Raw genomic sequence first — 56,593 nt, forward strand, 5'->3', positions numbered from 1 at the left:
CGCTTTTTTACAATGGATACGCCGTAGTCGTTCTTCAGGACATCGACCACATCTTCGAAAAATTTGGCTTTCTGATTTGCCAGTGCCAGTTGCTCCTCAAGCTCTTTGATTCTCTGCTCGGGGGTCAGAGGCAAAGTTGGCTCGTCCATCGGTCGAGTCCTCTGGGTACGAATGGAGGCGCCTTGGCTCCAATCCTGTCGACCATGCTTGCGTAACCAGACCAACACCGTCGACCGGCCCTGGATCCCGTAGCGCCGTTGAGCCTCTTTATAACTCAACTCGCCTTTTTCTACTTGGTCGACAACTGACAATTTAAAAGTCAGCGTGTAATCGCGTTGACTACGTTTTGCGCCCGTATCCATTGCCCCCTCCTGATAAGAAGCCAGAAGGTGTAAACCTTATTCAGGACGAGACAGCAGATACAAAAAAGGCGATCCCGAGGGATCGCCTTTTTTATTGCGCTTGAGCCGAAGCTTAGCTGCTCACCGGCAAAATCGGGCTGCCCAACCGATCCAGCAACGTCGCCTGCGCACTGCGCGGGTTCTGGTTGCCGGTTGGCGTGTTGCGGATGTAGCGGCCATCCGACTGCAGGCTCCAGCTGTGGGTGTTGTCGGTCAGGTACAGCTCCAGCTCTTTCTTCACGCGAGTCAGCAGCTTCTTGCCTTCCACCGGGAAGCAAGTCTCGACACGCTTGTCGAGATTGCGCTCCATCCAGTCGGCGCTGGAAAGGTACATCTGCTCCTCGCCACCGTTGAGGAAGTAGAACACGCGGGTGTGCTCAAGGAAGCGACCAATGATCGAGCGCACATGAATGTTGTGCGAAACCCCGGCGATGCCCGGACGCAGGCAGCACATGCCGCGCACCACCAGGTCGATGCGCACGCCTGACTGGCTGGCCTTGTACAGCGCGCGGATGATCTTCGGATCGGTCAGCGAGTTGAACTTGGCGATGATGTGCGCCGGTTTGCCGTCGAGCGCAAACTGCGTCTCGCGGGCGATCATGTCGAGCATGCCCTTCTTGAGGGTGAACGGCGCGTGCAGCAGTTTTTTCATGCGCAGCGTTTTACCCATGCCGATCAACTGGCTGAACAGTTTGCCAACGTCTTCGCACAAGGCGTCATCGGAAGTCAGCAGGCTGTAGTCGGTGTACAGGCGGGCGTTACCGGCATGGTAGTTACCGGTGCCGAGGTGCGCGTAACGCACGATCTCGCCGGCCTCGCGCCGCAGAATGAGCATCATCTTGGCGTGGGTCTTGAAGCCGACCACGCCGTAGATCACCACCGCACCGGCCGCTTGCAGACGACTGGCCAGTTGCAGGTTGGACTCTTCGTCAAAGCGCGCTCGCAACTCGATGACCGCCGTCACTTCCTTGCCGTTACGCGCGGCATCCACCAGCGCATCAACGATCTCGGAGTTGGCGCCGGAGCGGTACAACGTTTGGCGCACGGCCAGAACGTGCGGGTCTTTCGCCGCTTGGCGCAGCAGGTCGACCACCGGGGTGAACGACTCGAACGGGTGCAGCAGCAAAATATCCTGCTTGCTGACCACGCTGAAAATGTTCTCGCTGTTTTGCAGCAGTTTCGGGATCTGCGGCGTAAACGGCGTGTATTGCAGCTCCGGATGGCTGTCCAGACCGGTGATGCTGAACAGACGCGTCAGGTTGACCGGGCCGTTGACCTGGTACAGCTCGGTCTCGCTCAGGTTGAATTGCTTGAGCAGGTAGTCCGACAGGTGTTTCGGGCAAGTATCGGCAACTTCCAGACGCACCGCATCGCCGTAACGCCGCGAGAACAGCTCGCCACGCAGGGCGCGGGCAAGGTCTTCGACGTCTTCGGAATCGAGCGCCAGGTCGGCGTTCCGGGTCAGGCGGAACTGGTAGCAGCCCTTGACCTTCATGCCCTGGAACAGGTCATCGGCGTGAGCATGGATCATCGACGACAGGAACACATAGTTGTCGCCCGCGCCGCCGACTTCTTCCGGCACCTTGATGATTCGCGGCAGCAAACGCGGCGCCGGGATAATCGCCAGACCGGAGTCACGACCGAAGGCGTCAATGCCTTCGAGCTCGACGATGAAGTTCAGGCTCTTGTTCACCAGCAACGGAAACGGGTGCGTCGGGTCGAGGCCGATCGGGGTGATGATCGGCGCGATCTCGTCGCGAAAATAACGGCGCACCCAGGTTTTGATCTTGGTCGTCCAGTGGCGGCGACGGATGAAGCGCACCTGGTGCTTTTCCAGCTCAGGCAACAGGATGTCATTGAGGATCGCGTACTGACGGTCAACGTGACCGTGTACCAGCTCACTGATCCGCGCCAGCGCCTGATGCGGTTGCAGACCATCGGCGCCGGCCTGTTCACGGGCGAAGGTGATTTGCTTCTTGAGGCCAGCGACGCGAATTTCGAAGAATTCGTCGAGGTTGCTGGAAAAGATCAGCAGGAACTTCAATCGCTCCAGCAACGGGTAGGACTCGTCCAGCGCCTGCTCCAGCACGCGGATGTTGAACTGCAATTGCGAGAGCTCGCGGTGGATGTACAGGCTGCTGTCATCCAGGCCCGGAATAGCGATCACCGGCGCTGCCGCAGCGGGTTCGGCGACCGGCGCGGGCGGCGCAGGCTCGAGTTCCGGTGGGGTTTCGGTGATCTGCTCCACCACCGGCTGAGCTTCTTTTACTGCAACTTCAGTGAGTCCTTCGGTATTCATTGAATGTTCCTGGGAGGGCTATTTCTGCTCTCGTAACAATTGAGCGGCGCGGACAGCAAAGTAAGTCAGGATGCCATCAGCGCCGGCACGTTTAAAGGCGGTCAGTGATTCAAGAATCACCGCCTCGCTCAACCAGCCATTCTGGATCGCCGCCATGTGCATGGCGTATTCGCCGCTAACCTGATAGACGAAGGTCGGCACTTTGAAGGCATCTTTTACCCGCAAAAGAATGTCCAGGTACGGCATGCCGGGTTTGACCATGACCATGTCCGCGCCTTCAGACAAGTCCGCACCGACTTCGTGCAGCGCTTCGTCGCTGTTGGCCGGGTCCATCTGATAAGAGGCTTTGTTCGCCTTGCCCAGGTTCGAGGCCGAACCCACGGCATCGCGGAACGGGCCGTAATAGGCGCTGGCGTACTTGGCCGAGTAGGCCATGATCCGCACGTTGACGTGGCCGGCGATTTCCAGCGCTTCGCGGATCGCCTGAATGCGCCCGTCCATCATGTCCGATGGCGCGACTACCTGAGCGCCGGCCTCGGCGTGCGACAAGGCCTGGCGCACCAGTGCGTCGACGGTGATGTCGTTCTGCACGTAGCCTTCTTCGTCGAGAATGCCGTCCTGACCGTGGGTGGTGAACGGATCGAGCGCCACGTCGGTGATCACGCCCAGTTCCGGGAAACGAGCACGCAGAGCGCGAGTGGCGCGCTGGGCGATACCTTCAGGGTTCCAGGCTTGGGCGGCGTCGAGGGATTTGAGTTCTGCGGGTGTAACCGGGAATAACGCCACTGCCGGAATGCCCAGTTCGACCCATTGGGCGGCTTCTTCAAGCAACAGGTCGATGGTCAAGCGCTCTACACCCGGCATCGAGGCCACTGCTTCGCGACGATTTTCACCGTCAAGCACAAAGACTGGCAGGATCAGATCATCGACCGTCAGCACATTTTCCCGCACCAGCCGACGCGAAAAATCATCGCGGCGATTGCGACGCAGGCGGGTGGCGGGGAACAAACGGTTGGCAGGGGTAAAGCTCACGGCAGACTCCTGAGCCCGCGCAAACGGGCGAGCGTGACAGTTATAGACGGCCATTATGACCAACAGATGACAGTTGTGTGAGACCTGTGACAGGTAGGCGTATTCCATTCTCAGTGTAGGAATTGTTCACGTCGAGACACATCTCGATACTTTCCTGAATGTGTCCGAAGGGGTAGGCTGCGCGTTCATTTCGCCAGCACCCAGACAATGCTCCAACAATTTCTGCATGACTTCGGCTACTTTGCCCTTTTTCTAGGCACGTTCTTCGAAGGCGAAACCATCCTGGTGCTCGCAGGCTTCCTCGCGTTCCGCGGTTACATGGACATCAACATCGTGGTGGTCGTGGCGTTCCTGGGCAGCTATGCCGGCGATCAGCTGTGGTACTTCCTCGGCCGCAAGCATGGGCGCAAATTACTGGCGCGCAAACCGCGCTGGCAACTGATGGGTGACCGCGCGCTGGAGCACATTCGCAAGCATCCTGATATCTGGGTCCTGAGCTTCCGCTTTGTTTACGGCTTGCGCACAGTGATGCCGGTGGCGATCGGCCTGTCGGGGTATCCGCCGGGCCGTTACTTGCTGCTCAACGGCATTGGCGCGGCGATCTGGGCCACTGCGCTGGCCGCCGCGGCTTACCACTTCGGAGCGGTACTGGAAGGCATGCTCGGCAGCATCAAGAAGTACGAGCTGTGGGTACTGGGTGCATTGCTGATACTGGGCGTTGGCCTGTGGTTGCGTCGCCGCTTCAAGAATGCTCGTCTGGCGAAGAAGATCTACGAAGACGAGCAACTCCAGAAAGCTCAATTGGCCAAATCGGCCGAGCCTAAGACGCCAGCCGAGTAAGTCGCAGGCGACACACGTACAGCCCGATGCCACTGAGCAGGCTGTAACTGAGCACGCCAGCCCACGCCACCGGGCTGGCCGGCCAAAGCCCAACCAACGGCGCCAGCCACACCAACGCCAGGTTCGATGCCAGCCGCAGCAGCTCGACCTTCAGCGCCCACGGCCGATTCTCCAGGGCCACGCCCAACGCAAACACACCGAACGCCACAGCCCCCCAGCCGAGTATCAACGCGGCGACCGGCAAGCTGCGTTCCAGATTCATCAAATAACTGCCCAGCGCGATATAGACGCCAAACTGCGCCACCACATACCACTGCTGGCGGCTGTCGATCGACACTTCAAACTTGCGGAACTGGCTCAAGTCCGGCTTGTTCATCGGGTACCTGGCCGCGACATCCGCTGGCCGCCACCCGGTGCGCATGAACCAGATCCGCAGCTTGTCCCATTTGCGCTCGGCACGGCGCGCGTCGTTCCACAACTGCGCATAAAACTGCAGATTGGCCCACAGCGGGTTCCAGCTCGCCAACGGCGTGGTCACGCCAAAAATCACCGGCTCGTTGTCGTCTTCTTCCTGAAACGTACCGAACAACCGATCCCAAAGAATGAACACCCCACCGTAGTTGCGATCCATGTAGAGAGCATTCTGTGCATGGTGAGCCCGATGATTGGACGGCGTGACGAAGAACCACTCGAACCATCCGAGCTTGGGGATGTGCCGGGTGTGCACCCAGAATTGATAAAGCAGATTCAGCGCCGCAACGCTGACGAACACCAGCAGCGGCACGCCGAACACGGCCATCGGCAGGTAGAAGATCCAGCTCAGCAGAAAACCGGTGCTGGTCTGGCGCAACGCCGTCGAGAGGTTGTACTCCTCGCTCTGGTGATGCACCGAATGCGCGGCCCAGAGGATGTTTCGCTCATGGCCCATGCGGTGCAGCCAGTAATAGCAAAAGTCGTAAAGGACGAAGGCCAGCACCCAGACCCAAACGCTGTCCGCCGGCAGCCTGAGCAGCGCCAGATGTTCCAGGGCAAAGGCATAGGTCAACAGCCCCACGCCCTTGGTCAGCAGGCCGGTGGTGGTGGACAGCACGCCGGTGCTGATGCTGTTTACCGCATCGGCCAGGCGATAGTGGCTGACCCCGCGCCAACGGTCGGCGATGAGTTCAACCACGATCAACACGAAGAAAAACGGCACCGCATAGAGAATGAAGTCCATGACGCGTCCTGACGGGAAACCTTAGGACAGATCCTAGGCTTGGCCGCCCATTAACCCTATGGCAACGCGCGACAAATTAGTGGACATTTAGCGCCATGAATCTGGAGAGAAACCCATGAGCAAAAAAGTTGCAGTGATCCTGTCCGGCAGCGGCGTGTACGACGGCGCCGAAATCCATGAAAGCGTCATCACCCTGCTGCGCCTCGATCAACGCGGCGCGCAGGTGCAGTGCTTCGCCCCCGACATTGCGCAATTGCATGTGATCAATCACCTGACCGGCGAAGAAATGCCCGAGTCGCGCAATGTGCTGGTCGAATCGGCGCGCATCGCCCGCGGCAACATCAAGGACATCCGCCAGGCCGACGTTGAAGACTTCGATGCCCTGATCGTGCCGGGTGGTTTTGGTGCGGCGAAAAACCTGTCTAACTTCGCCATCGAAGGCGCCGGCTGCACCGTGCAGCCCGACGTGCTGGCCTTGGCCGAGGCATTTGCCGAAGCGGGCAAACCGGTAGGGCTGATCTGCATCTCGCCGGCACTGGCCGCAAAAATCTATGGCCCTGGCGTGACCTGCACCATCGGCAACGATGCCGACACCGCCACAGCGATGAACAAGATGGGCGCCAGCCACGAAGAGTGCGCGGTGGGCGACATCATCGAAGACAAGGCGCGCAAACTGGTGACCACCCCGGCTTACATGCTGGCGCAGAACATCAGTGAAGCGGCGTCCGGGATCAACAAACTCATTGACCGCGTACTTGAGTTGACCCACGAAAACGACGTCTGAGCCTGACTGCAAACAAAACCTGTGTGGGAGCGGGCTTGCTCGCGAAGGTGTCGTATCAGCCAACTTTGAGTTGAATGACTCAGCGCTTTCGCGAGCGAGCCCGCTCCCACCGGGTCAGTGCAGGACTCAGGTTTTGCGGGTGAGCCGGGTCAGAATCCGGTCCAATGCATTGGCAAACGCCTGCTTCTCGCGATCACCAAATGGCGCCGGGCCGCCGCTCACCTGGCCCTGTTCACGCAGATCGGTGAACAGGTTGCGCACCGCCAACCGCTCGCCCATGTTCTGTGCATCGAACTCTTTGCCCCGCGGGTCCAGCGCCGCCACGCCCTTTTTCACCAGCCGATCGGCCAGCGGAATGTCGCTGCAGATCACCAGTTCACCCGGCACGGCGTGCTCGACCAGATAATCATCCGCCGCGTCCGGGCCGCTCGGCACCACGATCAATTTGACGATGGCCAACCCCGGTTTAATCTGCGGCTGCCCGGCCACCAGCACCACTTCGAACTGGCGCTTGAGCGCGAACTTCACCACCAGATCCTTCGCCGCCCGTGGACAGGCGTCGGCATCGATCCAAACACGCATCATCTATTCCTCATCCCGCGAATGTGAGCGCAGCGAATGCTGTTAAGCGGCTACACGCTTGCTCTCAGCCCTGCGACTGCGGCTGTACAGCACAACAATCGCGACCATCGCCACCGCCTGCGCGGTCAGCGAATACGCATCGGCATGAATGCCCAGCCAGTCGAAATCAAAGAACGCCACCGGCCGCGTACCGAAGATCCCAGCCTCCTGCAACGCCTTGACGCCATGCCCGGCAAACACCACCGACAGCGCGCACAGCAGCGCAGCATTGATGCTGAAGAACAACGCCAACGGCAACTTCGCCGAACCACGCAGGATTACCCACGCCAGACCGACCAGCAGCACCAACGCTGTCGCGCCACCGGCCAGTACCGCGTTGTGTCCGGCCGGGCCGGCTTGCAGCCACAGGGTTTCGTAAAACAGGATCACTTCGAACAGCTCGCGATACACCGAGAAGAACGCCAGGATCGCAAAGCCGAAACGCCCGCCCCCACCGACCAGACTGCTCTTGATGTAATCCTGCCAGGCCGCTGCGTGGCGGCGATCGTGCATCCACACGCCGAGCCACAACACCATCACGCTGGCGAACAGCGCCGTAGCGCCCTCAAGCAATTCGCGTTGCGAGCCGCTGACATCAATCACATACGCCGCTAACGCCCAGGTACCGAGGCCGGCCAGCAATGCCAGGCCCCAACCGACATTGACGCTACGCACCGCCGATTGCTGGCCGGTATTGCGCAGGAACGCGAGAATCGCCGCCAGCACCAGAATCGCTTCCAGGCCTTCACGCAGCAGGATCAGCAGGCCGGAAATGAAACTCAGCGACCAGCTCAGGCCATCGTTACCCAACAGGCCGGCAGACTCCTTGAGCTTGGCCTTGGCCGCGTCGAGACGCTGTTCGGCCTGTGCCACCGGCAAACCGTCCTGCAACGACTGCCGATAAGCCATCAGGGATTTTTCAGTGTCCTTGCGCACGTTGGCATCGACGTTATCCAGCGAACTCTCGACCAGTTCGAAACCTTCCAGATACGCCGCCACCGACAGATCGTAGGCCTGATCGTGTTCGCCGGCGCGGTAGGCCGCGAGGCTCTTGTCCAGCGTCGCTGCGGTGTAGTCGAGCAACTGCGCCGGGCCACGCTTGACCTGCGGCGGCTGCGCACGCTGGGCGCGGAACGTCGCGGCGGCTTGCGGGCCTTCCGCGATCTGCACTTCGGCCGGAGTCTGGCGGGCCAGGTCGGCGATGTTATAGGTTTTCTCGGCTTTGGCGGCCGAGGCATCGGCGCTGAGCCCGGCGACATAGGTCGCCATGTCCCAACGCTGGCGGTCGTCCAATTGATCGGCAAAGGACGGCATGTCGGTGCCTTCGACGCCTTGACCGAGGGTGCTGTAGATCGCGTACAGACTCAGGTGGTCCAGACGTGCGGCATCGCGCAGGTTAGCCGGGGGCGGCACCAGACCGACACCGGCCGGACCATCGCCGGCACCGGTTTCACCGTGGCACACCGAGCAATGCTGGGCGAAGAGCGGTGCTGCACGCGCCGGATCGGGGGTGATGACCGGTGCCTGGCTGACTTCATAGGCCGCGGCCAGCTTCGCACCCAACTGCCGCGCCTGACGGGCAACGTCCGCGCCGTTCTGCCGTGCGGTGACGGCTGCACGCAAGGCAATCACGCCTTGTTCCAGTCCTGCCTTCTCCGGTTTGCCAGGCAACTCTGCGATCAGCCCCTGCAACACCTGAATGAATTCCAGCTGCTCGCGATACTCGGCGTCGTCGATGACCTTGCCCGCGTCCACCGTCGGCGGATAGTCGGCACTGATGTAATCGAGCATGTGCAGGGCTTGCGGCGCGCCTTCCACCGTATCGGCCAGCAGGTTGGAGCAACTCAGAGCGCACAACGGGAACAACAGCCAGGCCAGAAAACGGGACGGCGCAGTCATGAACGAATCTCAATTGGTAATACGAAGTAACACATTGTTCACTCCCAATGAGATTCACTCAAGCTTTGTCGGCGCTACGGTCGTTTTTTAACGTAACCACCTGCACTTCGAGCGCGACATGCCGGGCTTGAGGATACCGCGGGCAATAGTGTCGCTGGTCATATGCCCCGGCCTCTGCAAACCGCCACTATAATGCGTCACCTCGCCGCCCCGACGTTCAAGGAAGATGCTGTCTTGATGCGCCATTGCCTACCGTTTTTTCTGTTGTTCAGCGCCATCGTGCACCTGAGCGGTTGCGCCGCTTACCGCGATTACGATTCGGAGATGCAGCAGACCATCGATGAGATGGCCAAGGGCGAACTCAACGAAGCGCTCTACCTGTTGGAGCTGCACAATCCCTGGGAAGACAAGGATCTGCTGTATTACCTGGAAAGAGGCGCCATTCTCAGCGCCGGCACGGCCTTGCCGCAAAGTCAGGAAGCCTGGCGCACGGCTGACCGGATGATTTTCCAGCGCGAAGAGGCCAACCCATCCGGCGCCATGAAGCTGCTGACCCGGTTCGGCAACGAAATGGGCACGATGCTGGTCAATGACAAGTTGCTGCGCTACGAAGGCTACGACTACGAAAAAGTCATGCTGACCACAGAGATGGCCCTCAACCAACTGGCGGAAAACGATTTCGACGGTGCGCGTGCCGACATCAAGAAAACCCACGAGCGCGAAACCCTGATTGCGCGTCAGCGGGAACGGCAATACGAAGAAGCTGAAGAGCAGGCCAAGAGCCAGGGAATCACGTTGCATTACAAGGATCTGCAAGGCTATCCGGTCGCCGTCCTCGACGCCCCGCAAGTGGTTGAACTGAAGAACGGCTACCAGAGTGCGTTCAGCCATTACCTGGCGGGTTTCACGTATGAAGCCTTGGGTGAACGCGGCCTCGCGGCACCCGGTTATCGGCAGGCTATCGAATTGCGTCCGGGTGTGCCGTTTCTCGAAAAAGCCTTGCGCAATCTGGACAAGCCCCCGCCGGCAGCAGATGAAAGCGAGGTTCTGGTCGTTGTCCAGGCCGGGTTTGCTCCGGCGCGCAGTTCGGTGCAAGTGCCGATCCCGGTGCGGTTGAACGAAAACCTGACAATTGTCGCGCCGATCTCGTTTCCGGTGATGCTGCCCGATACCATCACACCTCCTGTACCGAGCGTGCTCGTCGACGGACAACAATACCCGTTGACGATGATCAACAGCGTTACTGACATGGCCATGCGTACCTTGCGCGATGACATGCCGGCGATCATTTCTCGCGCCATGTTCCGCGCCAACATGGCCGCCATCAGCCAGGCTCAAGAGAACGAACGCAATCCGGCCAAGGCTTCGCTGGTAGTCACCGAGCATGATCCTTTCGAAGAGGCTGACACGCGGACCTGGCGCACACTGCCGGACAAAACCCTGGTCGCCCGGCTACGCCTGAAAAAAGGCCTGCATCGCGTTCGCTTTCCGTACTTCCGTGCAGAGGACGGGTTCACCGTGCGCGTCGATCAGCACCATCAAGTGCTCAATCTGCGGGTATTCATGGGCAAGAACTACTACGTGGGGTCTACGCTGGTGCTACCCGAAGCACCAGCACCTACGAACGTTGGCAGCGCCGGGCAGTAATGGCACCTAACTAACCAGTGAAATTAAAAAGCTATTACATAGCCAGCACCACACGCCTATAATGCCGCGCCCGCGCTATCGCGATGCGGCATTAAAGCTCCTCTGGTTATGAGGAATTGGCAGGAGGCCAACGCCACTGTCGATGGGTCACACCAGCCCGACCAGCATCCGCGGCTGTAGCTACTCCAGGGAAGAAGTACCCCCATGGCATTCCGCGCCCCTACTCTGATCGCGCTCAGCGCTATCACTCTGCTGTCCGGCTGTTCGGCGTTTCGCAACTACGACTCCGAACTGGCCCAGACCAACCAGCAACTAGCTTCCGGCAACGTCGATGCCGCGCTGACCCTGCTGGAAAAGAACAACGCCGGCCCAGACAAAGACCTGCTCTATTACTTCGAAAAAGGTGAATTGCTGCGCGCCAAGGGCGACCTGTCCGGCAGCCAGAATGCCTGGACCAGCGCCGACCAGGTGGTTGGTCAGTGGGAAGACTCGGTCAAGCTCGACACTGGCAAATATCTGGCCCAGTTCGGCAGCTTCATCGTCAATGACAAAGTGCGCCGCTACGAAGGCTACGACTACGAAAAAGTCATGCTGACCACGCAGATGGCCCTGAACCTGCTGGCGGTCAATGACTTCGACGGCGCACGCACTGCAATCAAGAGGACCCACGAACGTGAAGCGGTGATCGCCGACCTGCGTGACAAGGAATACCTCAAGAGCGAGGAAGAGGCCGAGAAAGAAGGCATCAAGACTCAGTACAAAGACCTGCAAGGCTACCCGGTCGCCAGCCTCGGCGCACCGGAAGTGGTCAGCCTGAAGAACAGCTACCAGAGTGCGTTCAGCCATTACCTGGCCGGTTTCGTCTACGAAGCCCTGGGTGAAAAAGACCTGGCTGCGCCGGGCTACCGCAAAGCGGCCGAACTGCGCCCGAACACCCCGCTGCTGGAACAGGCGCTGGTCAACCTCGACAAGCCGACCAAGAGCGACGACAGCGACATCCTGATCGTGGTGCAAAGCGGTCTGGCGCCATCGCGCGACTCCATCCGCGTGCCGCTGCCACTGCCAATCTCCAACAACGTGGTGATCACGCCTTTGTCGTTCCCGATCATCAAACCTGACACCTCCACCGCGCCGTTCGCACAGATCGGTGTCGACGGCCAGCAGGTCAACCTGACGGCCCTCAACAGCACCACCGCCATGTCCCGCCGTGCTCTGCGCGATGACATGCCGGGGATCATCCTGCGCACCACCGTGCGTGCGATCACCAAAGGTGTGGCGCAGAAGAAAATCAACGAAACCAACCCGCTGGCCGGTCTGGCCGTCGGTATCTCTTCAGCGGTGCTCGAAGGTGCCGATACCCGTACGTGGCGCACCTTGCCGGACAACACCCAAGTGGTGCGTCTGCGCTTGAAGAAAGGTGAACACCAAGTCACCCTGCCGAGTGCCGTAGGCGGTTCAGTGGTCAAGGTCACTGTTGATCAGCGTTATCAGGTGATCAGCCTGCGCGCCGTGGGCAATCAGGTGTTCGCCGGCGGTCTCGCCGCCCACGTGATCCCGAGCGCCGGCGCGACCAACGTCGCCAGCATCAAACAACCTTAAGAACGGAGTCTTTGCATGCACTTCAAACTCATCGCCGTTGCCGCCCTCGCCTTGTTGGCCACCGGCTGCGCTACCCCGCCGCCACCGGAGCCGGGCAGCGCCGCGAGCAAGGTCGTGGCCATGGGGCCGCAGAAACACATCGTCGTCGGCGCCATGCGCGTCGCGCGCGAAAACGGCTTCATGACCGTCAACGTGCAGTTGAGCAACACCCTCAACAGCAACAAGACGTTCTACTACCGCTTCGCCTGGCTCGGCCCGGAAGGTTTCCCGATTGCCGAGGAAGAAGTCTGGAAAAGCCAGATGATGTACGGCGCGCAGACCAGCTTCATCCAGGGCATCGCCCCGACCCCGAAAGCCGTGGACTTCCGTCTGGAACTCAAGACGCCTTAAGCCCGACCCACTCTTCCTGTTTTAGAGAGCATTCCCATGTTTGCACGCTTTTCCTGCATCGCCGTCATCGCCCTGCTGGCCTCCGGTTGCGCCAATACTTCGCCGACCCTGGGCAGCAAGAACATCAGCTACGGCGACACCAAAGCGGTTGAAACCGTGACCAACGAATTCGGTTCGACCGACCTGCAAATGATCGCCGAGTCGATGACCCGCTCCCTGGCCCAGTCCGGCATTCTGCAGGGCCGTCCGGTGGTTCAGGTCTACGACGTGAAGAACAAGACCAGCGAGTACATCGACACCCGCGAAATCACCACCAGCATCAAGACCCAACTGATGAAGACTGGCGTTGCGCGCTTTGCCAGCGACAACAACGCGATGCAGAGCCAGGTTGACCAGCTCAAGCTGCAAAACCAGAGCGGCCTGTACAAGAAGAGCACCGTGGCCAAGACCGGTAACATGATCGCCGCCAAGTACCGCATCGAAGGCTCGATCAGCTCGATCGTCAAGCGCAGCAGCGATTACAAGGACGTCTTCTACAAATTCAGCCTGCAATTGATCGACGTTGAAAGCGGTCTGGCCGAGTGGATGGACGAAAAAGAGATCCGCAAAACCACGGAGCGTTAATCGATGCGCACATGGATTGGCATGATGGCCCTGGCTTGCGCGCTCAGCGTGCAAGCGGCCCCGAAAGTCGCGGTGACGGATCTGGCGTACCAGGAACGTGTGGAGCAATACATCCACATCGTTTCGGCGCAGAGCAATTACCGCGAGGGTTACTACAGCTCCAGCGGTTCTTCGAACTACAACGAGCTCGAAGCGACCACCAGCTACATCGAACAAACCGAACTGCGTAAATTCACTGGCGACATCAAAGGTGAAATCCTGCGCACCGGCATGTTCCAGCTGGTGCAAGGCACGCCGTACACCGCGTCGTCCAAGGGTGACATCTACGACGTGATCAAGCGGATCAAGGCCGGTAACTTCAAGGGCGCCGACTATGTTCTGTTCGGTACCGTGTCGGACATCGACTTCACCCAGGACATGAACGAGCTGGCGCACACCGACAGCTATTCGGCAGTGCTGGGCCTGACGTTGGTGGCGGACTTCAGCCTGATCAACACCAAGACCTTTGAGATCACGTCGGCCTTCACGGCGATGGGTGAAGCGCAGGACACCAAACTGGTGAACCACCGCGACATCAAGGTCTCGCTGAACCGCCCACGGGTGGTGCGTGAGGTGTCGAAGGCGCTGGGTGAGGACGTGGCCGGGCAACTGAGCCAACAGCTCGGCGGTGGCGGTTACGAGCAGCCGCGCGAGCCGCAGCCACGCAACAATCTGCCGCGTGATACCGCGCCGGTGATTTTGCGCTAAAACCCCCTGCCACAAATGAAAAAGGCGACCTCAATAGGTCGCCTTTTTTGTGCCTGCGGGTTTTTAAACCGCTGCTTTGCGCAACGTCGCCATAAACGCCGCCGCACCGATGAACAGCCCGGCAAACGTGCGGTTCATGCGTTTCTGCTGTTTGGGCGTGCGCAGCAACCGCAGCACTTTCGACGCCAGACCGGTGTAGCCGGCCATGACGATCAGATCGACGCAGATCATGGTCGCGCCGATCACCAGATACTGGATCAGCAGCGGTGCGTGGGGATTGATGAACTGCGGCAGCACCGCCAGCATGAAAATCAGTGCCTTGGGGTTGCTGATGTTCACCAGAAAACCACGGAACACCAGTGCCAGCGGCTTGCCGATCGGCCGCACCGCCGCGTCATCACTCATGTCCATGGGCAGCGCGCGCCATTGCTTGATCGCCAGATAAACCAGGTAGGCCACACCAAACCATTTGATCGCATGGAACGCCGTAGCCGAGGCGGTGAGGACTGCGCCGACACCGGCGCCGACAATCGCAATCTGCACCGCGAGGCCGATTTGCAGGCCGAGGGCATTCCAGTAACCACGCCAGAAACCGTATTGCAGACCGCTGGACATCGACGCAATGGCGCCGGCGCCCGGGGACAGACTGATCACCCAGCAGGCGGCAAAGAATGCCAGCCATGTTTGAAGCTCCATCGCACACCTCGACTCGGACTCGTACCAAACGTGCAAATTAATGTGGTTTCAGGCGGATGACTATCGTTTTTTTGTAGGAGGTTACGGACGCAACCCCGTATTGGCGGGCTACTTCTCGAAACTGCTCGAAGCAAACACATCACTGCCGCGCCAGCGCCGCACGGAACGCTGGAAGAACAGACTGTTCGGCACCTGCACCATCGCGCTACCCGTGCCCAATTCCTCAGCCTCGATCAGCGTGGTGTAGAGCAGATTGATCGCCACCACCCGGCCTTTGACACCGGGCTTGTCGGTGGTGTCCACCAACTCGACCACATCACCGAGCCGAAACGGCCCGACGGTAAAGATCAGAATCGCGCAGAGCAGATTCGACAGCACACTCCACATTGCGAAGAACGCCACCGCCGCCACCGCGACGAATCCCGACAGCGCCGTCCACAACACCGTCGCCGATACGCCAAGGCGCTCAAGCACGAAGATCAGCGCACTGCCCATGATCAGCCAGCGCAAGCCACCGCGCAGCGGCATCAGCAGCTGCGGCGGAAACGGATAGCGCTCACCCAGGCGAGTCAGGCATTTGGCGACAAAGCGCTGGGCGAGGTAGCCGGCCAGCAGGATCAGCAGAATCTGCACGCCGAGCCAGATCGGCTCGACCCACATGGCCGGAAGCGACAGCCTGAACGCGTCCATCAGGACAGCGCCTCCAGCTCCGCCTGCATGCTTTCCAGCGTCTCCAGGGCTTGCATCCACGCCTCTTCCAGCTCGGCTTCGCGCACTTTCAGTTTGGCCTGCTCGGCCAGCAGATCACGCAATTCGTTCTTGCGCGCGGGCTCGTAGATGTCGCTGTCGCCGAGGCTGGCATCGACCTTGGCCAGTTTCTCGTGGAGCTTGCCCAGTTCGGCTTCAAGCTTGTCGGCTTCACGCTTGTGCGGTGCCAGTTGCTGACGCAACGCAGCAGCGGCCTGGCGCTGGGCCTTCTTGTCGGTTTTGTCCGGGTTGACCGGGTTGTTGCTGACCGGCGCGTTGCGCTGACGGTATTCGACCAGCCAACGGGCGTAGTCTTCGAGGTCGCCATCGAACTCCTCGACCTTGCCGTCCGCGACCAGATAGAAGTTATCGGTGGTGCTCTTGAGCAAATGCCGATCGTGAGACACCACCAGTACCGCGCCACTGAATTCCTGCAACGCCATGGTCAGCGCCAGGCGCATTTCCAGGTCGAGGTGGTTGGTCGGTTCGTCGAGCAGCAACAGGTTCGGGCGTTCCCAGGCGATCAACGCCAGGGCCAGACGGGCCTTTTCGCCACCGGAGAAATTCAGCACCGGCTCATCGATCCGCGCACCACGGAAGTCGAAACCACCGAGGAAGTCGCGCAGGGTCTGCTCGCGCTCGGTTGGCGCCAGACGCTGCAAGTGCAGCAACGGGCTGGCCTTGGAATCGAGCGAGTCGAGCTGGTGCTGGGCGAAATAACCAACCACGGTGTTCTCGCCACGAGTCAGACGCCCGGCCAGCGGTTCGAGCTCGCCGGCGAGGTTCTTGATCAGGGTCGATTTACCGGCGCCGTTCGGGCCAAGCAGGCCGATGCGCGCACCCGGGGTCAGTTGCAGCTTGACCTTCTCCAGGATGGCTTTGTCGCCGTAACCCAGACGCGCATCGGACAGATCGATCAGCGGACTGGAAATCTTCGTCGACTCGCGGAACACGAAATCGAACGGCGAATCGACGTGGGCCGCCGACAGTTCCTCCATGCGCTCCAGCGCCTTGATCCGGCTCTGGGCCTGACGGGCCTTGGTGGCCTGGGCCTTGAAGCGGGCGATGTAGCTTTCCATGTGCGCACGTTGCGCCTGCTGCTTCTCGTAGGCCTGTTGCTGCTGGGCCAGACGCTCGGCACGGGCGCGTTCGAACGCGGTGTAGCCGCCACGGTAGAGGGTCAGTTTGCGCTGATCGACGTGAGCCACATGGTCGACGACTTCGTCGAGGAAATCGCGGTCGTGGGAAATCAGCAGCAAGGTGCCCGGGTAACTTTTCAGCCACTCTTCGAGCCAAATGATGGCGTCGAGGTCCAAGTGGTTGGTCGGTTCGTCGAGCAGCAGCAAATCCGACGGACACATCAAAGCCTGCGCCAGATTCAGACGCATCCGCCAGCCACCGGAGAAATCGCCTACCTGGCGATCCATCTGTTCGTTGGTAAACCCCAGGCCAGCCAGCAGCTTGCGGGCTCGGGCATCGGCGGTGTAGCCGTCGGCGCTGTCGAGCTCGGCGTGCAGGCGGGCCAGCGCCACGCCGTCATGGGCCGCTTCGGCCGCGGCGAGGTCACGCTGCACTTCGCGTAGACGCAGGTCGCCATCGAGCACATAGTCGACCGCCAGGCGTTCGAGCGTGTCGACCTCCTGACGCATGTGCGCGATCCGCCAGTCGGCCGGCAGCAGGCAATCGCCCGAGTCCGGGTGCAACTCGCCGCGCAGCAAGGCGAACAGGCTGGATTTGCCGGCGCCGTTGGCGCCGATGAGGCCGGCTTTGTGGCCGGCGTGCAGGGTCAGCTCGGCGTCTTCTAGCAGACGTTGCGGGCCACGCTGTAAAGTCAGGTTCTGAAGTCGGATCATAATGGCGGCGGAGTCTACCAGCTTCGCTCACAACTGGCGCGAGTAGCACGATGTCCTCTGACCTGTGGAGCTTTTCCCTTGCCACCTACGCCCGCCCGGGCGTGGAAAACACCTGCCTGCACATGCAAGCGGCGGGCACCAATGTCTGCTTGCTGCTTTGCGGCCTATGGCTGGAACAACGCGGGGTGACCTGCAGTGAGCAACGCGTGCGGCAACTGCAAATGGTGGTGGAGCCTTGGGACGCGGAGGTGGTGCAGCCACTGCGTGCATTGCGCACTCAATGGAAAAGCCTGGCGAAGGAAGATCCGGTGCTCAAGGGGCTGCGCGATCAAATGAAGGCGCTGGAGCTGGAAGCCGAACGGCATCTGCTGTGGCAGTTGGAGCAAACGGCGCTGGACTGGCCGTTGCATGACGCCCCAGGGGCGGGAGAATGGCTGGAGAGCCTGGCGACAACCGCCGCCAGGCTGAACCGCGACGCGCTGCAAAGGCTGCGCGTCGCGGCAGCCGGCACTTAGGAAGCGCTGGTCGGGTTGCTGGTGCTGCTCGACGCAGCGGCTGGCGTTGGTGCGGTCGTGGTGGTCGAAGCACTGGCGGCCGACGAGGCCGGGGCTGTCGGCGCAGCAGGCTTGGCAGCCGCAGCGGTTGCCGGTTTTGCAGCGACTGGTTTGGCAGCAACTGGTTTTTTCACGGCAGGCTTGGCAGCCGGTTTGGCTGCTGGCTTGACGGCAGCAGTAGCCGGTTTGGCGGCGGGTTTAACTGCTGGTTTTGCAGATGACTTGGCGGCGGGTTTCGCCGCAGCTTTGGCAACTGGTTTGGCGGCTACCGGTTTAGCGGCAGTCCTGGCAGCAGGTTTTGCAGCTGCCGGTTTAGCAGCCGGTTTTACCGCAGCTTTGGCAGCCGGTTTAGCGGTTGGTTTTGCTGCTGTGGGTTTAGCTGGAGCAGCTTTGGCAGCGGCTGGTTTTACAGCGGCTTTCGCAGCAACGGTTTTGGCCGCAACTGGTTTTGCAGCAGTCGTTTTTGCAGCGCTTGCCGCAGCCGGTTTTTTCGCCGCAGGTTTCGCAGCCGCTTTCACAGGTGCTTTTGCAACCGGCTTAGCTACCGGCTTTGCAGCGGGTTTGGCTGCAGCCGTTTTCGCCGGTGCTTTGGCAGCGACAGGTTTGGCTGCTGCTTTCTTCGCAGGTGCTGCAGCAGGCTTCGCTTCACGGGAAGACAGAACCTTGGCCACTGCTTCTTGCACACGGCCAACACCCTGGGCCAGTTTCAGGCTTTCCTGAGCATCGCGCTTGAGTTGCAGAATGTAGTTGCGAGTGTCGGACTGACGTTCTTTCAGAGCATCGAGCAGTTCTTCGAGCTCTTTCACTGCGCCTTTGGCTTTGGTCTGTGCCTTGGCTTTACCGGCGGCAGCAGCGTCCTGCAATTTGGTGCGCGACTTGTGCAGTTTTTCTTGCGCCTTGCCGCGTTGCTTTTCCAGTTTGGCGAGCAGTTTTTCAGCATCAGCCAAGGCTTGGGAGCAAGCGTTTTCCAGATGCTCGAGCAAGCTGCCCGAGAGTTGTTGGAGTAAGTGCAACGGAGTGTTTACAGGCTTCTTGGTGGCCGACATGGTTTACCTCCTGGCTGACGTGAGTGCGGCTCATACTAGACCTCTGCTGCTACCGCCGCTAGGTCATCTTGACAGTAAGGAAAGCGCTGCGTTGCACCGAAGTGAAAATGTTCTGCGTTAAGTCAAAAGCAGTTCACCGTTGCAGACGTTCGCGCTGGCATAATCCACCGCATCTCAGGTCGGAGAGTGCCTATGTCGCGCTACCTTTTTTTATCCCTCTGCATGATTTTTTCAGCGGCCCACGCCGACGAAAAAACCACCGCGAACGACGCTCATGATCTGGCCTACAGCCTCGGTGCCAGCCTGGGCGAACGCTTGCGCCAGGAAGTCCCACAGTTGCAGATCCAGGCGCTGGTGGACGGCTTGCAACAGGCCTATCAAGGCAAGCCGCTGGCGTTGAGTGAAGCGCGGATCGAACAGATTCTGGCCGATCATGAATCGCAGAATGCCGAGCACGCCGCGATGCCTACGAGCGACGCCGCGATGGAAAACGAGCAGCGCTTTCTGACCGCCGAAAAAGCCAAACCGGGGGTGAAGGAACTCGCCGACGGCATCCTGCTCACCGAGCTTGCGCACGGCACCGGCGCCAAGGCTGGTCCCGATGGAAAAGTGCAGGTGTTGTATATCGGTCGTTTGCCAGACGGCACGGTGTTCGATCAGAACACTCAGCCGCAATGGTTCAACCTCGACAGCGTGATTGCCGGTTGGCGCACCGCTTTGCAGAACATGCCGGTGGGTGCCAAATGGCGACTGGTGATTCCATCGGATCAAGCCTATGGCGCCGATGGTGCTGGCGACTTGATCGCGCCATTCACACCACTGGTGTTTGAAGTCGAATTGCGCGGTGCGACGAGTTGATCAGGCATAAAAAAACGGTGCGCTTTGGGCGCACCGTTTTTTATTGAAAAAGCCAATCAGGCCTGAACCGGATCCTCTGTTTTGTGTGCGGTATGCAGCACTTCAATCAGGCAGTCTTCCAGCTCGAAGCGTTCGTGAAGCAGTCCACCGAGTTCCTTGAACTTCTCTGCAACGCATTTACCGTCATCGCAAAGATCGTTGAACGCGAGGAGTTTTTCAGTGATGACATCAATGCGCGGATAGATCCTTTCGGCGAGTTCAAGACCGCGAGTGTCGCCGAATGCCTTGGCCTCACCGGTCAACTGTTCGTAGATTTCGAAGTGTCCAGCCGATACGTAGTCGACCAGCACGCCGCAGAACTCCTGCAAGGGTTTGCGATTCTCGGACAACGCCTGAGGCTCCGCACCGAGCTTGTCGTAGGCGCCAATCAGCTCCTCACGCTCTTGCAACCAGCGGTCGATCAGCAGATGAACTCCACCCCAACGTTCCTGAGCATTCTGACAACTTTCGAGCATGGCGATCTCTCTTCCCTTGTGGGTCATGCTGCTCTACACCCGCGTCCCGCTTTTGGTTTTGGCTTGGGGGACGGCCGGGCAGAGCGTCATCGAGCAACATAAATCCAATGACACGTGGGGGCCAGATTATGCCCGCACGCCTGTGGCTTCAAGGTACGCAGGAGATAAAGTTCATACAAGTGTTTAATCCCTGATCAGCTTCCGGTGCGACGCTTCGCCGCCGGGCGGTCGTTGCAGAGCACTCCAGACCAGCCGCAACAATTGATAAACGGCAAGAATCGACACCGCTACAAAGAACAACAAACTCCACTCCGGGATACTCAGATCGAACAGGGTCCAGGAGATTTCGGCGCAATCGGCACCGCCGTTAAACATCTTTTGCAACGCGCAGATCCACGGCAAAGCGCTGAACATCGTTTCCGGCGGCGGGGCACAATTGAGCATTTGCAGCACAGGATCACTTTGAATCAATACTTGCCGCCAGGCCGCTGTGGTGCCCCCCAGACTCGCGCCCAGCGCAAACAGCCAGTAGAGCCACAGACCGACACGTTTGGGACCGTGCACCGCCGCCAGACCACAAGAGGCGCACAGCAGCGTGAGGAACAGGCGCTGCACCAGGCATAGGCTGCACGGCGTCAGGCCGACCGCGTATTCAAGATAATAGGAAGCTCCCAGAGCAAAGGCCCCCGCAGTGAAAGCCATGAAGAACAAGGAGCGTGAGCAGGCCAACGACATGGCTTTTCCGTAACAGTAGAGACAGACGGTTACGGTAGAGGAAAGCGTGTCAGCCTTTCAAGGCAACGCCCTGCCGACAGTTCACCAGATGTGTAGGGAAAACCCGACAGGTTCGAGAGGAATAGGTGTAGTCCACTGTAGGACTTTGCCCCTGACGCGCCTTGAAGTTAAATTTTCGGTCGCCAAACGGGGACGAGGGAGCGACCTCCCTCGTGACTTCAGACGTGCGCCGGGACCGGCAGAGGCGCGGCCAGCAGGCGCTCGTCCAGCAGCCCCAGTCCTTCCTGAAACAACTGATTGCTGCGATCAGTGTCGCCCAGTTGCGCGAGCAAGCGCGCCAGTTCCGCACAGGCTTCCGGATTGCGCTGCACACGCAGGCTGCTTTCCAGATAATCCCGCGCCTTGCCCCATAGACTGGTTTGCAGACACAGACGCCCCAACGTCAAGAGCAGGCCTGGATCGTTCGGATGATCCTTTAGCCAGCCTTCAGCGGTTTGCAATTGACGCGCCGGATCGCTGCCGCGAACCAGGCCATAAAGACGTGCCAGATGGCTGTCGTAATTGCGTTTGAGGGCCGTACGCAGCACTTCTTCTGCCTCCACCTGAGCACCTAGCTGACGCAATTGCTCGGCGTAAGCCAACACCAGCGGCGACTCCTGGCGCTGCGCCGAAGTCAGTTGCTGCCAGGCGCGATTGAGGGACTGCAGGCCCACGGAGCCATCCTCTTCGCGCTGTGCAGCCAACGACAGGTTCTCACCCCAGGCACGGCGTTCCAGTTCAGCCAGCTCGGCGCGTGGCAGGACTTTGTCCTTGCGCAGTTCAGGCAGCAATCGAATCACCGCGGACCATTCGCCGCGCTGTTGATACAGGCGCTGCAACTGGCGCAGCGTCTGCACATTGTGTGGATGACGCTCGTGCATCGCTTGCAATGTCACCAGCGCGCCGTCGGTATCGCCGCGGTCGGTCTGCAACTGTGCATGACTCAGAGCAATCGCCAGCTCAGCTTGTGGCTGACGCTCCAGAGCGCGCTCCAGCAGGCCATCACAATCCTCGTAATTGCCTTGTTCGTTGGCCGCGCGGGCAGCACCGAGATAGTAAAGGAGAGGCTGGCGCTCGGCTTCGGCAGCACGATACAAATGACGCTGAGCACTGGCCCAGCGACCTTCTGCCAGATCCAGTTGGCCATGCTCGATTGCCACCTGTACCCGCCGACTGCGGTTGCGCCGTGACCATGGATTGACCACGCCACTGGACGTCATGACCAACTCGACCAACGCCTTGATGCCCCAGACCAGCAACCACAACACCGCGATCAGCGCCAACGTCGCCCACAGACTCGACTCGTAGCGGAAGGACTTGTAGGCCACCAGCACGTAACCGGAATGCTCGGCAATCGCCAGGCCCAATGCTGCCGTCGCGGCGATCACCAGAAACACGATCACATACAGACGTTTCATGGTGTGGCCTCCTGCGCGGTGTTGGCGGCAGGTTTGGCGAAGGGTTTCACCGATTCCTCGGCGTTGACAGTGCGCCGCTCCAGATAGGCTTGCACCGCACTCAGGGTGCCGGTCAGATCCGGGGTGTTGACCGTGACCGGCTCCTTGCTCAGCTCGGCAACCTGCTCAAGCATCACTTTGCTTTGCGGATTGTCCGGGTTGAAGTTGCCATGCAACACGTCCCGCGCCTCGGTCAGCGCCTGGCTGTACACCGGCGCCTGACCATTGAGCGCCGCCCACTGCGCCTGTTCCAGCGCCAGGCTCAGCGCCAGGCGCACCTGGCTCAGGCTCTGCCCGGCCAGCAGTGGCTTCACATTCTTGTCAGCGTTGAAATCAATACGAATGTAGCGAGAGACCTCATCCCACCACTGTGCCCAGCGACTGGCGCCGTCACCATCGGCCGTCAGGCCGAGCAGCGACTCGCCGCGATCCTTGTACTCCGGCGCCAGTTCGGTAAGGCCGATGACCTGATCACGCAGCGCCCCCAGACGCAGGAACAACCCGGTGCGATCCGGCTGCTCGGTGCTGCGCAATGCGACGAGGGTTTTGGCCACTTGCTCACGAGCAGCGAAAGAGCCGGGGTCGTTTTGCTCGCGAAGAATTTCGTCGGCGCCCTGCACCAGGGCTTGAGCGCTGCTGATGTCCTGCAACGCCGAAAGACGCAGGCTGGCCAGACGCAGCAGGTGTTCGGCCTCGGCCAGACGCCAATCCTTGCGACTGGCGCCAAGGACGGTTTCCAGACGTTGACTCAGTCGTTGCTGATCACCCTGAAGCTGAGCCACCAGCCGCTGGCGATCAGCAAGTTCGTCGGCGCCCGGCAACTGCGCGAGACGCTCGCTCAGCCGCTGCTCGCTGAGCTTCAGGCTCTGCGCTTGATCATTCAACGCCTGGACCTGACCCGACTGCTGCTCAGTGTTGGTTTGCAGGTGACGCACCTGCCAGACACCCCAACCACCGATCGCAACACCGGCAGCACCGAGCAACAGGGCGACGATGGCCAGTCCATTGCCTCGGCGCGGCTCTTTGGCCGGCGGTGGGGTTTCAACCTGCTTTTCAAGCACAGGCTGGACGTCATCTTTAGGCAAGGCTGTTTCGCTCACGTATCCATCCTTTGCATTAGAAAACGGGCACGGGATGCTCCCGTAGCGCCGTCAGCAAAGCCGCGGCACTCGCGCCGCGACAATCCACAACTGTTTGGGCCCCGGCGGCAACTGCCAGCTCGGCGACCCTTGGGCTTGGAACAAACAACGGCAACTGCGCAATCGCAGGCCATGCATCACCGGCCATCCGGCGCAGATGCTCAAAACCCTGTCCACTGCTGACCACCAGCCCATTCAAGCGTTCCGCTTCGATACGCCACGGCAACTCTCGCGGCGCATACGCTGGCAGATCGCGTCGATACAACTCCAAGTACTCGACACTAGCACCAAGCTCGCGCAAGCGCTCGGCGAGCAGCTCGCGGCCGCCCTCCCCACGCAGGATCAAAACCTGCGAACCGGGCCGGGCCACAGCTTCACCCAGACGCGGCAATTGCAGCAAGGCTTCGCTGTCATCGCCTTCTGCCGGGAAGCTCACATCGAGGCCGTGATCCTTGAGAATCTGCGCAGTCGCCGCACCGACGCTAAACCACGGCATCGCCAGAGACTGCATGCCATGGGCCTTGAGCAGATCCACTGCAATTCTTGCCGCCGGTTTGCTCACCACGATCACCGCGCTGCAACCGGGCAGCCTCGTAATCGCCTGACGTATTTTGTCAGAGACCGGCAGTGGTGCAATTTCCAAAAGCGGCAGGCAATTGCTGAAAACCCCCTGCGCGGCCAACGTCTCGGCGAGCGCCGCACAGTCATCGGCAGGGCGCGTCAGCAGCAGGCGCCAACCGGTCACTCGTGACCTGCCTCGCCGTACACCGCTTTGAGAATGTCAGCGGCACCCTGGCTGAGCAGGTCTTCAGCGACCCGCACGCCCAAGGCTTCGGCATCCGCGCGCGGCGCCCGGGCTTGGGCGCTGAGCAGCTTGCCGCCGCTCGGTTCGCCCACCAGACCACGCAACCACAATTGCTCGCCTTCGAGCACGGCGTAGCAGGCGATCGGCACTTGGCAGCCGCCATTCAAATGTTTGTTGAGTGCGCGTTCGGCCGTGACACGCGAAGTGGTATCGGCGTGATGCAGTGGCGCCAGCAAAGCGTGAATTTCGGTATCGGCGCTGCGGCACTCGATGCCGACCGCGCCCTGACCACCGGCCGGCAGGCTGTCGTCGACACTGATGGCCGACGTGATGCGGTCTTCGAAACCGAGGCGAATCAGCCCGGCCGCCGCGAGGATGATCGCGTCATACTCCCCGGCATCGAGCTTGGCCAGGCGAGTGTTGACGTTGCCGCGCAGGAAACGGATTTCCAGATCCGGGCGGCGGGTGAGCAACTGCGCCTGACGACGCAGACTGGAGGTGCCGACGATGCTACCGGCTGGCAAGGCATCAAGACTGGCATAGGTATTGGAAACGAAAGCGTCGCGCGGATCTTCACGCTCGCAGATACAGAACAGTCCCAGACCTTCAGGAAAGTCCATCGGCACGTCTTTCATCGAATGGACGGCGATGTCGGCTTCGTTTTCCAGCAGCGCGGTTTCCAGTTCCTTGACGAACAGGCCCTTGCCGCCGATCTTCGACAGCGGCGAGTCGAGCAGCTTGTCGCCGCGACTGACCATGGGCACCAGCGTCACCAGCAGACCCGGATGGGCCGCTTCCAGACGGGCTTTGACGTATTCGGCCTGCCAAAGGGCCAGTGCACTTTTTCGGGTGGCGATGCGGATTTCGCGAGAAGACATGGATCAATCCGTACTGAATAGATACGGCGGATAATAACAGCTCAGTCAAATCCACTTTGACTTGAATCAGAAACGGCGCGGCCTCCCTGGCCTGCGATGCCCGGTAAAGAGAAATGTGAACCGCCCGGAAAGGCCAGGTTACAGGCCCTGCATCATTTTGCGCACACCCGCCACATGCCGGCGGCTGACAATCAACGCGTCGCCATTGAGCCCTTTCAGAAAGAGCTGGAAATGCCCCAGCGGCGTGCGTTGCAGACGTTCGATCCGGTCGCGGGCGACCAGCGCGTTACGGTGGATGCGCACAAAGCGTTCACCAAATTCGTCTTCAAGGGCCTTGAGCGGTTCGTCCAGCAGCACCTCGCCAGACTCGTGGCGCAAGGTCACGTATTTATGGTCGGCGATGAAGTAGACCACCTGATCCAGCGGGATCAGTTCGATACCTTTGCGGGTGCGAGCGCTGATGTGACTGCGCGGGCCGTTGCCGCTTTCGGCAGCGGGACGGGTCAGGGCCGAGAGTTGCGCCCGGCTGGGACGCTCAGCCCGTTTCAGGGCGTCATGCAAGTGTTCGGTTCGCACAGGTTTCACCACATAGCCCACGGCGCTGGCCTGCAGGGCTTCCACGGCAAATTCATCGGGACTGGTGCAAAACACCACGGCCGGCGGCGTTTCTCGTTCGCACAGACGGGCAGCGACCTGCAGGCCGTCCAGGCCCGGCATGCGGATATCGATCAGCACGATATCCGGTTTGTGGCTGTCGATCAGTGCCAACGCCTCTTCGCCATTCGTAGCGCTGGGCTCCAGGACTGTATAACCCTCAAGCTCGCTCACCATTCGGCTGAGGCGCTCGCGAGCCAGTGGTTCGTCATCAACGATCAGGACATTCATATTGCGCTGGATTCCTGCGTGAGTCTCGCACAAGGATAGCGTAGACAGGTGGAGTGACGTCCGTCACCGCGATCCACGCTAAGACTAGTCCGAGCACCAAAAAGTGCCGTACGTCGGCCAGCAATATTTGCCAGTGTCCGGGTCGTACTGCTCAAAGCCCGCTGTTTCCCGCGTTTTTCACGCCGTTTGTCCAAGGACAATACACCCACCCCCTTATTATCAGTCGGCGGCCAGACCCTTTCGCGATCTGCACTCGCGCCGACCCTTATGTCCAACTGTAGACGCTCGTCGGGCCGATATTGCTCAATCGGAAAATATCCTTGCGCAAATCCCCCGGCGACCGCGACGACTATGGACGAGCAGATGAGAAAAAAACGTATCGACCAGTGTCAGCGACAGCAATGGCAACCCTGTTATTATCCGCGCCAGCGTTTCACGCCTTTTTCTTCAAGCCGATACGAGCGAATTCATGAGCACTGACAAGACCAATCAGTCCTGGGGCGGCCGCTTCAGTGAACCCGTCGACGCCTTCGTCGCCCGCTTCACCGCCTCCGTCACTTTCGACCAGCGCCTGTATCGCCACGACATCATAGGCTCGATCGCCCACGCCACCATGCTGGCCAAGGTCGGTGTGCTGACAGATGCCGAGCGCGAGAGCATCATCGACGGCCTGAAGACCATTCAGGGCGAAATCGAAGCCGGCCAGTTCGAGTGGCGCATCAAACTCGAAGACGTGCACATGAACATCGAAGCGCGCCTGACTGATCGCATCGGTATCACTGGCAAGAAGTTGCATACCGGGCGCAGCCGCAACGACCAGGTCGCCACCGACATCCGCCTGTGGCTGCGTGACGAGATCGACCTGATCCTCGCCGAAATCACCCGCCTGCAAAAAGGCCTGCTGGAGCAAGCCGAGCGCGAAGCCGCGAGCATCATGCCGGGCTTCACCCATTTGCAGACTGCACAGCCAGTGACCTTCGGGCACCACATGCTGGCCTGGTTCGAAATGCTCAGCCGCGACTACGAACGTCTGGTCGACTGCCGCAAGCGCACCAACCGCATGCCCCTGGGCAGCGCAGCACTCGCTGGCACCACCTACCCGATCGACCGCGAATACACCGCGCAACTGCTGGGCTTCGACGCCGTGGGCGGCAACTCGCTGGACAACGTATCCGATCGTGATTTCGCCATCGAATTCTGTTCGGCCGCGAGCATCGCGATGATGCACCTGTCGCGTTTCTCCGAAGAGCTGGTGCTGTGGACCAGCGCGCAATTCCAGTTCATCGATTTGCCGGATCGTTTCTGCACCGGCAGTTCGATCATGCCGCAAAAGAAAAACCCCGACGTGCCAGAACTGGTGCGCGGCAAGACCGGCCGTGTGTTCGGTGCGCTGATGGGCTTGCTGACCTTGATGAAAGGCCAGCCGCTGGCCTACAACAAGGACAATCAGGAAGACAAAGAGCCGCTGTTCGACGCCGCCGACACGCTGCGCGATTCGCTGCGTGCGTTCGCCGACATGATCCCGGCGATCAAGCCGAAACACGCGATCATGCGTGAAGCGGCGCTGCGCGGTTTCTCCACCGCAACCGATCTGGCCGACTACCTCGTACGCCGTGGCCTGCCGTTCCGTGATTGCCACGAAATCGTCGGCCACGCCGTGAAGTACGGCGTCGACACCGGCAAGGATCTGGCCGAGATGAGCCTGGAAGAACTGCGTCAGTTCAGCGATCAGATCGAGCAGGACGTGTTTGCCGTGCTGACCCTGGAAGGCTCGGTGAATGCCCGTGACCACATCGGCGGCACTGCGCCAGCGCAGGTCAAGGCAGCGGTTGCGCGCGGACAGGCACTGATCGCCAGCCGCCAAAAAGCCTAAAGCTTCGCGAGCAAGCCCGCTCCCACAAGGTACTTATGGTGTTCACCAAAGTGCCTGTGCGGGAGCGGAGTTGCTCGCGAAAGTGACCTGAAAACGCTACAAACCCTACTTCTCAGCCGCGATCATCGCCAAAAACGCCGGCATCGCCGCCTCTTTATCCGCCGCAATTTTCTGCACATGCGGATTCTGCTCAAGCCGCTCCAGTAGCGCTTTCGCCTGCGGCATCTCTGCCAGCAAATCAATGCCGAACAACTTCTGCCCTACTGCGCAGGCCAACGGCACGCTGTAGAGGAAGTACAGATCCGCGATGCTCAGGCTGTCGCCGGCCACATACGGGGCGAATTTGCCATGTCGGCCCAGCGCCGCAAAACCCAGCAGCAACTCGGTCCTGGTCTTTTCCTTGATCGCCTCCGGCAGCGTCATGCCGAAGAAGGCTTCGCCATAACAGGCGCGTCCCGGCAGCTCGATATACAACTCGATCTCTTTGGCAATCGCCAGCACCTGCGCGCGCTCGAATGGATCGCTTGGCAGCAGCGGCGTGCCTTTGTGCGTCTGTTCGAGGTATTCGAGAATGATCGCTGTTTCATTGATGAACCCGCCGTCGACGCCCAGCACCGGCACTTTGCCGCGCGGGCTGATCGCCAGCGAATCCGGGGTCTGCGCGGGGTAAAACGTGACCTCTTCGAACGGCAGGCCTTTTTCCATCAACGCCAGCTTGACCATGTTGTAGTAGTTACTGACAGAGAATCCATAAAGCTTGAACATCACATAGCCTCCAGGCCGTGCGGGGGGAGTGGGCAGTGCCTGTTTATAGATCGCATACGCGATTCCCGCCAGCAGCATCACGCCACTGAATGCGGGTAAACTGGCGACTTTCCTTGAGGAGCCTGCCATGAGCGAGCCGACAGACATCAATACTGACGACGACGAAGAGTTCACCGAGTCCACGCTGATCGAAGCCATCGAAAACCAGATCGAAAGCGACAACCCGCCTGCGGCCAAGGCAACCTTCAACAAGTTGACCCTGGTCGGTTACGAGCGTGAGGATATCCTCAACTTGATGGCCCACGTTCTGGCCTACGAAATCGACGCCATGCTCGATGACGACCGCGCCTTCAATACCGAATGGTATGAGACCGCGTTGCGTGCGCTGCCTGAGTTGCCACCCGAAAAGCAATAGTCGCCGCTTGCCCTGTGGGGCCTGCTCGCGAAAAGGCCGAACCATTGGAAATATGCGGTGCCTGACGCGCCGCATTCGCGAGCAGGCTCGCTCACACACAATTTCTCACCCCTCCATCCGGCCTTCTGCCAGCCCCTGACTACACTGGAATTCGCCCCCAGACAAAAACCCTGACGCGCACACTGGACAGTCCGCGCCGGCAGGTTCACCTTAGGGGCGCTGTCGTCCAATTCCTAGAAAGTCTGGAGTCCTTATGTCGCTTACCCCTGAGCTGGTTGCCGAACTGGAAGTCCTCGCACTCTTCAACCTGGACAGTTCCCAGGAAGGTTTGAAAATTCATCAGACCGCTGCCCCGAAACACATCGCCGCTGCCAAACGCCTCTTCGAAAAAGAACTGACCGACCAGCCTGATGGCGGGTATCTGACCAGCCTGGGTCGCGATGCTGCGCAAAACGTGCAAACCGTGCTGACGATTCTGAGAGAGCAAGAAACCGCCTGACCCTTCCCGACTTTGCCCACGGGAACTCCTGCCACGGGATTTCCGCGGGCCCATCCGTTCGCCAGCCGTCACCTCGCGATATAAATCTGACGTCAAAAAACAAATTCAGCTTAAAAGTCCCTCTGCGCAAAGGCTAAACTGCCCCAAATTCCGAGTCCCTTAACGTCCGAGCCCGCGAGCCGGTTTGAGCTGACATGACGCGCACCCACGAAATCCGCCCCGACCTGGACGAGGGAATTGACCGCAAGGTCCTCAGCCAACTGCGTGCGCGTTTTCTCAAACTCAATGAAGGTCGTCTGGGCCGCGCACTGGAAGGTCTGTCGACGCGCCAGCAAAGCGTGCTGACGCTGTTGCCGCTGTTCTTTCATGTCAATCATCCGCTGCTGCCGGGCTACGTTTCAGGCAGCACGCCGGCGGGCCTGTCCAATTACGAGCCAGACGCCAACGCCCTCGCCGAAGCCCAACGCCTGACCCGATCGTTCTCCTACAAGCCGCGCCACGGCAGTAATCCACCGCGCCCGATTCACGGCCTGTTCCTGATGGGCAGCCTCGGCACGCTGGCCCAGGCCGATCAGAGCGACATGGACGTGTGGGTCTGCCACGCGCCGGACCTGAACGAAAGCGAACTCGCCGAGTTGCGCAAAAAATGTCAGTTGCTGGAAACCTGGGCGGCTACCCAGGGCGCCGAGGCGCATTTTTTCCTGATCGATCCGGTCCGCTTCGTCAAAGGTGAGCGCGACACCCAGCTCAGTTCCGAAGACTGCGGCACCACTCAGCACTATCTGCTGCTGGACGAGTTCTACCGCACCGCAATCTGGCTGGCCGGGCGCACGCCAATCTGGTGGCTGGTGCCGGTTTACCAAGAAACGGCCTACGATACTTACACTCACACGCTGATTTCCAAGCGCTTCATCCGCGCCGACGAGACCCTCGACCTCGGACATCTGGCGACGATTCCGCCGGGGGAGTTCATCGGCGCCGGGTTGTGGCAGCTGTTCAAGGGCATCGAGTCACCCTACAAGTCGGTGCTCAAACTGCTGCTGACCGAGGTCTACGCCAGCGAACACCCCAAGGTGCATTGCCTGAGCCTGCGCTTCAAGCAAGCGGTGTTCGCCAACCGGCTGGATCTGGATGAACTGGACCCGTACATGGTCGTGTACCGGCGCATCGAGGAATACCTTACCGCCCGCAACGAGCCAGAGCGCCTGGAACTGGTGCGCCGAGCGCTGTACCTGAAGGTCAACCGCAAACTCACTGGCAATAGCCGCACTCAGAGTTGGCAGCGCGCCTTGCTCGAACGTCTGGCCAGCGAGTGGCATTGGGATCAACGGCAACTGGCGCTGCTCGATAGCCGTAGCCAGTGGAAAGTCCGTCAGGTCAGCGCCGAACGCCGGGCGCTGGTCAACGAGTTGAATTACAGCTATCGCTTCCTGACCCAGTTCGCCCGTACCGAACAGACCGTCAGCCTGATCAACAAACGCGACCTCAACGTTCTCGGTCGTCGTCTATATGCAGCCTTCGAGCGCAAGGCTGACAAGGTCGAGTTCATCAACCCCGGCATCGCCCCCGATCTGGCCGAAGACACCCTGACGCTGGTGCAGTCGCCGAACAAAAAAGAGCCGGGGCAAACCCAGTGGGGGTTGTACAACGGCAGCCTCACGGCACTTGAGTGGGAACACTTCGCGCCGATCAAGCGCAGTCGCCAGCTACTCGAACTGCTGACCTGGTGCCACCGCAACGGCGTGATTGACAGCAGTACCCGACTGGCCCTGCACCCGGGCACGAGTGACCTGAGCGAGTTCGAGCTGTTCAACCTGCTCGGCAGCCTGCAACAGAGCATCGCCCTGCCCTTGCCCACGGTGGCGGAAGAGCCCTTGCTGCGCGCCGCCGTGCCCGGCGAAGTGCTGATTCTGGTCAATGTCGGCGTCGACCCGCTCAAGCATCACCGTGACCTGAATATCGTGATGACCACCGAACGCACCGACTCGCTGAGCTACGCCGGGGTACGCGAAAACCTCGTGCTGACCCTCGATCAGGTCACGCTCAATAGCTGGAACGAAGTGCTGGTCAACCGCTTCGACGGCCCTCATGCTTTGCTTGATTGCCTGCGCGACTATCTCAACAACCTGCCTCGCGGGCCGATGCAACCGTCGCTGAAGGTGCGTTGTTTCTGCCACAACCGCGCGCAGTTCATCGCCCGCCGTGTTGAAGAAATCGTCGACACGGCACAGCATCTGTTGCTCAGCGAGTTGAATCACCGCTACCTGATTCAGGTGCAGCAGCACTATCACGTTCTGGAGTTGGTGCCCGGCCAGGTCAACCATGTCGCCCTTGCCACCCTGCCCGCCTTGCTCGACTACCTCGGCGAAGAACAGCCGAGCTACAGTCCGTTGCATCTGGACCCGATGGCGCTCGATGAACATGACCTGGCGCTGATCCTGCCGATGGGTCAGCCCGAGTCCATTCAGGTGTTCTACCGGATCACCGAGCAACAGGCCGAGTTGTACGTGCTGGATGAGTTCAACGCATTGTGGCAACAACATTTGCCGTATCACGACGAACAGAGTCTGCTGGTGCCGCTGCAACGATTCCTGCAATCGATCCAGTTCCGGCGTGAAGCGGTGCTGCCGATGGATGCCGGCTCCGCTGCCAGCTTCGAGACGTTGTATTACCAGTTATTGCCGTCTGGCCCGGGACGGGCGCGGCGGGTCGAAGCGCGGCCAGCACCGCAGACACCGGTCAACAAACCGTTCTACGACGTGCAGGCAATTGTCGGCAAAGCCGCACCGGGGCAAGTGCAGGTCACGCTGTATTGCAATCAACGGGAATTCAGCGAGCTGGAACATGGCGACCAACTGTTCAGCGTGGTCGCCCGGGAAATCGTCGAACAGCGCCGCGAGACCGAGCGCTATCGCTGCTACATCACCGACCTGGACCTGTCGGGCCTGCTCGGTGATGGGCAAAGTTCAAGCAATCTGTATCTACGCTACAAGGCGGATCTGGAGCGCGCCCTGAACGAGGCGCTCGAACAGGTCTGAGGCAGGCTTATTCGCGGAAATCGCCGCCGTTGGCCGGCTGCGATTCGACTTCCAGCAAGGTCAGTTTCAGGGTCTTGCCACCGGGTGCCGGCCAGTCGATGTGCTGACCGACCTTCAGGCCCAGCAGCGCACTGCCAACCGGCGCCAGAATCGAGATCTTGCCTTCATCGGCGTTGGCATCCTTGGGATAGACCAACGTCAGGTGATAATCCTTGCCGCTGCTTTCTTCGCGGCAATGCACGCGGGAGTTCATCGTGACGACATCGGCAGGCACTTCTTCGTGGCTGACCAGGGTATCGGCGCGATCCAGTTCGGTTTGCAGCGCGATAACGCCCGGCAGCGTGTCGTCCAGGCTGTCGATCAGGCGCTCCAGACGCTGCACGTCCAGACGAGTAAGGGTGATGGAAGGTGCGGTCATGATCCGAGCAGACTCCTTTCTTCTGCACACAAAAAAAGCAAAACCCCGCCAAAAAAAGACGGGGTTTTCATCAGGCCTCGATGGGTTGAGGCGTGTTCGGACACTATCACAGCTCAAAAAATATACAAGTCACGCCCTTGTGGCGCGACGTTGCTGTGCCTGCGCGCAAATCACCCGCCGCCGCTCATCGTCTGCCGAACGCCACTCGCGAATATCTTCGACATGCCGGAAACAGCCGAGGCAGACCTTTTGTTCGTCCAGCCGGCACACCCCGCTACACGGCGAAGGCACCGCCGGACTGATGTTGCTGTAGAGCGGCTTGGGCGGACGAACGGGAGCGGTGTCAGTCACGGAATCACAGACCTTCGAAGTCGAATTCGGCACCGGCCTGCTGCTTGACGATGCGCTCGAGCATTTCGCCCAACTGCTCTTCGCTCTTGTCGCACATCCAGCGCTCGCTCTCTTCGTCGTAGTCGAAGTGGAAACCACCGGACACGGCCGCCAGCCATAGCTGACGCAATGGCTCCTGACGACTGAAGATCAGCTGCGAGCCGTTTTCGAACTTGACGCTCAGCACGCCGGCCGAACTTTCCAGATCGATATCCAGGTCACTTTCATCAAAGATGTCTTCCAGTTTTTCCTGGGTTTCATCGACCAGATCGTGGAAACGGGCTTCGGACAAACTCATTGCGGCAACCTCAAAAAATGTCTGATCAGGCTCAAGCGCCGAAAGATACGGACGCCGCCGGCCGATTGCAAAGGATAACGACCAAGGACCAAACGCACTACCGGCGGGAGCGGGCTTGCTCGCGAAGAGGCCGGCAAGTTCAACCTGTTCTCGGCCTGACACACCGCTTTTGCGAGCGAGCCCACTCCCACAGGGCATGATGCGTATCCGTGCCCCCGCCGGACGGGAACCCCGTCGCATAGGCAAGCTGCCGGGTGGCCGGTATACTCCGGCGCAATTAACGCATTTTCAAGGATTTCGCCATGAAGCGCCTGATCTCTTCCCTTGCTGCGCTCGTCGCGGTTGCCTGCCTCGTTTCGGCCTGTGGTCAAAAAGGCCCGCTGTACCTGCCGGATGACGATCAGGACCCGGCCGAGCAAGCCCAGTCTTCGCAAAAGCAGCCGTCCAAAGCACACAAGCACGACGTTTACCAATAAGGGATCGCCATGGACGCTTTTAACTACCGTGGCGGGGAGCTGTTCGCGGAAGGTGTGGCGCTGTCCGCCATCGCCGACCGTTTCGGTACGCCCACCTACGTTTATTCGCGCGCACACATCGAAGCCCAGTATCTGGCCTTCGCCGATGCGCTGGCCGGCATGCCGCACCTGGTTTGCTTTGCCGTCAAAGCCAACTCCAACCTCGGCGTTCTGAATGTCCTGGCCCGCCTCGGCGCCGGTTTCGACATCGTTTCGCGTGGGGAACTGGAGCGCGTACTCGCCGCTGGCGGCAGCCCCGACAAGATCGTGTTCTCCGGCGTTGGCAAAACCCGTGACGACATGCGTCGTGCCCTGGAAGTCGGCGTGCACTGCTTCAACGTCGAATCCACTGACGAACTCGAACGCCTGCAAGTCGTCGCCGCCGAGCTGGGCGTTCGCGCCCCGGTTTCATTGCGTGTGAACCCGGACGTCGACGCCGGCACCCACCCGTACATTTCCACCGGTCTCAAAGAGAACAAGTTCGGCATCGCCATTGCCGACGCCGAAGACGTGTACGTGCGCGCCGCGCATCTGCCGAACCTGGAAGTGATCGGTGTCGATTGCCACATCGGCTCGCAACTGACGACGCTGCCGCCCTTCATCGACGCGCTCGATCGCTTGCTGGCTCTGGTCGACCGTCTCGGCGATTGCGGCATTCACCTGCGCCACATCGATCTCGGTGGTGGTTTGGGTGTGCGTTATCGCGATGAAGAGCCGCCATTGGCCGCTGACTACATCAAAGCCGTGCGCGAGCGCCTGGACGGTCGCGATCTGGCGCTGGTGTTCGAGCCGGGCCGTTTCATCGTCGCCAACGCTGGCGTGCTGCTGACGCAGGTCGAATACCTCAAGCATACCGAACACAAAGACTTCGCCATCGTCGACGCGGCCATGAACGACCTGATCCGCCCGGCGCTGTATCAGGCCTGGATGGACGTCACCGCCGTCAAACCACGCGACACGGCCGCGCGCAAGTACGACATCGTCGGCCCGATTTGCGAAACCGGCGACTTCCTCGCCAAGGACCGTGAGCTCGCGCTGGAAGAAGGCGACTTGCTGACCGTGCATTCGGCCGGTGCCTACGGCTTCGTGATGAGCTCCAACTACAACACCCGTGGCCGTGCCGCCGAAGTGTTGGTAGACGGTGACAAAGTATTTGAAGTGCGCCGCCGCGAAACCGTGGCCGAGCTGTTTGCCGGCGAAAGCCTGCTGCCGGAGTAACCCATGCTGCTGCGTTTTACCAAAATGCACGGCCTGGGCAATGACTTCATGGTTCTCGACCTGGTCAGCCAGCACGCGCACATTCAGCCCAAACACGCCAAGCAGTGGGGCGACAGGCACACCGGCATCGGTTTCGACCAGTTGCTGATCGTCGAAGCACCGAGCAATCCGGACGTGGATTTCCGCTACCGGATCTTCAATTCCGATGGCTCCGAAGTTGAGCAGTGCGGCAACGGTGCGCGCTGCTTCGCCCGCTTCGTGCTCGACAAGCGCCTGACCGCCAAACGCCAGATCCGCGTCGAGACCAAGGGCGGCATCATCGAACTGGACGTGCGTAACGACGGCCAGATCGGTGTGAACATGGGCGCTCCACGCCTGGTGCCGGCGGACATTCCGTTCGAAGCACCGGCGCAGGCTATCAGCTATCAGCTCGAAGTCGACGGCACCACGGTCGAACTGGCCGCCGTGTCGATGGGTAACCCACACGCCGTGCTGCGTGTGCAGGACATCAACAATGCACCGGTGCATGAACTGGGGCCGAAAATCGAACACCACCCGCGCTTCCCGGCGCGGGTCAATGTCGGTTTCCTCCAGGTCATCGACCGCCACCGCGCGCAGTTGCGCGTCTGGGAACGTGGCGCCGGGGAAACCCAGGCCTGCGGCACCGGCGCTTGTGCCGCGGCGGTTGCTGCAATCAGTCAGGGGTGGATGGATTCGCCGCTGTTGATCGACTTGCCCGGCGGGCGTCTGTCCATTGAATGGGCAGGCCCTGGCCAACCGGTGCTGATGACCGGTCCGGCAGTACGTGTATACGAAGGACAAGTGCGTCTTTGAGTGAGCAGAAGCCATGACCGATAAGCCTCAGGTACCCGCCCGACAGTCCGACGAATCAGCGTCCGAGAGCCTGGAGGCGGCTGCGGTTGCCGCATACCTTGAGGCTCATCCGGACTTCTTCGTCGAACACCAGGAACTGCTGCCGGCGATGCGCATTCCCCACCAACGCGGTGACACCGTGTCGCTGGTCGAACGCCAGATGACCATTCTGCGCGACCGCAACATCGAGATGCGTCATCGCCTTTCGCAGTTGATGGACGTCGCCCGCGACAACGACCGGCTGTTTGACAAGACCCGCCGCCTGATCCTCGCCCTGATGGACGCCAGCAGCCTCGAAGACGTGGTCATCTGCGTCGAAGATAGCCTGCGCCAGGACTTTCAGGTGCCTTTTGTCAGCCTCATCCTGCTTGGCGACAACCCGGCCCCGGTCGGCCGCTGGGTCAGCCACGCCGACGCGCAAACCGCCATCGGCGGCTTGCTCACCGAAGGCAAAAGTGTCAGCGGCACCCTGCGTGAACATGAGCTGGACTTCCTGTTTGGCGAAGAACAGCGCAAGCAGATCGGCTCCACCGCCGTGGTCGCCGTCAGCCATCAAGGTATCCACGGGATTCTGGCCATCGCCAGCCGCGACCCGCAGCATTACAAGAGTTCGGTCGGCACGCTGTTCTTAAGCTACATCGCCGAAGTCATGGGCCGCGTGCTGCCACGGGTCAACAGCTCCCTGCGCTCGGTACGCTGAGCATGGAACGGCAACTGGACGCTTACTGCGAACACCTGCGCAGTGAGCGACAGGTGTCGCCGCACACGCTGTCGGCCTACCGCCGCGACCTCGATAAAGTGCTCGACTGGTGCATCAAGCAGAACATCGCCAGTTGGAGCGCGCTGGACATCCAGCGCCTGCGCAGCCTGGTCGCTCGCCTGCATTCACAGGGCCAGTCTTCGCGCAGTCTCGCCCGCTTGTTGTCGGCAGTGCGCGGGCTCTATCACTATCTCAATCGCGAAGGCCTTTGCGACCACGACCCGGCCACCGGTCTGGCGCCCCCGAAAGGCGAACGCCGCCTGCCGAAAACCCTCGACACCGACCGCGCACTGCAACTGCTTGAAGGCGCCGTTGAGGATGATTTTCTGGCACGGCGTGATCAGGCAATTCTGGAGTTGTTCTATTCCTCCGGCCTGCGCCTTTCCGAGCTGACCGGGCTCAATCTCGATCAGCTCGACCTCGCCGACGGCATGGTCCAAGTGCGAGGCAAGGGCAGCAAAACCCGTTTGCTGCCGGTGGGTAAAAAGGCCCGCGAAGCACTGGAGCACTGGCTGCCGTTGCGGGCGATGACCAACCCCGCTGACGACGCCGTGTTCGTCAGCCAGCAAGGCCGGCGCCTTGGCCCGCGAGCGATTCAGGTGCGGGTCAAACTCGCCGGCGAACGCGAACTGGGGCAGAACCTGCATCCGCACATGCTGCGGCACTCCTTCGCCAGCCACTTGCTGGAATCCTCGCAGGATCTGCGCGCGGTGCAGGAACTGCTCGGCCACTCGGACATCAAGACCACGCAGATCTACACCCATCTGGACTTCCAGCACCTGGCGGCGGTCTACGACAGCGCCCATCCACGGGCCAAACGCATGAAAGGCGATGATTCATGAGCATTCAGTTGATCACCTTCGACCTCGACGACACCCTGTGGGATACCGCTCCGGTGATCGCCAGCGCCGAAGCGGTTTTACGCGAATGGTTGAGCGAACACGCACCGAATCTGGGCGCGCTGCCGGTGGAACACTTGTGGTCGATCCGCGAGCGGGTGCTGGCCAATGAACCGGGCCTCAAACACCGCATCAGCGCGCTGCGTCGGCGAGTGCTGTTCCATGCCCTGGAAGAAGCGGGATACACCCACGGCGAAGCCTCGGTTCTGGCGGACAAGAGTTTTGAAGTGTTTCTGCATGCACGGCATCAGATCGAAGTGTTTCCCGAGGTCGAGCCGGTGCTGGAGATTCTCGCCAACCATTACGCCCTCGGCGTGGTCACCAACGGCAATGCCGATGTGCGTCGTTTAGGGCTGGCGGATTACTTCAAGTTCGCGCTGTGCGCCGAGGACATCGGCATTGCCAAACCAGATGCGCGGCTGTTTCACGAAGCCTTGCAGCGTGGTGGCGTGAGCGCTGAGGTGGCCGTACACATTGGCGATCATCCAGGCGACGACATCGCCGGGGCGCAGCAAGCGGGATTACGCGCGGTATGGTTCAACCCGGCGGGCAAAGTCTGGGAAGCGGAGCATTTGCCGGATGCCGAAATTCGCAGCCTGACTGATTTGCCGGCGGTGCTCGCACGCTGGAATGCTTCCTCAAATTGACACACCGCATTCGCGAGCAAGCCCGCTCCCGCGAGGGATAGCGGCGCACCCAAAAAACTTTATTTCAGACATGAAAAAGCCCGCAGCGACGGCGGGCTTTTTCAGCAAGCAAGCGGCACGCCTCAGATAGGGCGGCTGCCGTACTTGTTGTCCGGCTTCTTGGGCGGATCGGCGACCACATTGGCCTCCACTTCCTGCACTTTTCCGCCTCGCGACAGGAACTCTTCCATGGCCTTGGCCAGGGCGTCGCGCTCCTTGTTCTTGGCTTCAATGCTCGGCAACTCGTCAACCGACACCGCTGCCTTGGCTTTGCCTTTGGCAGCCGGGGCCGGCGTATCGTCACCGCCATCGTCGTCAGCAACGTCTTCCGCTGCTGCTTCCAGGCCTTCCTCGGCCTCGTCTTCGTCGCCTACTTCGAGGTCGTCGTTTTCCAGATCATCGTCGCTCATGTTCTACCTCATGACTTGCGAAAAGCAGATTAGTTATAGACCAGCTTTGGCAACTGTCGAAAGTCGCCGTTAAAAAATCATTCGCCGCTGCTGATCAGCGGCTATGCCCCTTCACCGTGCAAGGTGGCAAGGACTTTACGGGCACCGCCATGATCACGGTGCTCGCCCAGATAAACGCCTTGCCAGGTGCCCAGTGCCAGTCGACCTGCCGAAACCGGCAGACTGATCTGGCAACCCAGCACGCTGGCCTTGAAGTGCGCCGGGAGGTCGTCCAGGCCTTCGTCGTTATGCTCATAGCCGTCTGTTCCTTGTGGGATCAGACGATTGAAAAATCGTTCGAAGTCGCGACGGACCGCCGGATCGGCGTTCTCGTTGATGGTCAACGACGCCGAGGTATGTTGCAGCCACAGATGCAAAAGACCGACCCGGCACGCCTTGAGTTCAGGCAGGCCATTGATCAACTCGTCCGTCACCAGATGAAAGCCCCGGGGTCGCGCCCGCAGGGTTATCAGAGTCTGCTGCCACATACAGTTCTCCGCACGTTCGGGGCGCATTCTAGCGCGCTCTGGGAAAAAACAAAGGCCCTAATATTCCTGCAATGGTGTAAGCCATTGCCCGCAGAAAAACACCCTTCATAAACACGACAAAAGCCGTACGAAAAATCCTTTCAGCTTGTCCTTCAATGACAAATCCCAGACAAAAAAATGCCCGGCGAACCGGGCAAATTCTTGAGTGCGCGTACTTACAGGTTGTAGCCGCGTTCGTTGTGTTGTGCCAGATCCAGGCCCACCGACTCTTCTTCGTCAGTCACACGCAGCCCCATCACGGCGTCCAGTACCTTGAGGATGATGTAAGTGACGATCGCGGTGTAGATCACCGTGAAGCCGACGCCTTTGCACTGAATCCATACTTGAGCGGCGATGTCGGTGACAGTGCCGAAGCCACCCAGCGACGGTGCAGCGAACACACCGGTGAGGATCGCGCCGAGAATACCGCCGATACCGTGTACGCCGAACGCATCCAGGGAGTCGTCATAACCGAGTTTGCGTTTCAGGGTGGTGGCGCAGAAGAAGCACACCACACCCGCCGCCAGACCAATGACCAGTGCGCCCATCGGGCCCACGGTGCCGGCAGCCGGAGTGATCGCAACCAGACCGGCCACCACACCCGAGGCAATGCCCAATGCGCTAGGTTTGCCGTGGGTGATCCACTCGGCGAACATCCAGCCCAGCGCCGCCGCAGCGGTAGCGATCTGAGTGACCAGCATCGCCATACCGGCGGTGCCGTTGGCCGCCGCAGCGGAACCGGCGTTGAAGCCGAACCAGCCGAACCACAGCATCGCCGCGCCCATCAGGGTGTAACCGAGGTTGTGCGGAGCCATTGGAGTGGTCGGGAAGCCTTTGCGCTTGCCCAGCACCAGGCACGCCACGAGACCTGCGATACCGGCGTTGATATGCACAACGGTGCCGCCAGCGAAGTCGAGTACGCCCCAGTCCCACAGCAGGCCGCCGTTACCGGACCAGACCATATGTGCGATCGGCGCATAAACGAGGGTGAACCACACGCCCATGAAGATCAGCATCGCGGAGAACTTCATCCGCTCGGCGAACGCACCGACGATCAGCGCCGGGGTGATGATTGCGAAGGTCATCTGGAAGGTGATGAACACCGCCTCAGGGAACAGCGCGGCCGGGCCGGTCAGGCTGTCAGGTGTAACGCCAGCGAGGAACGCTTTGCCCATGCCGCCGAAGAACGAGTTGAAGTTGACGACGCCCTGCTCCATGCCGGTGGTGTCGAACGCAATGCTGTAGCCATAAATGACCCACAGGATGCTGATCAGACCGGTAATGGCGAAGCACTGCATCATCACGGAAAGAATGTTTTTGGAGCGAACCATGCCGCCGTAGAACAGCGCCAGGCCCGGGATGGTCATGAACAGCACGAGGGCTGTCGAGGTGAGCATCCAGGCCGTGTCGCCGGAATTGAGGACTGGGGCCGCCACTTCGTCTGCCGCCATTGCAAGGCTTGGCATTACGATGGACAACAGGGCTCCTAGCCCTGCGAATTTACGCAGAGTCATATTGTTTTCTCCTGGGGCGTTGGGGTTTGTGGCGGCTTAAATCGCGTCGGTATCGGTTTCGCCGGTACGGATACGAATCGCCTGTTCCAGATTGACCACGAAGATCTTGCCGTCACCGATCTTGCCGGTGTTGGCCGCCTTGGTTATCGCCTCGATAACGCGATCCAGATCCTTGTCGTCGATGGCCACGTCGATTTTCACCTTGGGCAGAAAATCGACCACATATTCCGCGCCGCGATACAGCTCGGTGTGACCCTTCTGCCGGCCGAAGCCTTTGACTTCAGTAACGGTAATGCCCTGCACGCCGATTTCGGACAGCGACTCGCGCACGTCGTCCAACTTGAACGGCTTGATGATGGCAGTGACTAGCTTCATGAAACTTTCTCCCGAATTGGTGGACTTGCCCCAGGAAAACAAACCCGACTCAAGTCTAAGCGCAGTGCCTGGCTTTGTAACGCATCGTCGGCCTTGACTGCCCGACTGACGCCAGCTAACCGCATCAGACGAAACTCCCCGTTCCGCCTGCCGCACTGCATTCGTCACAGCGACTGCATCAGTGCATGGGTCACAGGTCACTAAGCAGAAACCTTGCCATCTCGCCAAAACCCACTGATTTCAATCGCTTGGCCGCTGTCGCAAGCACCTTCGTGCAAAAGGCCATCCGGTTACGCACAACAACGGTGCGCTGCCGCCCATGCTCTTGCGCGAAAAGCGTGCATCCCGGCCTGCGAGATTGACTATAGACACTGCGTGATACACTGCCGGCCATTGTTTCCAGGACACTTCCCATGCTCGCGCCCAAAGACTTCCTCGACGCCCTGAGCGGCACCGCTTCTCGCCTGTTCAGCGGCGACACCCCGCTGCCGAAAGCCGAAATCGAAAGCCAGTTCAAGATGCTGTTGCAAAGTGCCTTCAGCAAACTCGATCTGGTCAGCCGTGAAGAGTTCGATAGCCAGATGGTTGTGCTGGCGCGCACTCGCGCTCGCCTTGAGAGCCTCGAAGCGAAGGTGGCCGAGATGGAAGCGAAGCTGAATCCGCCAGCCGAGTAACCCTGCTCCCCCTGTAGGAGCTGCCGAAGGCTGCGATCTTTTGATCTTCAGCCCTTCAATGATCTCGGCAACGTCCTACAACCTGAGTGACCGCCGTCCGATTGCGCCGAAAAGCCCCGGTTCCTAAGCTCACCCTATGCTGAATATTCAGCACTGAGTTTGGCGACCTGGAAAGCTTAAGGCGCACGACCACCATCTGATGGCGGCTAGATGTAACGCCTCATCGAGTTATGGCGGTTGTGCGTGGGAGATCTTCGGGTCTGCCGGGTTCCTTTTGCTCCGGCTCGCCAACCCGCGTACAACTGCCACCCGATCGTTTGGCGACGATCGAGGGCAGCCCTAAAGCAAGAGGAGCTGTTCGATGAATCAAGATGACACTTACCTAACGCCTTACAGCTTCACCCGCCCTGATGGTTGAGGCCTGCAAACAATTGTCAGTAGTCGATAACCTTCAGGTTTGGCCATACACCCAGCCAATCCTTGGTACGTAAACGATCCAGGTAAACTGCATGCTTCTCGGTTTGGAACCTCGCAGTAGGCCGAACAACAAGATCGAAGAGGTCATCCAGACCAAGCGGTGCTGCGACCTCCAGAACGCCCTGCGTACCGAGCCTTATGGCAATTGCCGTCGCTGTTTCCGGCCAGAACCTGATGGCATCAATTGCGCTCGCATAAGGCGCATCAGCATTTCGCAGATGCATACGCGCCTGGTTCTTCACTGACCAGTTGTATGAGGCGTCAATATTCCGTAAGCAAGCCTCCAGTTCAGTGTCTGATTCAGCAGTGGCCCGCTCTTGATCGAACCAGATGACATCAATGTCCGATGGCAATGGCGAATAAACGCGCTGGTGTAATCGATCCCATACGGCGCTACGCAGAAATCCCGCCCCTATCCAGCAATCAGGTAATCCAAGGCTCTGCACCAGACGCAATATCCGCATACGCACTGGATCCGCCTCGATTAGCACTTGGATTTGCTCTATCTGTTTCACGGCCGTTGTCACGTTTCAACTCTTCACGATTTCGACACAGGCCAGTGTAACCACCGCAGGTTCAAGGCTGGCGGCCACAAGACGACATCCAATAGTCATTTCCCGGTTGCGACCAGAGCCATACGTTCGCAACATCCCGTGAAAGTTTACCCACGCCCCCCCCCCTCCAACTCTCCCGCCCCCTACTACCCTTAAAAAAGCCCGCAGGAAGCGGCTCCCGATTCAGCTCAAGGAACGACCATGTCCCTCTCCATCGTCCACAGTCGCGCCCAAATTGGCGTGGATGCTCCCGCCGTTACCGTCGAAGTCCATCTGGCCAACGGTCTGCCGTCGCTGACCATGGTCGGCCTGCCCGAGGCGGCGGTGAAGGAGAGCAAGGATCGCGTGCGCAGCGCGATCATCAATTCCGGACTGCAGTTTCCGGCGCGGCGGATCACTTTGAATCTGGCGCCGGCGGATCTGCCCAAGGATGGCGGGCGGTTTGATCTGGCGATTGCCTTGGGGATTCTGTCAGCGAGTGTGCAGGTGCCGTGTCTCACGCTGGACGATGTGGAGTGTCTCGGTGAGCTGGCATTGTCCGGCGCCGTGCGGCCAGTGCGAGGAGTGTTGCCGGCAGCGCTGGCGGCGCGCAAGGCCGGGCGGGCGCTGGTGGTGCCACGGGCAAATGCCGAGGAGGCGTGTCTCGCTTCAGGGTTGAAGGTGTTTGCGGTGGATCATTTGCTGGAGGCAGTCGCCCATTTCAATGGGCATACGCCGGTCGAGCCTTACGTTTCTGACGGTTTGATCCATGCCGCCAAACCCTACCCCGATCTCAATGAAGTGCAGGGACAATTGTCGGCCAAACGCGCCCTGCTGATTGCAGCGGCGGGCGCGCACAACCTGTTGTTCAGCGGGCCACCGGGGACGGGCAAGACCTTGCTGGCGAGTCGCTTGCCGGGGCTGCTGCCGCCGCTGTCTGAATGCGAAGCGCTGGAAGTGGCAGCGATTCAGTCGGTGGCCAGCGGCATCCCGTTGACCCATTGGCCACAGCGACCGTTTCGCCAACCCCATCACTCAGCGTCCGGCCCGGCACTGGTCGGTGGCAGCTCCAAACCGCAGCCCGGCGAAATCACCCTCGCCCACCATGGCATGCTGTTCCTCGATGAGTTGCCCGAGTTCGACCGAAAGGTACTGGAGGTACTGCGCGAGCCATTGGAGTCCGGGCATATCGTGATTGCGCGGGCCAAGGATCGCGTGCGTTTCCCGGCGCGGTTTCAGTTGGTGGCGGCGATGAATCCGTGCCCCTGTGGATATCTTGGCGAGCCGAGCGGCAAGTGTTCGTGCACACCGGACATGGTGCAGCGTTATCGCAATAAACTGTCGGGGCCGTTGCTGGATCGGATCGATTTGCACCTGACGGTGGCGCGGGAAGCGACGGCGCTGAACCCGCAGGTGAAGCCGGGAGAGGACAGTGCCAGCGCAGCGGCGTTGGTGGCCGAGGCGCGTGAACGACAGCAAAAGCGTCAAGGCTGCGCCAATGCATTTCTTGATCTTCCGGGCCTGAAGAGGCACTGCACGTTATCCACAGCCGACGAATCCTGGCTGGAATCAGCTTGTGAACGGCTGACGCTATCGCTGCGCTCGGCCCATCGGTTACTCAAGGTCGCCAGAACCCTGGCTGACCTTGAGCAAGTCGACGCAATCAGGCGTGAACACCTCGCCGAAGCGCTGCAATACCGGCCGGCGACGCCTTAATGCTCGGTCAGATCAACCAGCGGTGTCTGCCGTACTTCGGTTGCACGCCCGGCCTGAATCTCGGTCACGCGTTTCAAGGCGTTATCCACAGCCCCTTTGTCCGCCAGCAGGCTGTAGCTGATCTGGAACTGTTTGTGTTCCTTCGGCGCAATGGTCGGCACCAGACTCAGCGGGCGCTGATAGCGGCGGTTGTAGGAGAAACTGGTGCCTGGCTCCAGCCCCGTGACATAGCCCTGCCCTTGGGTGTCAGTGTTTTTCCACAGGGAAAACACCGGCAATTGCTGGGTATTGAAGCCGACGGAGACACCAAGGCTGCCGGCCTTGTTGTGCAAAACGGCCAGGGTCTCGCCTTTGGCGTCGGCATAGGGCACGACATTGTAGACGGTTTCGTCGTAGTCCTTGGTTGGTGCGCGATACGTCTGCCAACTCGCCAATTCATCCTTGGCCTTGTCGTTGAACGGCGACACCTGTTTTACCGGCGCAGCAAAACGTGCGCCCTGTTCGAGGAACGGCGTGCTGAAGTTGCTGTGATACAGCGCCTGGTATTCCTTCGGATAATCGCCGTTGTTGGTCAGCGTATCGTTGAGTGCGAAACGCACGCTGCCGGGCTCGGTGACCAGTTCGGTGGCTACAGAGAAATCGACTTTCTTGAACGCCTGCTCTTTCAACTCGCCACGCAGGCTGATGGCGTAAGGCGGTTTTTCGTCGATGTGCAGCGTAACGGTACTGGCCGGAATGTTGGCAGCGCGTCCGTGCAGGGTCAGCAACTCACCCTTGTCCATGCCGGGATGGCCGACCCATTCGTAGCCGCAGCGGGTCACCAGTTCATTGAAACCTTCCAGCCAGCCCAATCCGCCGCGGCCATTGAGTTCGATGAATGCCGGGTTGACCACCTCCTTGACCGGCGAGTCCCACCCCATGCGCACGTTGCCAACGGAGGCGTGCAGGACATTCATGCCACGGGTCGGCACCACCGAGAGTTTCATCGTGCCATTGTCGATATCAACGATGCTGACACCTTCCTGCCGCCCGCCATGGAGGGTACGCAAGCTGACGGAGAAGGGTTTGTCGGTTTTCACACCGAGCTGTTCACTGGTGATGCTCCAGTTTTGCGCGGGCTTATTGGTATCGAGGAGCACGTAATCCCAAGCCATGGCGTGGGAAGCAGCGGACAGCGCGCCGAGTGCGGCAACGAGTTTGAGCAGGGTCATGGCAGCAGCCTTTATTGGAGTTGTGCCATTTTTATAGCGCTGCGGAAACGATTCAGCAAGTGTAATGACGGAAGTAGAGCTGCGATTGATCCGCGCAAGCAATTGCGGGCAAGTCCGCTCCCGCACGGTTCAACGGCGAGCACAATTTTTGCGCACAACCGATATACCTGTGGGAGCGGGCTTGCCCGCGATGGCTGTTTCAGAGGCGCATCAACGAAAACGATCAACCTCGGAACGCAAGTCCGCCGCCAATTTCTCAAGCTCTTTAGCCGTCACCGCAAGGTTGGAAACAACCTCACGCTGTTCACTGTTGGCCAACGCGATGCTCTGCAAGTTGCTGCTCAGCAAGGTCGCCGTGCTGCTCTGCTCCTGGGTTGCGGTGGTAATCGCGGCAAACTGTTGCCCGGCCGAACGACTCTGCTCATCGATCCGCGCCAGTGCCGAAGCGACATTGGCGTTGCGCGACAAACCTTCCTGCATCAGCACATTGCCTTGTTCCATCGTGCTGATCGCATTACCGGTTTCCTGCTGAATGCTGTGGATCATGCTGGAAATTTCATCGGTGGCCTGACGCGTGCGCGAGGCCAGGCTACGCACTTCATCAGCCACCACGGCAAAGCCGCGACCTTGTTCACCGGCGCGGGCAGCTTCAATCGCCGCGTTGAGCGCCAGCAGGTTGGTCTGTTCGGCAATCGAGGTAATCACGCCGACAATGCCACCGATTTCCTGGGAGCGCTGGCCGAGGGTGTTGATCACCGTGGCGGTGCTGTTCAGGGCGCCCGCGATTTGCTCAAGCGACGACGAAGCCTCTTCCATCGAGCTGCGACCAATCTGCGTTTGCTGGGCATTTTCCTGAGCCAGACGCTGAGTGGCACCCATGTTGTCGGCGATGTCCAGCGAGGTTGCGCTGAACTCTTCAACCGCGCCGGCCATGCTGGTGATTTCGCCGGACTGCTGTTCCATGCCGTCGTATGCGCCACCGGACAGGCCGGAAAGTGCCTGCGCACGGCTGTTGACCTCTTCCGAGGCACGGCGGATGTGCTCGACCATGGTCGACAGCGCCTGGCTCATCTGGTTGAACGCGCGAGACAGCTGACCGATTTCATCATTGCTGGACACATTCAAACGCACGCTCAGATCACCGGCGCCCAGGGCTTCAGCCTGACGTACCAGGTCGCTCAATGGCGCGAGTTTGCTGCGCAGCAACCAGACCACGGAACCGACCGCCAACAACATCGCCAGCAGGCTGCCGATTGCCAGTTGGGTGCCGACGCTCCAGGTCACCGCGCGAATCTCGGCTTTCGGCATGCTTGCCACCACCGACCACGGCCCGCCGTCGAACGGCACCGATACGCTGTAGAAGTCTTCAGCCTTGTCGCTCCAGAACTGGCCCTTGCCCGGCGTCTTGGCCAAACCGCTGATCACTGCAATCGCTTGATCCTGCGCCTGCACGCCGGCTGGCGGAACCAGCCATTTGTTATGCTCATCCAGCAATGCCAGCGAGCCCGTCTGGCCGATGCGGAAGCGCTTGAGGTTTTCAAATTGGGCGTTTTGCGCGTCGGTGTAGTCGAAACCGACGAACAGCACCGCAATCACCTTGCCGCTGCCGTCGCGCACCGGGGTGTATTGGGTCATATAGGAGCGATCGAACAGCACGGCACGACCCACGTAGCCCTGCCCTGCCATCAACTTCGCATAGGCCGGGTGAGTGTGATCAAGCAAAGTACCGATGGCGCGCGTGCCGTCCTGTTTGGTCAACGAGGTGCTGACCCGCACGAAATCTTCGCCGCTGCGCACAAACAGCGTGGCGACGCCGGCGGTCATCTGCTGGAACTCGTCAACTTCCTTGAAGTTGTTGTTCATCACTTCGCCGCCCAGGTGCAGGCCCGGCGTCTGGGTGCCGGCAACGGTCACCGGCTCACTCGGGTGAATGCTCAAACCTGTGCTGAATCGCATTTCGAACAACCCGCTCAGGCGCTGCGTGCTTTCACGCAAGGTGCCGTGGAAAGTGCTCAGTTGGTCAGCCAGCAGGCGGGCCTCACTGGCCAGATGCTCTTCACGAGTGGCGAGGTTGGCGGTATCCAGCGAACGCAGGGCGAAAACCGTACTGCCGCTGATGACAATCGCCAATATCACAGCGAGCGCGAGGCCCAGTTGTGAGGCGATCCGGGCGCGAGGTTGAGACATGGATAGCTCCTGGCCGAGCCACCGGATCCTCCTTGATCGCAGCACTTGCTCGGAAAATTCTAAGAATGGGGTGAATCGCGGACACCGGCACGACGGTTCCACAAGCACGTATTCGGCGGAAAAACCCAATACTTGAGCAATTAGCAAGGTTATGGCACAAGGCCGGCATTGTGAGGGCTCGAACGTTTCAGCTCAAGCGAACGACGGTCGGCAATTCCATGGCGCGGACTTCACCTTGCAGAAAATCACTCAGACGGCGCAAACGTTCACCTCCCGGACGGGTTTTGGGCCAGACCAGGTAATAGTTGAGTCCACTGGCAACCGCGGTCGGCCACGGCAAACTCAAGCGACCTTGCGCGACATCTTCGGCGACCATCAGCAGATCCCCCATCGACACGCCATAACCCCGAGCCGCCGCGATCATGCCAAGCTCCAGCGTATCGAACACCTGCCCGCCCTTGAGCGACACCTGATCGGACAGCCCCATGCACTCCAGCCAACTGCGCCAATCGCGTCGATCCGGGGTCGGGTGCAATAACTCGGTGGACGCCAGTCGCGCGACGTCCCACGGCTGGTCGTTGAGAAGATTGGGGGCGCCCACCGGGATCAGCTCTTCGGGAAACAGCAGGCTGGCTTCCCAGTCCGGCGGGAAATGGCCGTCGCTCAGCAGCACGGCACAGTCAAAGGGCTCATCGTTGAAATCCACCGAATCCACATCCATCCAGGCACTGGTCAGTTGCACCTCGTTGCCCGGTTGCAAATGGCGGAAGCGACTGAGCCGTGCCAGCAGCCAGCGCATGGTCAGTGTTGACGGGGCTTTCATGCGCAGGATGTCGTCCTCGGCGCGCAAGGTGTTGCAGGCCCGCTCAAGGGCGGTAAAACCTTCACGGATGCCCGGCAACAACATGCGCGCCGACTCGGTGAGTTGCAGGTGGCGCCCGCTGCGGTGAAACAAGCGGCAGGCAAAATGATCCTCAAGCGTGCGAATGTGCCGACTCACTGCACTTTGGGTGATCGACAGCTCTTCAGCGGCGCGCGTAAACGAGCTATGCCGCGCCGCCGCTTCAAATGCGCGCAGGGCATACAAAGGAGGAAGACGACGAGACATTCAGAAAGCTCCTATAGCGGGACGAGAGCAACTTAGCAGAATCCGCTCAGGATGAGTTTTAATCATGCCACCCATCCTTTTTATCCCTTTGTGCAATCGCGTGCATGCGCCGAGAATCGACGGTCTCCAGTTCCCTCTGTCAATCGAGTGGTGATGACCATGCAGCATCCTGTGCGTACCGAACTCTGGGCCATCCTGCGGCTGGCAGGGCCGCTGATTGCTTCACAGTTGGCACACATGCTGATGGTGCTGACCGACACCTTGATGATGGCGCGCTTGAGTCCCGAGGCTCTGGCTGGCGGCGGTCTCGGCGCGGCGACTTACTCGTTCGTGTCGATTTTCTGCATCGGCGTTATCGCTGCGGTCGGTACGCTGGTGGCGATCCGCAAGGGCGCGGGCGACATCATCGGTGCCGCACGCCTGACCCAGGCCGGGTTATGGCTGGCGTGGCTGATGGCACTGGGCGCCGGGCTGCTGCTCTGGAACCTCAAACCGGTGCTGCTGCTGTTCGGCCAGACCGAAACCAACGTCAACGCTGCGGGCCAGTTCCTGATTGCGCTGCCATTCGCCCTGCCCGGCTATTTGAGTTTCATGGCCCTGCGCGGCTTCACCAGCGCGATTGGCCGGGCGACCCCGGTCATGGTCATCAGTCTGGCCGGCACTGTGGCCAACTTCCTGCTCAATTACGCACTGATCACTGGCATGTTCGGCCTGCCGAAACTCGGGCTGATGGGCATCGGTCTGGTCACGGCGATTGTTGCCAACTGCATGGCGCTGGCACTGGCCTGGCACATTCGTCGGCACCCGGCCTATGACGCTTATCCGTTGCGCGCCGGCCTGTCGCGGCCTAACCGCCAATACCTCAAAGAGCTGTGGCGCCTCGGCCTGCCGATTGGCGGCACCTATGCGGTGGAAGTCGGGTTGTTCGCCTTCGCAGCGCTGTGCATGGGCACCATGGGCAGTACGCAATTGGGCGCGCATCAGATCGCCCTGCAGATCGTTTCGGTGGCGTTCATGGTGCCGGCGGGATTGTCATACGCGATCACCATGCGCATCGGCCAGCATTACGGCGCCGGGCAACTGAACGATGCGCGGATGTCCGGGCGGGTCGGGATCGTGTTCGGCGCGGTGGCCATGCTCGGGTTTGCGATGGTCTTCTGGCTGCTGCCAAATCAGTTGGTGGGCCTGTTCCTGGATCACAATGATCCGGCGTTCGCCGAGGTGATCAGACTGGCGGTGAGCCTGCTGGCAGTGGCGGCGTGGTTCGAGCTGTTCGACGGCACCCAGACGATTGCCATGGGCTGCATTCGCGGCTTGAAGGACGCGAAGACTACATTTCTGGTCGGGCTCGGTTGCTATTGGTTGATCGGTGCGCCGGCTGCGTGGTGGATGGCGTTTCACCTGAATTGGGGACCGACGGGCGTCTGGTGGGGCCTGGCGCTGGGCTTGGCGTGTGCGGCAGTGAGCCTGACACTGGCGTTTGAGTGGAAGATGAAGCGGATGATTCGGCGCGAGCCTCGATCGCAAGGCTTCAATATCGCTCAGGCTGAATAAAATTACCCTGTGGGAGCGGGCTTGCTCGCTCCCACATTGGGTTTTGTGTTCAGCTCACGATTTCCATTACTGGCTGTTGGCTGGAACCGAACGTCAGGTACTCAACCAACTCCGCCAACGGCAGCGGCCGGCTGATCAGATAACCCTGCACCTGATCGCAAGCAAAGCCGCGCAGCAACTCCAGCTGTTCCGGAGTTTCCACCCCTTCGGCCACCACTTCCAGATGCAGGTTGTGCGCGAGGTTGATCATTGCGTGCACCAGTTTGCGGTTCTCTTCGCGCTGCTCCATGCCGCCGACAAAACTTTTATCGATCTTCAGCAAGGTGATCGGCAGGCTGTTGAGGTGCACAAACGACGAAAAACCGGTGCCGAAATCATCCAGCGAGAAGCGCACGCCGAGGCGACCGAGGGCGTCCATGGTCTGTTTGACCAGATCGCTGCGGCGCATGACGGCCGTTTCGGTGAGTTCGAATTCCAGCCACTGCGCCTCGACACCACGTTCGGCGATCAAACGGCTGAGGGTCGGCAGCAACTGACTGTCCTGAAACTGCCGGAACGACAGATTGATCGCCATGTGCAGCGCTGGCAGTCCGCGCTCGCGCAGCGCCTGCATGTCCCGCAGCGCCCGGGAAATCACCCAGTAACCGAGCGGCACGATCAGACCGCTCTGCTCAGCCAGCGGCACGAATTCGCTGGGCGGCAACAGACCACGCTCGCCATGACGCCAGCGCACCAGAGCTTCGAGGCCGACGATCTGCCCGTCTGCAAGATTCAAACGTGGCTGGTAATGCAGCTCCAGTTCATCGCGGCGCAAAGCCCGGCGCAACTCGCTTTCCAGGTCAGCCATGCTTCGCGCGTTGCGGTTGATGCGCTCGTTGAAGATATGAAAGGTGCAGCCCTGGGTACTCTTGGCTTGCTGCATGGCGATGTGCGCGTGCCACATTAGCGGATCGGCGCCGCCCTGGGCGCGGGCATGTGCAATACCAAGGCTGGAGCCGATCAGCAGGCTTTCGCCATCGACCCAATACGGTTCGGCCAAGGCTTCGGTGATCCGTTCGGCCATCCACTCGGCGCGTTGCGGGGCCCGGCGGGTGTCGATCAATAAGGCAAATTCGTCGCTGCCCAACCGCGCCAACTGATCGCCGGCCTCCAGCTGATTCTTCAGCCGCGACACCACTTGCAGGATCAAGCGGTCGCCGGCCTGATGGCCGAGGGCGTCGTTGGCGTGGCGGAAGTTGTCGAGATCGAGATGCCCGAGCGCCAGACCACGGCCGTCGTTTTCCGCGAGGCGCGCCGCGAGCAAGGTCTGAAAACCCTGACGATTGGCGATACCGGTCAGCGGATCCTGTTCGGCGAGGCGTTGCAGGGTGTTTTCCAGCAGGCCGCGTTCGCGCACATGGCGCAGGCAACGACGCAGCATGCCGGCGTCAAGGGCATCGAACACCAGCCAGTCGCTGACGCCAACGGGCGCGGTGGCTGGCTCTTGGTCCAGCAACAATACCGTCGGCAGGCAGCAACGACCGGGGAGCGGTTGCAACGCGGGAACGGTCAACAGCACCGCGTGGCGGTTGTCTTCGAACAAACGGCGGACCGACTCCCAGCTCGGCGCGCTGATCAGCACCGCCGCGCTCCCCATCGGAGCCAGACACTCACGCAATAACGCTGTCCACGCTGGCTCTTCGGCCAGTAGCAGCAAACGCAAGGGTTCGACAGGCGTAGACAAGCTAGCTCCCTAGACTCTGCAATGATGTGGGCGGGGCATTATGCCGTTGCGCCGTTCAATGACCAAATGACAACGGTTATCAGAACGTTATTTTTTGTCACGAATGAGAACATTAGCCGCAAAATCTCCGCGCATCCTGCGTGAAAGTAACAAAACCGGCAAATTCGAATCGCGTGGTGCGTCACAAGTCGGACAGAGCAGCACAAATCGCTGAGCCTGTTAAAATGCCGGCCCATTTCGTCAACGACTCCCGAATTTTCGTATGTCCCGACTCAATCCCCGGCAGCAAGAAGCCGTGAACTACGTCGGCGGCCCTCTATTGGTGCTCGCCGGTGCTGGCTCCGGCAAGACCAGCGTGATCACGCGCAAAATTGCGCACCTGATCCAGAACTGCGGCATCCGCGCCCAGTACATCGTCGCCATGACCTTTACCAACAAGGCCGCGCGCGAGATGAAGGAACGGGTCGGCACCCTGCTGCGTGCCGGTGAAGGTCGCGGCCTGACGGTCTGCACCTTCCACAACCTGGGCCTGAATATCATCCGCAAGGAACATGCGCGGCTGGGCTACAAACCCGGTTTCTCGATTTTCGACGAGACCGACGTCAAAGCCCTGATGACCGACATCATGCAGAAGGAATACGCAGGCGACGACGGCGTCGACGAGATCAAGAACATGATCGGCGCCTGGAAAAACGACCTGATCCTGCCGCCCCAGGCGCTGGAGAACGCACGTAATCCCAAGGAGCAGACCGCCGCCATCGTCTACACCCACTATCAGCGCACGCTCAAGGCGTTCAACGCGGTGGACTTCGACGACCTGATTCTGCTGCCGGTGAAGCTCTTCGAAGAGCACGCCGACATTCTCGAAAAGTGGCAGAACAAGGTGCGTTACCTGCTGGTCGACGAATACCAGGACACCAACGCCAGCCAGTACCTGCTGGTGAAAATGCTCATCGGCAAGCGTAACCAGTTCACCGTGGTGGGCGACGACGACCAGTCGATCTACGCCTGGCGCGGTGCGCGCCCGGAAAACCTGATGCTGCTCAAGGACGACTATCCGTCCCTGAAAGTGGTGATGCTGGAGCAGAACTACCGCTCCACCAGCCGCATTCTGCGTTGCGCCAACGTGCTGATCTCGAACAACCCGCACGAATTCGAAAAACAACTGTGGAGTGAGATGGGCCACGGCGACGAGATCCGCGTAATCCGCTGCCGCAACGAGGACGCCGAGGCCGAGCGCGTGGCCATGGAAATCCTCAGCCTGCACTTGCGCACCGACCGGCCCTACAGCGATTTCGCGATCCTCTATCGCGGTAACTATCAGGCCAAACTGATCGAACTGAAGTTGCAGCACCATCAGGTGCCTTACCGCTTGAGCGGCGGCAACAGCTTCTTCGGCCGCCAGGAAGTGAAAGACCTGATGGCCTACTTCCGGCTGATCGTGAACCCGGATGACGACAACGCCTTCCTGAGGGTGATCAACGTGCCGCGCCGCGAAATCGGCTCGACCACCCTGGAAAAACTCGGCAACTACGCCACCGAACGCAAGATCTCGATGTACGCGGCCACCGACGAAATCGGTCTGGGCGAACATCTCGACAGCCGCTTCACCGATCGCCTGTCGCGTTTCAAGCGTTTCATGGACAAGGTGCGCGAGCAGTGCGCCGGCGAAGACCCGATCTCAGCCCTGCGCAGCATGGTCATGGACATCGACTACGAGAACTGGCTGCGCACCAACAGCTCCAGCGACAAGGCGGCCGACTACCGGATGGGCAACGTCTGGTTCCTGATCGAGGCGTTGAAAAACACCCTCGAGAAGGACGAAGAAGGCGAAATGACCGTCGAGGACGCCATCGGCAAACTGGTCCTGCGCGACATGCTCGAACGTCAGCAGGAAGAGGAGGATGGCGCCGAAGGCGTGCAGATGATGACGCTGCATGCGTCCAAGGGTCTGGAATTCCCTTACGTGTTCATCATGGGCATGGAAGAGGAAATCCTCCCGCACCGCTCCAGCATCGAAGCCGACACCATCGAAGAAGAACGCCGTCTGGCCTACGTGGGTATCACTCGTGCTCGTCAGACCCTGGCCTTCACCTTCGCCGCCAAGCGCAAGCAGTACGGCGAAATCATCGATTGTGCGCCCAGCCGCTTCCTCGATGAGCTGCCACCGGACGATCTGGCGTGGGAAGGCAACGACGACACACCGACCGAAGTCAAAGCCGTGCGGGGCAACAACGCATTGGCCGATATACGCGCGATGCTAAAGCGCTAGAATTGACCACTTTTTTTACTAGACCTTCGGCGCACAAAACGCCAAATGAGGACAGCTTCATGGAAGCATTGCACCAGAAAATCCGCGAACAAGGCATCGTGCTTTCCGACCAGGTCCTGAAGGTGGACGCCTTCCTGAACCACCAGATCGACCCGGCCCTGATGAAGCTGATTGGCGACGAGTTCGCCACGCTGTTCAAGGATTCGGGCATCACCAAAATCGTCACCATCGAAGCCTCGGGCATTGCCCCGGCGATCATGACCGGTCTGAACCTCGGCGTGCCGGTGATCTTCGCCCGCAAGCAACAGTCCCTGACCCTGACCGAAAACCTGCTGTCGGCGACCGTTTACTCGTTCACCAAAAAGACCGAAAGCACCGTGGCCATCTCCCCGCGTCACCTGACCAGCAGCGACCGCGTGCTGATCATCGACGACTTTTTGGCCAACGGTAAGGCGTCGCAAGCGCTGATCTCGATCATCAAGCAGGCAGGCGCCACCGTCGCCGGCCTGGGCATCGTCATCGAGAAGTCGTTCCAGGGCGGCCGTGCCGAGCTGGATTCGCAGGGCTATCGCGTTGAGTCGCTGGCTCGCGTTAAATCGCTGAAGGACGGCGTTGTAACCTTCATCGAATAAAGCCACACCGCCCCCCTGTGGGAGCGGGCTTGCTCGCGAATGAGTAGTGTCAGTCGAGATCCTGGTTGACTGATTTACCGCTTTCGCGAGCAAGCCCGCTCCCACAGTTGGTTTTGCAGCAGGCCGTTAGTTCGCAGTGGCTTTGAGGCCCGTGAGCAGCAGGCGCTGGAACAGGTCTTCCTTTAACCCTTCCGGATTCTTGAGCTGCATCCGCTCCAGGTGTTCAGGGAATGTTGAAGCGTCTGGCGCATCCAGCGCGGCCTTGCCCAGTTCCAGAATCTCAGTCAGCTTGAACTTGCTCTTCAACCAGTTCAGCGCCCGCAACAGATCCCGCTCGATCATCGTGAAATCACAGCCCAACGGATACTCCGGAAACAGGTTCGGGTGTCGCGCGGCAATCGCCTGCAAGCGTTGCGGCGTGTTATCGGCAAATCGTGGATCAATGCGGAAATCCTTCGGCAGTTTGCCGACTGTCTGCGCCTGTTCGATCAGCCCCGCCTGGAAGCGCGAATCGCTGATATTGAGCAACGCCTCGATCACCGCTGCGTCGGTCTTGCCGCGCAGATCGGCAATGCCGTACTCGGTGACGACGATATCGCGCAGATGCCGTGGAATCGTGCAGTGGCCGTATTCCCAGACGATGTTGGAGCTGACGTCGCCCCCCGATTCGCGCCAGCTGCGCAGGATC

Annotated in this window: 55 protein-coding genes and 1 pseudogene (1 of these 56 cut by a window edge); 24 read left to right on the plus strand and 32 right to left on the minus strand. The window is 60.3% G+C overall.

Going from position 1 to position 56,593, the window contains the following annotated elements; all coding sequences use genetic code 11:
* From AACY50_RS19210 to hemB, 3 genes are all read right to left on the minus strand, one after another.
* Positions 1-362 (minus strand): helix-turn-helix domain-containing protein (locus AACY50_RS19210; protein ID WP_339507415.1); only part of this gene is annotated, 362 nt, incomplete at its 3' end.
* Positions 363-474: 112 nt separating this feature from the next.
* Entirely contained in the window at positions 475-2,700 is a 2,226-nt protein-coding gene (ppk1, locus tag AACY50_RS19215; RefSeq protein WP_339430451.1) for a polyphosphate kinase 1, read from the minus strand.
* 18 nt (positions 2,701-2,718) lie between these two features.
* Complete coding sequence (gene hemB / locus AACY50_RS19220; protein ID WP_339430452.1) at positions 2,719-3,732, minus strand: porphobilinogen synthase; 1,014 nt, start codon at positions 3,730-3,732, stop codon at positions 2,719-2,721.
* 207 nt (positions 3,733-3,939) lie between these two features.
* Here hemB and AACY50_RS19225 point away from each other — a divergent pair, with 207 nt between their 5' ends.
* Positions 3,940-4,572 carry a DedA family protein gene (locus AACY50_RS19225; RefSeq protein ID WP_339430453.1) on the plus strand — a complete coding sequence of 211 codons (633 nt, stop codon included), beginning with the start codon at positions 3,940-3,942 and terminating at the stop codon, positions 4,570-4,572.
* Here AACY50_RS19225 and AACY50_RS19230 read toward each other — a convergent pair.
* Positions 4,553-5,788, minus strand: coding sequence for a sterol desaturase family protein (locus tag AACY50_RS19230; protein ID WP_339464648.1), 1,236 nt, complete (start codon positions 5,786-5,788; stop codon positions 4,553-4,555). The two genes, AACY50_RS19225 and AACY50_RS19230, sit on opposite strands and share 20 nt — an antisense overlap.
* 115 nt (positions 5,789-5,903) lie before the next feature.
* Here AACY50_RS19230 and elbB point away from each other — a divergent pair, with 115 nt between their 5' ends.
* The gene (gene elbB / locus AACY50_RS19235) at positions 5,904-6,572 is read left to right on the plus strand and encodes an isoprenoid biosynthesis glyoxalase ElbB (protein WP_339539014.1); all 669 of its coding nucleotides are present in this window, start codon (positions 5,904-5,906) and stop codon (positions 6,570-6,572) included.
* Between the two features lie 126 nt (positions 6,573-6,698).
* On the opposite strand, the gene AACY50_RS19240 is transcribed toward elbB, so the two are convergent.
* Positions 6,699-7,154: a YaiI/YqxD family protein gene (locus AACY50_RS19240; RefSeq protein ID WP_339430456.1), complete on the minus strand. Its 456-nt coding sequence runs from the start codon at positions 7,152-7,154 to the stop codon at positions 6,699-6,701.
* 42 nt (positions 7,155-7,196) lie between these two features.
* Positions 7,197-9,092, minus strand: coding sequence for a cytochrome c/FTR1 family iron permease (locus tag AACY50_RS19245; RefSeq protein WP_339430457.1), 1,896 nt, complete (start codon positions 9,090-9,092; stop codon positions 7,197-7,199).
* A gap of 237 nt (positions 9,093-9,329) precedes the next feature.
* Between AACY50_RS19245 and AACY50_RS19250 the strand changes: the two genes are divergently transcribed.
* From AACY50_RS19250 to AACY50_RS19270, 5 genes are all read left to right on the plus strand, one after another.
* Positions 9,330-10,739, plus strand: a complete 1,410-nt coding sequence (locus AACY50_RS19250; RefSeq protein ID WP_339430503.1) for a COG3014 family protein — start codon at positions 9,330-9,332, stop codon at positions 10,737-10,739.
* Between the two features lie 204 nt (positions 10,740-10,943).
* On the plus strand, positions 10,944-12,338 hold the full coding sequence (locus AACY50_RS19255) for a COG3014 family protein (protein ID WP_339539015.1): 1,395 nt from the start codon (positions 10,944-10,946) through the stop codon (positions 12,336-12,338).
* A 15-nt stretch (positions 12,339-12,353) separates the two neighbouring features.
* Positions 12,354-12,728 (plus strand): YcfL family protein, encoded by a 375-nt coding sequence (locus AACY50_RS19260; protein WP_339430459.1) that lies wholly within the window; start codon positions 12,354-12,356, stop codon positions 12,726-12,728.
* Positions 12,729-12,764: 36 nt separating this feature from the next.
* Positions 12,765-13,352, plus strand: a complete 588-nt coding sequence (gene lpoB, locus AACY50_RS19265) for a penicillin-binding protein activator LpoB (RefSeq protein ID WP_039757415.1) — start codon at positions 12,765-12,767, stop codon at positions 13,350-13,352.
* A gap of 3 nt (positions 13,353-13,355) precedes the next feature.
* Positions 13,356-14,099, plus strand: a complete 744-nt coding sequence (locus AACY50_RS19270; RefSeq protein WP_339430460.1) for a penicillin-binding protein activator LpoB — start codon at positions 13,356-13,358, stop codon at positions 14,097-14,099.
* Positions 14,100-14,162: 63 nt separating this feature from the next.
* Here AACY50_RS19270 and AACY50_RS19275 read toward each other — a convergent pair whose 3' ends face one another.
* From AACY50_RS19275 to AACY50_RS19285, 3 genes are all read right to left on the minus strand, one after another.
* Positions 14,163-14,795, minus strand: coding sequence for a LysE family transporter (locus tag AACY50_RS19275; protein WP_221730819.1), 633 nt, complete (start codon positions 14,793-14,795; stop codon positions 14,163-14,165).
* 108 nt (positions 14,796-14,903) lie between these two features.
* Positions 14,904-15,485 (minus strand): mechanosensitive ion channel family protein, encoded by a 582-nt coding sequence (locus AACY50_RS19280; RefSeq protein WP_339430461.1) that lies wholly within the window; start codon positions 15,483-15,485, stop codon positions 14,904-14,906.
* Entirely contained in the window at positions 15,485-17,395 is a 1,911-nt protein-coding gene (locus tag AACY50_RS19285; protein ID WP_339430462.1) for an ATP-binding cassette domain-containing protein, read from the minus strand. Before AACY50_RS19285 ends, AACY50_RS19280 begins: the two co-directional genes overlap by 1 nt.
* A gap of 50 nt (positions 17,396-17,445) precedes the next feature.
* Between AACY50_RS19285 and AACY50_RS19290 the strand changes: the two genes are divergently transcribed.
* A complete protein-coding gene (locus tag AACY50_RS19290; RefSeq protein WP_339464644.1) occupies positions 17,446-17,910 on the plus strand; it encodes a TIGR02444 family protein in 465 nt (154 codons plus the stop codon).
* On the opposite strand, the gene AACY50_RS19295 is transcribed toward AACY50_RS19290, so the two are convergent.
* Positions 17,907-18,995: an AlgP family protein gene (locus AACY50_RS19295; protein ID WP_339539016.1), complete on the minus strand. Its 1,089-nt coding sequence runs from the start codon at positions 18,993-18,995 to the stop codon at positions 17,907-17,909. The two genes, AACY50_RS19290 and AACY50_RS19295, sit on opposite strands and share 4 nt — an antisense overlap.
* A 192-nt stretch (positions 18,996-19,187) precedes the next feature.
* On the opposite strand from AACY50_RS19295, the gene AACY50_RS19300 reads away from it, so the two are divergent.
* Complete coding sequence (locus AACY50_RS19300) at positions 19,188-19,853, plus strand: FKBP-type peptidyl-prolyl cis-trans isomerase (protein ID WP_339430465.1); 666 nt, start codon at positions 19,188-19,190, stop codon at positions 19,851-19,853.
* A gap of 56 nt (positions 19,854-19,909) precedes the next feature.
* Here the strand turns inward: AACY50_RS19300 and rsd are convergent, their stop codons facing one another.
* From rsd to AACY50_RS28830, 8 genes and pseudogenes are all read right to left on the minus strand, one after another.
* On the minus strand, positions 19,910-20,368 hold the full coding sequence (rsd, locus tag AACY50_RS19305; protein WP_339430466.1) for a sigma D regulator: 459 nt from the start codon (positions 20,366-20,368) through the stop codon (positions 19,910-19,912).
* 183 nt (positions 20,369-20,551) lie between these two features.
* Positions 20,552-21,103, minus strand: a complete 552-nt coding sequence (locus AACY50_RS19310) for a disulfide bond formation protein B (RefSeq protein ID WP_339430467.1) — start codon at positions 21,101-21,103, stop codon at positions 20,552-20,554.
* 218 nt (positions 21,104-21,321) lie between these two features.
* Complete coding sequence (locus tag AACY50_RS19315; RefSeq protein WP_339430468.1) at positions 21,322-22,560, minus strand: heme biosynthesis protein HemY; 1,239 nt, start codon at positions 22,558-22,560, stop codon at positions 21,322-21,324.
* Positions 22,557-23,699, minus strand: a complete 1,143-nt coding sequence (locus AACY50_RS19320; protein ID WP_339430469.1) for a uroporphyrinogen-III C-methyltransferase — start codon at positions 23,697-23,699, stop codon at positions 22,557-22,559. Before AACY50_RS19320 ends, AACY50_RS19315 begins: the two co-directional genes overlap by 4 nt.
* Positions 23,700-23,715: 16 nt before the next feature.
* The gene (locus AACY50_RS19325; RefSeq protein ID WP_339430470.1) at positions 23,716-24,483 is read right to left on the minus strand and encodes a uroporphyrinogen-III synthase; all 768 of its coding nucleotides are present in this window, start codon (positions 24,481-24,483) and stop codon (positions 23,716-23,718) included.
* Positions 24,480-25,421 (minus strand): hydroxymethylbilane synthase, encoded by a 942-nt coding sequence (gene hemC / locus AACY50_RS19330; RefSeq protein WP_339430471.1) that lies wholly within the window; start codon positions 25,419-25,421, stop codon positions 24,480-24,482. The genes AACY50_RS19325 and hemC overlap by 4 nt, the downstream gene beginning before the upstream one ends.
* Before the next feature lie 138 nt (positions 25,422-25,559).
* Complete coding sequence (locus AACY50_RS19335) at positions 25,560-26,306, minus strand: LytR/AlgR family response regulator transcription factor (RefSeq protein ID WP_339430472.1); 747 nt, start codon at positions 26,304-26,306, stop codon at positions 25,560-25,562.
* Positions 26,303-26,443 (minus strand): annotated as a pseudogene (locus AACY50_RS28830) (sensor histidine kinase); the annotation flags it as partial. The pseudogene AACY50_RS28830 and the gene AACY50_RS19335, both read right to left, overlap by 4 nt.
* A gap of 332 nt (positions 26,444-26,775) precedes the next feature.
* On the opposite strand from AACY50_RS28830, the gene argH reads away from it, so the two are divergent.
* Complete coding sequence (gene argH, locus AACY50_RS19340) at positions 26,776-28,179, plus strand: argininosuccinate lyase (protein ID WP_339430473.1); 1,404 nt, start codon at positions 26,776-26,778, stop codon at positions 28,177-28,179.
* Between the two features lie 105 nt (positions 28,180-28,284).
* On the opposite strand, the gene AACY50_RS19345 is transcribed toward argH, so the two are convergent.
* Positions 28,285-28,944 (minus strand): glutathione S-transferase family protein, encoded by a 660-nt coding sequence (locus tag AACY50_RS19345; RefSeq protein WP_339430474.1) that lies wholly within the window; start codon positions 28,942-28,944, stop codon positions 28,285-28,287.
* 127 nt (positions 28,945-29,071) lie between these two features.
* Between AACY50_RS19345 and AACY50_RS19350 the strand changes: the two genes are divergently transcribed.
* From AACY50_RS19350 to AACY50_RS19360, 3 genes are all read left to right on the plus strand, one after another.
* Entirely contained in the window at positions 29,072-29,359 is a 288-nt protein-coding gene (locus AACY50_RS19350; RefSeq protein ID WP_339430475.1) for a hypothetical protein, read from the plus strand.
* Positions 29,360-29,612: 253 nt separating this feature from the next.
* A complete protein-coding gene (locus AACY50_RS19355; RefSeq protein ID WP_003229392.1) occupies positions 29,613-29,858 on the plus strand; it encodes a TIGR02647 family protein in 246 nt (81 codons plus the stop codon).
* Between the two features lie 194 nt (positions 29,859-30,052).
* The gene (locus tag AACY50_RS19360) at positions 30,053-32,896 is read left to right on the plus strand and encodes a class I adenylate cyclase (protein WP_339464642.1); all 2,844 of its coding nucleotides are present in this window, start codon (positions 30,053-30,055) and stop codon (positions 32,894-32,896) included.
* Positions 32,897-32,903: 7 nt separating this feature from the next.
* On the opposite strand, the gene rnk is transcribed toward AACY50_RS19360, so the two are convergent.
* The 3 genes from rnk to cyaY all read right to left on the minus strand — a co-directional run bounded on the left by rnk (position 32,904) and on the right by cyaY (position 34,002).
* Positions 32,904-33,314: a nucleoside diphosphate kinase regulator gene (gene rnk, locus AACY50_RS19365; RefSeq protein ID WP_221730835.1), complete on the minus strand. Its 411-nt coding sequence runs from the start codon at positions 33,312-33,314 to the stop codon at positions 32,904-32,906.
* A 129-nt stretch (positions 33,315-33,443) separates the two neighbouring features.
* Positions 33,444-33,665, minus strand: a complete 222-nt coding sequence (locus AACY50_RS19370) for a DUF1289 domain-containing protein (protein ID WP_339430477.1) — start codon at positions 33,663-33,665, stop codon at positions 33,444-33,446.
* Positions 33,666-33,669: 4 nt separating this feature from the next.
* Complete coding sequence (cyaY, locus tag AACY50_RS19375) at positions 33,670-34,002, minus strand: iron donor protein CyaY (RefSeq protein ID WP_339430478.1); 333 nt, start codon at positions 34,000-34,002, stop codon at positions 33,670-33,672.
* A gap of 302 nt (positions 34,003-34,304) precedes the next feature.
* Between cyaY and lptM the strand changes: the two genes are divergently transcribed.
* Genes lptM through AACY50_RS19405 form a run of 6 tightly spaced genes read left to right on the plus strand, consistent with a single transcriptional unit; the run spans position 34,305 to position 38,914 of the window.
* On the plus strand, positions 34,305-34,478 hold the full coding sequence (lptM, locus tag AACY50_RS19380; protein ID WP_007911098.1) for an LPS translocon maturation chaperone LptM: 174 nt from the start codon (positions 34,305-34,307) through the stop codon (positions 34,476-34,478).
* Between the two features lie 9 nt (positions 34,479-34,487).
* On the plus strand, positions 34,488-35,735 hold the full coding sequence (lysA, locus tag AACY50_RS19385; protein ID WP_339430479.1) for a diaminopimelate decarboxylase: 1,248 nt from the start codon (positions 34,488-34,490) through the stop codon (positions 35,733-35,735).
* A 3-nt stretch (positions 35,736-35,738) separates the two neighbouring features.
* Positions 35,739-36,569, plus strand: a complete 831-nt coding sequence (dapF, locus tag AACY50_RS19390) for a diaminopimelate epimerase (protein WP_339430480.1) — start codon at positions 35,739-35,741, stop codon at positions 36,567-36,569.
* A 13-nt stretch (positions 36,570-36,582) separates the two neighbouring features.
* Complete coding sequence (locus AACY50_RS19395) at positions 36,583-37,308, plus strand: DUF484 family protein (protein ID WP_221730839.1); 726 nt, start codon at positions 36,583-36,585, stop codon at positions 37,306-37,308.
* 2 nt (positions 37,309-37,310) lie between these two features.
* Positions 37,311-38,210 carry a tyrosine recombinase XerC gene (gene xerC / locus AACY50_RS19400; RefSeq protein WP_339464641.1) on the plus strand — a complete coding sequence of 300 codons (900 nt, stop codon included), beginning with the start codon at positions 37,311-37,313 and terminating at the stop codon, positions 38,208-38,210.
* Positions 38,207-38,914 (plus strand): HAD family hydrolase, encoded by a 708-nt coding sequence (locus AACY50_RS19405; RefSeq protein ID WP_339430482.1) that lies wholly within the window; start codon positions 38,207-38,209, stop codon positions 38,912-38,914. Before xerC ends, AACY50_RS19405 begins: the two co-directional genes overlap by 4 nt.
* Before the next feature lie 122 nt (positions 38,915-39,036).
* On the opposite strand, the gene sutA is transcribed toward AACY50_RS19405, so the two are convergent.
* The 4 genes from sutA to glnK all read right to left on the minus strand — a co-directional run bounded on the left by sutA (position 39,037) and on the right by glnK (position 41,818).
* Complete coding sequence (gene sutA / locus AACY50_RS19410; RefSeq protein ID WP_007920420.1) at positions 39,037-39,363, minus strand: transcriptional regulator SutA; 327 nt, start codon at positions 39,361-39,363, stop codon at positions 39,037-39,039.
* A 101-nt stretch (positions 39,364-39,464) separates the two neighbouring features.
* Positions 39,465-39,890 (minus strand): secondary thiamine-phosphate synthase enzyme YjbQ, encoded by a 426-nt coding sequence (locus tag AACY50_RS19415; protein WP_221730842.1) that lies wholly within the window; start codon positions 39,888-39,890, stop codon positions 39,465-39,467.
* 215 nt (positions 39,891-40,105) lie between these two features.
* Positions 40,106-41,443: an ammonium transporter gene (locus AACY50_RS19420; protein ID WP_221730843.1), complete on the minus strand. Its 1,338-nt coding sequence runs from the start codon at positions 41,441-41,443 to the stop codon at positions 40,106-40,108.
* Positions 41,444-41,479: 36 nt separating this feature from the next.
* Positions 41,480-41,818 carry a P-II family nitrogen regulator gene (gene glnK, locus AACY50_RS19425; protein WP_002555808.1) on the minus strand — a complete coding sequence of 113 codons (339 nt, stop codon included), beginning with the start codon at positions 41,816-41,818 and terminating at the stop codon, positions 41,480-41,482.
* Between the two features lie 413 nt (positions 41,819-42,231).
* On the opposite strand from glnK, the gene AACY50_RS19430 reads away from it, so the two are divergent.
* Positions 42,232-42,492: an accessory factor UbiK family protein gene (locus AACY50_RS19430; RefSeq protein WP_016772581.1), complete on the plus strand. Its 261-nt coding sequence runs from the start codon at positions 42,232-42,234 to the stop codon at positions 42,490-42,492.
* Positions 42,493-42,926: 434 nt separating this feature from the next.
* Here the strand turns inward: AACY50_RS19430 and AACY50_RS19435 are convergent, their stop codons facing one another.
* Positions 42,927-43,433: a nucleotidyltransferase family protein gene (locus AACY50_RS19435; protein ID WP_221730928.1), complete on the minus strand. Its 507-nt coding sequence runs from the start codon at positions 43,431-43,433 to the stop codon at positions 42,927-42,929.
* A 291-nt stretch (positions 43,434-43,724) separates the two neighbouring features.
* Between AACY50_RS19435 and AACY50_RS19440 the strand changes: the two genes are divergently transcribed.
* Positions 43,725-45,218, plus strand: a complete 1,494-nt coding sequence (locus AACY50_RS19440; RefSeq protein WP_339539017.1) for a YifB family Mg chelatase-like AAA ATPase — start codon at positions 43,725-43,727, stop codon at positions 45,216-45,218.
* Here AACY50_RS19440 and AACY50_RS19445 read toward each other — a convergent pair.
* The 3 genes from AACY50_RS19445 to AACY50_RS19455 all read right to left on the minus strand — a co-directional run bounded on the left by AACY50_RS19445 (position 45,215) and on the right by AACY50_RS19455 (position 49,724).
* On the minus strand, positions 45,215-46,429 hold the full coding sequence (locus AACY50_RS19445) for an aldose 1-epimerase family protein (protein ID WP_339495891.1): 1,215 nt from the start codon (positions 46,427-46,429) through the stop codon (positions 45,215-45,217). The two genes, AACY50_RS19440 and AACY50_RS19445, sit on opposite strands and share 4 nt — an antisense overlap.
* A gap of 210 nt (positions 46,430-46,639) precedes the next feature.
* Positions 46,640-48,616: a methyl-accepting chemotaxis protein gene (locus tag AACY50_RS19450; RefSeq protein ID WP_339539018.1), complete on the minus strand. Its 1,977-nt coding sequence runs from the start codon at positions 48,614-48,616 to the stop codon at positions 46,640-46,642.
* A gap of 187 nt (positions 48,617-48,803) precedes the next feature.
* A complete protein-coding gene (locus AACY50_RS19455; protein ID WP_339434281.1) occupies positions 48,804-49,724 on the minus strand; it encodes a LysR substrate-binding domain-containing protein in 921 nt (306 codons plus the stop codon).
* Positions 49,725-49,883: 159 nt separating this feature from the next.
* Here AACY50_RS19455 and AACY50_RS19460 point away from each other — a divergent pair, with 159 nt between their 5' ends.
* Positions 49,884-51,278 (plus strand): NorM family multidrug efflux MATE transporter, encoded by a 1,395-nt coding sequence (locus AACY50_RS19460; RefSeq protein ID WP_339539019.1) that lies wholly within the window; start codon positions 49,884-49,886, stop codon positions 51,276-51,278.
* Positions 51,279-51,327: 49 nt separating this feature from the next.
* Here AACY50_RS19460 and AACY50_RS19465 read toward each other — a convergent pair whose 3' ends face one another.
* Entirely contained in the window at positions 51,328-53,001 is a 1,674-nt protein-coding gene (locus AACY50_RS19465; protein WP_339433768.1) for a putative bifunctional diguanylate cyclase/phosphodiesterase, read from the minus strand.
* 262 nt (positions 53,002-53,263) lie between these two features.
* Between AACY50_RS19465 and rep the strand changes: the two genes are divergently transcribed.
* Both rep and AACY50_RS19475 read left to right on the plus strand, forming a co-directional pair.
* Complete coding sequence (rep, locus tag AACY50_RS19470) at positions 53,264-55,273, plus strand: DNA helicase Rep (RefSeq protein WP_339433769.1); 2,010 nt, start codon at positions 53,264-53,266, stop codon at positions 55,271-55,273.
* 59 nt (positions 55,274-55,332) lie between these two features.
* Positions 55,333-55,905: a xanthine phosphoribosyltransferase gene (locus AACY50_RS19475; protein WP_003229440.1), complete on the plus strand. Its 573-nt coding sequence runs from the start codon at positions 55,333-55,335 to the stop codon at positions 55,903-55,905.
* Positions 55,906-56,031: 126 nt separating this feature from the next.
* Here AACY50_RS19475 and AACY50_RS19480 read toward each other — a convergent pair whose 3' ends face one another.
* Positions 56,032-56,593, minus strand: the 3' portion of a protein-coding gene (locus AACY50_RS19480; RefSeq protein ID WP_339539021.1) for an acetyl-CoA hydrolase/transferase C-terminal domain-containing protein. 1,361 nt of this gene lie beyond the right edge of the window; the window shows 562 of its 1,923 coding nt (coding positions 1,362-1,923); the start codon falls outside the window, past its right edge; its stop codon occupies positions 56,032-56,034.

This window comes from Pseudomonas sp. RA_15y_Pfl2_54, assembly GCF_963971015.1.
GTDB classification, from domain to species: domain Bacteria; phylum Pseudomonadota; class Gammaproteobacteria; order Pseudomonadales; family Pseudomonadaceae; genus Aquipseudomonas; species Aquipseudomonas baetica_A.

Coding starts and splice junctions, on each gene's coding strand:
- ppk1 (WP_339430451.1), bottom strand. CDS start 2,700: ATGAATACCGAAGGACTCACTGAAGTTGCAGTAAAAGAAGCTCAGCCG.
- AACY50_RS19225 (WP_339430453.1), top strand. CDS start 3,940: ATGCTCCAACAATTTCTGCATGACTTCGGCTACTTTGCCCTTTTTCTA.
- AACY50_RS19230 (WP_339464648.1), bottom strand. CDS start 5,788: ATGGACTTCATTCTCTATGCGGTGCCGTTTTTCTTCGTGTTGATCGTG.
- elbB (WP_339539014.1), top strand. CDS start 5,904: ATGAGCAAAAAAGTTGCAGTGATCCTGTCCGGCAGCGGCGTGTACGAC.
- AACY50_RS19240 (WP_339430456.1), bottom strand. CDS start 7,154: ATGCGTGTTTGGATCGATGCCGACGCCTGTCCACGGGCGGCGAAGGAT.
- AACY50_RS19245 (WP_339430457.1), bottom strand. CDS start 9,092: ATGACTGCGCCGTCCCGTTTTCTGGCCTGGCTGTTGTTCCCGTTGTGC.
- AACY50_RS19250 (WP_339430503.1), top strand. CDS start 9,330: ATGCGCCATTGCCTACCGTTTTTTCTGTTGTTCAGCGCCATCGTGCAC.
- AACY50_RS19255 (WP_339539015.1), top strand. CDS start 10,944: ATGGCATTCCGCGCCCCTACTCTGATCGCGCTCAGCGCTATCACTCTG.
- AACY50_RS19260 (WP_339430459.1), top strand. CDS start 12,354: ATGCACTTCAAACTCATCGCCGTTGCCGCCCTCGCCTTGTTGGCCACC.
- lpoB (WP_039757415.1), top strand. CDS start 12,765: ATGTTTGCACGCTTTTCCTGCATCGCCGTCATCGCCCTGCTGGCCTCC.
- AACY50_RS19270 (WP_339430460.1), top strand. CDS start 13,356: ATGCGCACATGGATTGGCATGATGGCCCTGGCTTGCGCGCTCAGCGTG.
- AACY50_RS19275 (WP_221730819.1), bottom strand. CDS start 14,795: ATGGAGCTTCAAACATGGCTGGCATTCTTTGCCGCCTGCTGGGTGATC.
- AACY50_RS19280 (WP_339430461.1), bottom strand. CDS start 15,485: ATGGACGCGTTCAGGCTGTCGCTTCCGGCCATGTGGGTCGAGCCGATC.
- AACY50_RS19285 (WP_339430462.1), bottom strand. CDS start 17,395: ATGATCCGACTTCAGAACCTGACTTTACAGCGTGGCCCGCAACGTCTG.
- AACY50_RS19290 (WP_339464644.1), top strand. CDS start 17,446: ATGTCCTCTGACCTGTGGAGCTTTTCCCTTGCCACCTACGCCCGCCCG.
- AACY50_RS19295 (WP_339539016.1), bottom strand. CDS start 18,995: ATGTCGGCCACCAAGAAGCCTGTAAACACTCCGTTGCACTTACTCCAA.
- AACY50_RS19300 (WP_339430465.1), top strand. CDS start 19,188: ATGTCGCGCTACCTTTTTTTATCCCTCTGCATGATTTTTTCAGCGGCC.
- rsd (WP_339430466.1), bottom strand. CDS start 20,368: ATGCTCGAAAGTTGTCAGAATGCTCAGGAACGTTGGGGTGGAGTTCAT.
- AACY50_RS19310 (WP_339430467.1), bottom strand. CDS start 21,103: ATGTCGTTGGCCTGCTCACGCTCCTTGTTCTTCATGGCTTTCACTGCG.
- AACY50_RS19315 (WP_339430468.1), bottom strand. CDS start 22,560: ATGAAACGTCTGTATGTGATCGTGTTTCTGGTGATCGCCGCGACGGCA.
- hemC (WP_339430471.1), bottom strand. CDS start 25,421: ATGTCTTCTCGCGAAATCCGCATCGCCACCCGAAAAAGTGCACTGGCC.
- AACY50_RS19335 (WP_339430472.1), bottom strand. CDS start 26,306: ATGAATGTCCTGATCGTTGATGACGAACCACTGGCTCGCGAGCGCCTC.
- argH (WP_339430473.1), top strand. CDS start 26,776: ATGAGCACTGACAAGACCAATCAGTCCTGGGGCGGCCGCTTCAGTGAA.
- AACY50_RS19345 (WP_339430474.1), bottom strand. CDS start 28,944: ATGTTCAAGCTTTATGGATTCTCTGTCAGTAACTACTACAACATGGTC.
- AACY50_RS19350 (WP_339430475.1), top strand. CDS start 29,072: ATGAGCGAGCCGACAGACATCAATACTGACGACGACGAAGAGTTCACC.
- AACY50_RS19355 (WP_003229392.1), top strand. CDS start 29,613: ATGTCGCTTACCCCTGAGCTGGTTGCCGAACTGGAAGTCCTCGCACTC.
- AACY50_RS19360 (WP_339464642.1), top strand. CDS start 30,053: ATGACGCGCACCCACGAAATCCGCCCCGACCTGGACGAGGGAATTGAC.
- rnk (WP_221730835.1), bottom strand. CDS start 33,314: ATGACCGCACCTTCCATCACCCTTACTCGTCTGGACGTGCAGCGTCTG.
- cyaY (WP_339430478.1), bottom strand. CDS start 34,002: ATGAGTTTGTCCGAAGCCCGTTTCCACGATCTGGTCGATGAAACCCAG.
- lptM (WP_007911098.1), top strand. CDS start 34,305: ATGAAGCGCCTGATCTCTTCCCTTGCTGCGCTCGTCGCGGTTGCCTGC.
- lysA (WP_339430479.1), top strand. CDS start 34,488: ATGGACGCTTTTAACTACCGTGGCGGGGAGCTGTTCGCGGAAGGTGTG.
- dapF (WP_339430480.1), top strand. CDS start 35,739: ATGCTGCTGCGTTTTACCAAAATGCACGGCCTGGGCAATGACTTCATG.
- AACY50_RS19395 (WP_221730839.1), top strand. CDS start 36,583: ATGACCGATAAGCCTCAGGTACCCGCCCGACAGTCCGACGAATCAGCG.
- xerC (WP_339464641.1), top strand. CDS start 37,311: ATGGAACGGCAACTGGACGCTTACTGCGAACACCTGCGCAGTGAGCGA.
- AACY50_RS19405 (WP_339430482.1), top strand. CDS start 38,207: ATGAGCATTCAGTTGATCACCTTCGACCTCGACGACACCCTGTGGGAT.
- sutA (WP_007920420.1), bottom strand. CDS start 39,363: ATGAGCGACGATGATCTGGAAAACGACGACCTCGAAGTAGGCGACGAA.
- AACY50_RS19415 (WP_221730842.1), bottom strand. CDS start 39,890: ATGTGGCAGCAGACTCTGATAACCCTGCGGGCGCGACCCCGGGGCTTT.
- AACY50_RS19420 (WP_221730843.1), bottom strand. CDS start 41,443: ATGACTCTGCGTAAATTCGCAGGGCTAGGAGCCCTGTTGTCCATCGTA.
- glnK (WP_002555808.1), bottom strand. CDS start 41,818: ATGAAGCTAGTCACTGCCATCATCAAGCCGTTCAAGTTGGACGACGTG.
- AACY50_RS19430 (WP_016772581.1), top strand. CDS start 42,232: ATGCTCGCGCCCAAAGACTTCCTCGACGCCCTGAGCGGCACCGCTTCT.
- AACY50_RS19435 (WP_221730928.1), bottom strand. CDS start 43,433: ATGCGGATATTGCGTCTGGTGCAGAGCCTTGGATTACCTGATTGCTGG.
- AACY50_RS19440 (WP_339539017.1), top strand. CDS start 43,725: ATGTCCCTCTCCATCGTCCACAGTCGCGCCCAAATTGGCGTGGATGCT.
- AACY50_RS19445 (WP_339495891.1), bottom strand. CDS start 46,429: ATGACCCTGCTCAAACTCGTTGCCGCACTCGGCGCGCTGTCCGCTGCT.
- AACY50_RS19450 (WP_339539018.1), bottom strand. CDS start 48,616: ATGTCTCAACCTCGCGCCCGGATCGCCTCACAACTGGGCCTCGCGCTC.
- AACY50_RS19455 (WP_339434281.1), bottom strand. CDS start 49,724: ATGTCTCGTCGTCTTCCTCCTTTGTATGCCCTGCGCGCATTTGAAGCG.
- AACY50_RS19460 (WP_339539019.1), top strand. CDS start 49,884: ATGCAGCATCCTGTGCGTACCGAACTCTGGGCCATCCTGCGGCTGGCA.
- rep (WP_339433769.1), top strand. CDS start 53,264: ATGTCCCGACTCAATCCCCGGCAGCAAGAAGCCGTGAACTACGTCGGC.
- AACY50_RS19475 (WP_003229440.1), top strand. CDS start 55,333: ATGGAAGCATTGCACCAGAAAATCCGCGAACAAGGCATCGTGCTTTCC.